Here is a 57407-nt window from a genome sequence, read left to right as displayed (position 1 = left end):
TGCGGTTTACCAGCGGCGCGCAGGAAATCACGGCAAGCTGCGCTTCTTCCTCGGGCTTGATAATATCAAGCTTGAGCCCTGTCTCGCGCTGGATACGCTGCATGAATTCCGCACCGTTGGCGGCACGGCGGCATGCCTCGGTCGCGACAAGCCGCATCCGCCGCACCTTGTTGCGGCGCAGCTTTTGCTGGCAGATGCGCAATGCCTGAATGGTACGCGTCATCGATCCGCGCGACAATCGCCCGGTTTTCTCAAGCCCTGCCCCAAGCTGGACAGACTTCGAGAAGCTATCGACGACATGGAAACCGCTGCCTTTTGGCTGTGCGATCAGCATGCGACAACTATTTGTGCCCAGATCAAGGGCCGCATAAAGTTCGGTCGATCTGGGCGGAACTGGCGCGGGGCTCAGAGCCGGCGGTACATCGAGCGCGCCCGCACCTTTGGGACGCTGTGGCGCCATGATTGCGCCTTTCATATTGAGTTGCCCCCAAGGTAGTGTTTCTGCGGACAAGGGGCAAGCGGGAAACCAGAGATCCGGCACCGTAAGCTTATCGTCGCCCTCACAACCATCTTGAGAATTATGACGCCCCGCCCCCCTCGCCTGTCGCGGTTGCGCGCTGTAATGTGACCACGTCGCAGACGCCGTTCTGAATGTCGAAAAACGGCGACGGGGACAGATCAACAGCCGCTAAGAAAAACAAGCACAGCAGAGGAATCAATCATGCCCGAAGTTACCATCGTCTATTGGCGTGATATTCCTGCGCAGGTCATCGTCGGCAAAGGCCGTCGCGGGTCCAAGCGTCCGCTGCCCGAACGGTTCGAACAGGCCATCGACCGTGCCGCGATGAAAATCGGCGCGGATGACAGCGATGCCTATCTGGCCGAATGGCGCAAGGCCGATCCCTATACGGTCGACGGCGAAGCCGACGCCGTGGCCGATGCAGAGGTCGCGCGCATCGACGCAGAGTTCGACCGTGACCGCATCAAGACGCTGATTGCCAATGACGGCTGGGCCTGACCGCCCGTTGCCGGTGCAAAAGTTGATCCCCTCATGAAAGAAATGCTCATGTCCCTTTTGAACTTCCGGCGCAAAGAAGCCCCCGTGTCTGATCTGCCTACCCCCGAGGTCGCTTCCTTTTTGCGCGACTACTCGATCGAGGTGATGCCCCGCACGGCGGAAAAGGTCGAAGACTTCCGCGATCTGCTGCCCGAGGGAACACGGGTCTATATCGCGCATATCGATGGCACCCCGATCGAAGACATGGTCGCCACCGCCGCGCGGCTCAATGCCGACGGCTACAAGGTTATGCCGCACTTCCCTGCCCGCATCATCAAGGATCGTGCCACGCTGGAAAACTGGATCGCCATGTATCAGGGCGAGGCTGACGTACGCCAAGCCTTGCTGTTGGCAGGCGGCGTCACAACGCCCCACGGCGATTTCAGCGACTCCATGCAGCTGATGGACACGGGCCTGTTTGACAAACACGGGTTTGAGCGTCTGCACATCGCGGGCCACCCCGAGGGCAACCGCGACATCGACACCGATGGATCACGTCTGCGGGTGGATGATGCGCTGCGCTGGAAGCAGGGGTTTTCCGAACGGACGGACGCGAAGATGGCCATCGCCACTCAATTCGCATTCGAGGCACAGCCGATCATCGAATGGGCCGATAGCCTGAAACACGCGGGCATCGACCTGCCGATCCACATCGGCATTGCAGGCCCCGCCAAGCTGCAAACCCTGATCAAATTCGCCATCGCCTGCGGGGTCGGCCCTTCGCTGAAGGTGCTGCAAAAGCGCGCGATGGATGTCACCAAACTGCTGTTGCCCTACGAGCCGACAGATGTGATCACCGAACTGGCTGCCCACAAAGCCGCCAACCCAGATTTCAACATTACCCATGTGCATTTCTTCCCGCTGGGTGGGATCAAGACGAATGCCAATTGGGCCATTGAAAATGGCGGACCCGCTGCTCAACCAGCCAACTCCGTCTAAGGAAAGACTGAACACCATGACCAGAACTGTCGTCGAATCCAAAACAAAAACAGCGATCATCGGCTTTGACGAGCCCTTCTGCGTGATCGGGGAACGTATCAACCCCACCGGCCGCAAGATCCTCGCCGAAGAGCTGGAGCGTGGCGATTTCAGCCGCGTCGAGGCGGATGCCATTGCGCAAGCCGCGGCGGGCGCGAATATTCTGGACGTGAACTCGGGTGCCGTTTTCTCGAACAAGATGGCCGAAGACGCCCGCTATGCGGATAATAACTTTGTCGAACCGATGCTGATGCCCGAACTGATCCGCGTCGTGCAAAACGTCGTCGACATCCCGCTGTGCATCGACAGCTCGGTCCCCGGTGCGCTGGAAGCGGGTCTAGAGGCCTGCGAGGGTCGCCCGCTGCTGAACTCGGTCACGGGCGAGGAAGAGCGGCTGGAGCTCGTGCTGCCACTGGTCAAGAAATACAACGTGCCTGTGGTTGCGATCTCGAACGACGACACGGGCATTTCCGAAGATCCCGACGTGCGTTTCGACGTTGCCAAGAAGATCGTAGAGCGCGCGGCCGACTTCGGTATTCCGGCCCATGATATCGTGGTCGACCCGCTGGTCATGCCCATCGGCGCGATGGCGACGGCGGGGCATCAGGTCTTTACCCTTGTGCGCCGTCTGCGCGAGGAACTGGGCGTGAACACGACCTGCGGTGCCTCCAACATCAGTTTTGGCCTGCCCAACCGTCACGGCATCAACAACGCTTTCCTGCCGATGGCAATGGGCGCTGGCATGACCTCGGCGATCATGAACCCGATCACCCTGCCCGTGAACCAGACCAAGATTGCCGAGAAGAAGGCCGAACTGGTGACGGCGGGCATTATCCTGCCGGACGAGATCGACGACGAAACCTTTGTGACGCTCTTCGGGATGGGATCGACCAAACCCACCCCCGGCAAAGAGATGGAGGCGATCCGCGCCGCCAACTTCCTGTTCGACCGCGACCCTCACGGCACCGAATGGATCAAGTTCAACAAGGTCGCGCCCAAGGCCGGTCAAGAAGGGCGTGGTCGCGCCGGCCGCAAGGGTGGCCGCCGCCGGTAATGGGGATTCTCCCTACCCCCAAGGTCAAAATCCCCGCAAACCACGGTTTTGCGGGGATTTCTTTTGTGTTCAGGCCAGTGTTTAACCCGTCCAGCGCTTGACCCCACATCCCACACACGCATGATCACGGCGCAAAGCTATACTATGCCTTGTATTGTCTTTGACATAGAACGACGGCCCCGAACGCACGGGCCTGCTGTCTAACTTCTGTCAAAGTTTCAACACATCCGTATGCCTAGATTGCTTTGCAAAGACGCAGTCCGTGGGTGAATGAATGACAACGTGCTTTGAAGGTGTAGCTATGCAGCCCGTGTTCTGGGCTGCCGCAAGCGTGAGCGCTGTCGCCGCGGTCGTTATGGTCTGCATGCTGAAATACCAGCACTTCCACGGCAAGCGGTTCTACGGCCTGACCTTCATCGCCATGATCTGGACCCTGATCACCGTCGGGGCCGAAGCCTCCACCCCGTCCTTTGCCTGCCAGTTCGACATGGCCGTCGTCGCATGGCTGGGCAATGCGCTGGTACCTGTGGCGTGGTGCTTCTTTGTCTTCGCCTATGTGCATCAGGCCGAATGGCTGTCGAAAAAGCGTGTGGTGGCCGCGCTGGTGCTGGTGCCCGTGGGCTGCTTTGTCTTTGCCGCGACAAACGCGATGCACCAGCTGGTCTATACCGCCGAGACTGCCATCCTGCCCGGTGACCGGCAGATCACCTATATCCACGGGCCGGGGTTCTTTGCGATAACGGTGCTGCTATACAGCTTTGTCGCCGCGACCTTCTATGCGCTGATCAAGGCCTTCGCCCGTTCGCGCCGCTCTGCCTGGCCGCTGCTGACGATGCTGGCGGTGGTCACGATCACCCCGTTGACCGCCAATGCGTCTTATGTGCTGTTCGGCTTTACCGTCTTCGGGCTGGACCCGACGGCGTTTATGTTCACCGTCGGTATCCTGGCCTTTACCTTCATGCTGCTGACAAACAAGACGATGGATATGGCGTCGATCGGGCAGTCGATCCTGTTCAATACGACCAGCGAACCGGTGATCCTGATCGACAACAACCGCCGTGTCGCGCTGATGAACTCTGCCGCGAAACGCAGCGGGTTGTGCAACCTGTCGGAAGCCGAAGCTAACGCCCTGTTGGCCAAGATCGACACCCGCAGCCCCCGCACGACGGACGCTTCCCTGACCATCGAACAGCGCATCTATGACCCACGTATCCAGGAAATCGAAAGCCCGTTGGATCCGAACGGTGCCATTCTGGGGTGGAGCATCACGCTGGTCGATATCACCGACCGTATCGTCATCACCCGCGCCCTTGAAGACGCGCTGCTGCGCGCCGACGAAGCCAACCGCGCCAAGGATGAATTCATCTCTGTCGTCAGCCACGAGCTGCGCACGCCGCTTACCTCGCTCAAGGGGGGGCTGGCGCTGGCGCTTAGCGGGCGTTTGGGCGAGATCGACGCGCGCATCCGCTCCCCCCTCGAAATTGCGCAGCGCAACGGGATGCGTCTGTCCCGTCTGGTCGATAACATCCTGCTGGCGCAAAAGATCGACGTAGACGCGCTGTCGCTGGACGCGCTGCCGGTCGATCTGGGGGCGCTACTGAAAGAAAGCCTGGAAGAGAACAAGATGTTCGCCGCCGAGCAGAAGATCGACCTCGTGCTGCCGAAAGGTGATCAAACCGCAACGATCACCGGTGACGCCTTTGCCCTCCGCCAGATCATCGACAACCTCGTGTCCAACGCCATCAAATTCTCTGAACAAGGCAGCACCGTTGAAGGCAGCCTGTCTATCCGCAACGGCCATGTGCGCCTGTCGATCAAGGACAGCGGCCGCGGCATCCCCGACGGTATGGAGGGGCAGGTCTTTGGCCGCTTTGAACAGGTCAAGAACGGCGGGCAATATGCGACACAGGGGTCCGGTCTGGGGCTCCATATCTCGCAACAGCTGGCCCGGCAGATGTCGGGAAAATTGTTCTACGACAGCGTTGTCGGCGAAGGCACGACCTTCCACATGGAATTTGCCACCGTCGCCGCACGGCAGCCCGCCGTGATCCTGTCAGCCGCTGACAATACGGACGACACCCCTACCTCCGCAACGACTGGCGACACGCCAGAAGCCGTGCAGGCCTGAGGGCGAAGCCCCACACAAACATAGCTCATTCAAGGGAAGATGGCGGACCCTAGAGGATTCGAACCTCTGGCCTCTGCCTTCGGAGGGCAGCGCTCTATCCAGCTGAGCTAAGGGTCCATCTAGGGGCGGTATAGCCAGACTACCCGCCCCCTGCAATTACAAAATCAGCCTTGGGTCACGCAAACAAATCATGCGCCAGTTCAAGCGCCTCGATCAGCGTGTCGATCTCGGCATTGGTGTTGTACATCCCGAAGGACGCGCGGCAGGTGGCGGTCTGGCCCAGATGCTGCATCAGCGGCCCGCAACAATGCTGACCCGCACGTACCGCCACGCCCTTTTTATCAAGAATGGTAGAGATATCATGCGCATGCGCCGCCCCGTCCAGCGTAAAGCTAAAGATCGCGGCCTTGTCCGGCGTGGTGCCCTGCACCTGCACCCAGTTCAGCCCCGACAGGCGCGACACGGCATAATCGCGCAAGGATGCCTCATGGGCGGCAATATTCTGCATCCCGATGTTCATCATATAGTCCAGCGCCACGCCCATGCCGATGGTCTGCACGATGCCGGGAGTGCCCGCCTCGAACTTCATCGGGGCATCGTTATAGGTGATGCCGTCTTTGGTGACCTCGCGGATCATATCGCCGCCACCCAGAAACGGGCGCATCTCGGCCATGCGATCAGGGTTGATATAGATCGCGCCGGACCCCGAGGGACCATAAAGCTTGTGACCCGTGATCGCGTAGAAATCGCAGCCGATATCCTGCACGTCCACAGGCATGTGCACCGCCGCCTGCGACCCGTCAACCAAGACGGGCACGCCTTTGGCATGAGCCCCTGCGGTGATCGCCTTGACGTCCACCACCGTGCCCAGAACATTCGACACCTGCGTCACGGCAATGAGCTTGGTCTTGGGGGTGATGGCGTCGATCACGGCTTGCGGATCAAGCGCGCCAGCGGCGTCGACATCGACCCATTTGATCACAACACCCTGACGCTCGCGCAGGAAATGCCACGGCACGATATTGGCGTGATGCTCCATCACCGACAGGATGATCTCGTCCCCCGCCTGCAGGTTCGGCATGGCCCAACCGTAAGCGACCAGATTGATCCCCTCTGTCGTGCCGGAGGTAAAGACGATGTGATCCTCGTTTCCGGCATTCAGGAACCGCGCCACAGTGCCACGCACGGATTCATACTGATCGGTTGCCAGATTAGAAAGATAGTGCAAGCCGCGGTGAACATTGGAATATTCATGGCTGTATGAGCGGCTGATCGCATCAATCACGACCTGCGGCTTTTGGGCCGAGGCCCCATTGTCGAGATAGACCAGCGGCTTGCCGTTCACCTCGCGCGACAGGATCGGAAAGTCGCTGCGGATGGCGTTTACGTCATACATCAAGAAGCACTCCTTGGGCGGCAACGCCCACGATAGAGAGAAGCAGGCTAAGCCCCAGAACGATGGCCGCCATAGAAATCAGCAAAACGCCGACAGCCTTGCCCAGTCCGGTAAAGTTAAAGGCGGCGGCGACGAAGTTGACCAATATCCAAAGCCCGATAAGGCCCGTCGCCAAGGATGCCAGCACCGACACCCCCGGAGAGATGAACATCAGCAGGAAAATCGCCACCTGCGCGATGATGCGCAGGATCTGCAAGAACACCACCAGTGCCAGCACATCGCCAAGGTCGCCTTCGCCCCCAAGCGCACGCCCGGCCCAGTAAAGCCCGTGGGTCGTGATCACCAGGACGCCCGAGAGCAGGACAAACATCGCCAGCGGACTGGTAAAGAACGCAGGCATCGCGGGCGTCGGTTGCAGCACCAGACTGACCGAGAAGATCAACGTGTTGATCGCCGCTGCCAGCGCCAGCGCGGTCCACAGCACGTCCCGCCCGAGCTGCCATCCCATGATCTGGTTCGCGGCAGCACGCGGGTCACGCAGGCTGAGCACGACCAGCTCGGTCAGAACCGATCTTGTATCAGGGGCATTCATGAGCGTGTCCGATATGCGACCAGCAACCCGCTGATCCAAAACCATAAAAACACGCAAAGCCAGACCAGACCGACGATGCGCAATTCGATCCCTTCGCCGACGAACCCTGCCGTCAGCCCGTGCAACAGCACAAGCGGGCTGGACGCCAGCAAGGCCCAGAAAAGCGCCAGACGCGTGCTATAGCCGCTGGGGCGGCCGCGCATCACCCTAAGGATGATCTGCGTCCCCGCCGCCAGCATGTAGAAAATCAACGGCGCGATGAACAGCCATGCCAGCAGGGTCGCCCCCAGCAGCATGTCAAGCTCGGTGCCGTTGACATGGGCTTCGCGGGCCAGACGCGGGGTCTGGGCCACGAAAAAGATGAGACACGCGACCATCAGATAGACCAGGTTGCGATCCTCCCGCGGGCCCTGCCCCAACAACCGCCGCACAACGGCGGCGGGGTTGCGGTAGCTGGCCACGATATCGCGTGTCGCCGCCATCAGGCTGCGTGCCGCTCAAGCCACGCGGCAAGCCGTGCGGTGATCTCTTCGCGCAGGGTCTCGTCCTCGATCTCTTCGACGGCCTCGGCCAGGAAGGACAAGGTCAGCAGATCCGTCGCGACGTTATGTGGCACACCGCGCGAGCGGAGATAGAACAGCGCGTCCTCGTCGATCGCCCCCGAAGTGGAGCCGTGCGAACAGGCCACGTCATCGGCGTAGATCTCAAGCTCTGGCTTGGCAAGGAACTGGCTGTCTTCGTCCAGCAGCAACGACTGGCTGATCTGGTAGCCATCGGTCTTTTGCGCACCGGCTTTGACCAGGATCTTCCCTTGGAACACACCGGTCGCCCCGTTGCGCAGTACCTTCTTGAACACCTGACGGCTTTCGCAGTTCACCGCGTCATGGGTGATGAACACCGTGTCGTCGTGGTGGAAATCCCCCCCGTCGCCCACACAGGCCCCCGCCACATGGGCCGCAGCATCGTCACCCGTCAGCTCGATCACGCAATCGTTGCGCGTCATCACGCCATTGGCGGTCAGCGTAAAGGATTTGAACGCGGACTCAGTCCCCAAACGGGTAAAGATGTGCGTCGCGGCACGTTGTTCGTGATCGCGGCCTTGGGCGCGCACGTGGTGGAAAGACGCATTATCCGCGATTTCGACCTCAAGCACACCGTTAAAGCGCGCGGCGACGGGGCCGTTCTCCAGCAGCGTGAATTCAGCGCCGGCGTCCAGCTTGACGACGTGGTGCAGCATGACATCCGCTGTCTCGGAGGTCCGGCGATAAACGATATTCACCGGCTTCGAAACTTTGTCCGTCACATGGATCAGCACACCATCTGCAGCAAAGGCCGTGTTCAGCGCCGCCAAGGGGCGTGCCACAGGCGTCTGGCCGTTCTTTTCCAACGTCCCATAAAGATCACGCGCCCAATGCAGGTCGGCATCCGCTTGGGCCAGCCGTTCGATGGTGATGCCCTCAAGCGCCAGATCGTCCGACGCATCGGCATCGAACACACCGTCGACGAACACCAGCTTCAGCCGGTCGATCTGATCAAACAGGGCCACGTCTTCCGACGCGCGCACCGCGGCAGAGACCGCCTGCGGCTGGGTCAGCGTATCGGGGCGGGTGTATTTCCAGTATTCGTCACGACGCTCGGGCAGACCTGCCTGTTGCAGACGGGACAACGCATCCTTGCGTGCCGCATCGGACCAGCCCCCTTGGGGCAGGTCCAACGTGGCGATCAACGCCTCGGTCGGGGTTTGTTGTGTCGCTGCTTCGGCCATTACGCCACCTCGGACAGGATGTCGGCATACCCGTTGTTCTCGACTTCCAGCGCCAGCTCGGGGCCGCCGGTCTTGATGATGCGGCCATCAGCCATGATGTGCACCACATCGGGTTTGATGTGGTCCAGCAGACGCTGGTAGTGGGTGATCACAAGGAAACCACGGCCTTCGGTGCGCAGCGCGTTCACGCCATCAGCGACCAGTTTCATCGCATCGACGTCCAGACCGGAATCCGTTTCGTCGAGGATGCACATTTTCGGCTCAAGCATCGCCATCTGCAAGATCTCGTTACGCTTCTTCTCACCACCCGAGAAGCCCATGTTCACGGGGCGCTTCAGCATGTCGGCGTCGATCTTCAGCTCTTTGGCGCGGGCACGCACAACCTTGAGGAATTCCGCGGCAGACATCTCTTCTTCGCCACGGGCCTTGCGCTGCGCATTCACAGCGGTGCGCAGGAAAGTCATGTTGCCAACGCCGGGGATTTCAACGGGGTACTGAAAGGCGAGGAACAGGCCAGCGGCCGCGCGCTCTTCTGGCTCGAGGTCCAGCAGGTCGATGTCACCCAGATGGGCGGAGCCTTCGGTGACCTCGTAGCCGTCTTTGCCGGACAGCACATAGGACAGCGTGGATTTACCGGACCCGTTCGGCCCCATGATCGCGTGAACCTTACCGGCTTCGACTTCCAGATCGACACCCTTCAGGATTTGCTTGTCTTCTTCTTCCAGTTTGACCTTCAGGCCTTTGATGCTCAGCATGATGGGTTCCTTTTCTTGCGCTTTGGCGCTGCAATGACAGTGAATTGAGTGAATGAAAACCCCGTCGCGGGGCCGTCATCGGTGTAAGATTTCATGCCGCCCTCCCCGCCTGTAAGGCTTTGGGAAAGCGGGCATAAAGAGCGGTGCGGCAGGCATCTATGCCCGCCTGATAGGAAAGCGGTGACAGCGGGTCGGGCAGAACCGCCGTCGGGATGTCCTCGACGTTGATCGGGGCCCGCAGAGGCCGACCGACCGAGGCCGCGTAATCCAGATATTTCAAGCGCGACTGCCCGATGGGGGCCAGCCAGCTGTTGGGCACGCCGTAGGCATCAGCCACGATCAACCCGTGCAGCGAAGACGCAAACACATGATCACAGGCCGCAATCGCCGCGCAGACATCCTGCGCTTGCCCGCGCGGGCCAATCAGCTGATACCGCGCGTCACTGGCGATCAGAGCCTGCAACACAGGGTCCTCCACCAGCGAATGATGCGGTACGATGCCGATCTTGCCATTGGGCGCGCGGTCTTGCGGCCACACGGCGTTGATCAACAGACCGGGATCGCCAAACTCCGACAGCTCCAACCCCAGCAGCGCGGCAGTGATCGGCCCACGGACCAGGGCGATATCGACATGATCGACAAACCCCGTCCCCTGCACCGGATGCAACAGGCCCGCCCCCCAGATCACCGGGCGGTGATCCTGCGGCTCGCTAAAGTTGCGCTTGACCACCTGCAAAAGCGACCCGATGGCCCAGACCTCCGCCTTGCGCACACCGGCATGTTCCACAGGCCGGCCCGCGACATGGGCCAACACCACAGGGCTAATGGCGTCCCCGAAATTCGGGACCGCCTTCCACCAGTGCAGGCGCAAGGGAGTGGTGTCCGCCGATGCCTGCATCAGAGCGCTGCGCCTTTGGTCCTTACGGTGATCATTCGCCATCCCCCTTGCGCAGCACCAACAGGGCCACACGGATTGCAGCGTAGATCATCGCAAAGATCAGCATCTGGAAGAACGTGTTCTCGAAGGCGACGAGCGTCAGCCCGCCCCCGCGAAACAGCGCCATCAGCACCCAGAAAACGAGTGCGGCAATGGTCACGTCCCATGTCAGCTTGCGCATCATCGCGATTACCCCACGGACCCTTCAAGCGAGATCGCAACAAGCGCTTGTGCTTCCATCGCGAACTCCATCGGCAGCGCCTGAAGCACGTCCTTACAGAACCCGTTCACGACCAGGGCAACCGCCTCTTCCTCGTCCATGCCGCGCGAACGGCAGTAGAACAGCTGATCGTCGTCTACCTTTGATGTGGTCGCCTCATGCTCCACCCGGCTGCTGTTATTCTTGACCTCGATGTAAGGCACAGTGTGGGCCCCGCATTTATCGCCGATCAACAAGCTGTCGCACTGGGTATAATTGCGCGATTCCTTGGCTTTGGGGTGCATGGTCACCAAGCCGCGATAGGTGTTCTGCGCCTTGCCCGCCGAAATCCCCTTGGACACGATGCGCGATTTGGTGCGCTTGCCCAGGTGGATCATCTTGGTGCCGGTGTCGGCCTGCTGCATGTTGTTGGCGATGGCGATGGAATAGAACTCACCCTGGCTGTCGTCGCCGCGCAGAATGCAGGACGGATATTTCCACGTCACGGCAGAGCCGGTTTCGACCTGCGTCCACATCACCTTGGCACGGTCGCCACGGCAGTCTGCACGCTTGGTTACAAAGTTGTAGATCCCGCCCTTGCCGTCTTCATCACCGGGGTACCAGTTCTGAACGGTCGAGTATTTCACCTCGGCGTCTTCCTCGATGATGATTTCAACCACCGCGGCGTGCAGCTGCGACTCGTCGCGCTGCGGCGCGGTACAGCCTTCAAGGTAGGACACATAGGACCCCTTGTCGGCAATGATCAGCGTGCGTTCAAACTGACCGGTGTTTTCGGCGTTGATGCGGAAATAGGTCGACAGCTCCATCGGGCAGCGCACGCCCGGTGGCACATACACGAACGACCCATCGGAAAAGACGGCCGAGTTCAGCGTCGCATAGAAGTTGTCATTCACCGGCACGACCGAACCAAGGTATTTCTTGACCAACTCGGGGTGTTCGCGGATCGCCTCGGAGATAGAGCAGAAGATCACGCCCGCCTTTTTCAGCTCGTCCTGGAAGGTGGTCCCGACCGAAACAGAGTCAAAAACCGCATCCACAGCCACCTTGCGGGGCTCGTCGCCAATCTTCTCTGCGCCTTCGACGCCTGCCAGAATCGCCTGCTCTTTCAAAGGGATACCCAGCTTTTTATAGGTCTCCAGCAGCTTGGGATCGACATCATCCAGGCTCTTGGGTTTTTCCGCCATCGATTTCGGACGCGCATAGTAATACTGCTGCTGAAAGTCGATTTCCGGATAGTCGACCATCGCCCAGTTCGGCTCTTTCTTGGTCAGCCAGCGTTCGTAGGCGGCCAGACGCCATTCCAGCATCCATTCGGGCTCTTCGTTCTTCTCCGAGATCAGCTTGACGATATCGGCGTTCAGACCCAAGGGGGCATAGTCCATCTCGATATCTGTGGACCACCCGTATTTATAGGCACCGCCGACTTCGCGCACGGCATCCACGGTTTCCTGATCAACGCCCTCTTTAACGCCGGTGTTCGGGTCGTCCTTGACCAAAGTGCTATCCATGCTTTTCATCCTTCAACTGGCGGTGCGCATCAAGCGGCCCGCGCCTCGTGTTTCTTCAATTTCGCGGTCCAGGCGTCTGCAAAACGCAAGACCTGTTCTTCTGTGGTGTCCGGCCCAAGCGATACGCGCACGGCACAGGATGCCTCAGCGTCGTCAAAGCCCATCGCCGTCAACACCCGGCTTGTCGCCACCTTACCGCTAGAGCACGCAGACCCCGCGCTGATCGCAAAACCCGCAAGGTCCATCTGCATCACCTGCATCTCACCGCGCCACCCGGGCGTGATAAAGCAAGAGGTGTTCGGCAAACGCGCCACGTCTTTCCCAACAAAAATAGTCTTCTTTGACGCAGCCTCAAGAGCCTTTTCTAGAACATTTCTAAGTTCTGCAACCCGTTCCCATACGCCATCCGCCAAATCCTGCGCTGCGGCAGCGCATGCAGCCCCGAAACCGGCAATGCCGATGACGTTCTCTGTCCCCGCACGACGGCCCAATTCCTGCCCGCCTCCGCGCAACATCGGCTGCATCAATCCGGGCGTATATTCCGGCCCCGCGATCAGCGCACCGATGCCCTTGGGGCCGCCCAACTTATGCGCCGAGACAGCCAATGACGCATGACGACCCACATCCGAACGCCAGCGCCCCAGATCCGACAACTTGCCCGCCGCTTGCACCGCGTCACGGAACACGCTTGAGGGCGACGCGCCCAAACGCGCCAACTCGGCCAACAGGCTTTCCGGCTGCAACACCCCTGTCTCGCTATTGGCACGTTGCAAAAACAGCGTTTTGCCCGCCAAGGCTCCATCCGGCAGCGCGTTCAAATCCACGTGACCATTGCGATCCACAGGCAATTGCTCGGCCTCCGGGCACCAGATGCGCACGGCTTCATGCTCGATCGGTGCGCCGGCCACATTGCCCGCGTCCTGCACCACCCCCGCAATCGCCTCGGTGGCACCGCTGGTAAAGATCACTTCCGACACATCGCAGCCGACCAACGCAGCCACCTGCCCGCGTGCCTTCTCGACCATCATCTTGGCCGCACGCCCTTCGGCATGGACGCTGGACGGGTTGCCTGCCACATCCATCGCCGCCAGCATGGCCGCGCGCGCCTCTGCCCGCAGGGGCGTGGTCGCGTTATGATCAAGATATACTCTCACATCAGCTTCCAAATGGTCCTAAATCCCAGGGAGTGTGAGGGACAGCGTCCCTCATTCCGCATCCGCCTCGTCCACGATGGCAAAGAGGTTCGGCACCGCCGGACAGGGGGCAAGCTCGTTCGCGACAACATCCGACAGCCGCGTCTGGTGCAGAAAGACATAGACCTGTGCGCTCAGCCCCTCCCACAGGCGGTTGGTCAGCGACTGCGCCCGGCTGCCCGATGACCCGCCAGAGGCACCTGCCCCCACATGCATCGCATCGACCTTCTCGTCGACCGCCGCCAGAATATCGACAACGCGAATGTCCGACGCGGGCCGCCCCAAGCGGTAGCCGCCGCCCGGACCACGCACCGACGACACCAGATCGGCCCGGCGCAGCTTGACGAAAAGCTGCTCTAGGTACGGCAGGGAAATGGACTGGCGCGTCGCGATATCGCCCAGATTGACCAGACGATCCGCAGGCTGAAGCGCTATATCGGCCAAAGCGACCATCGCATACCGCCCCTTGGTTGACAGCTTCATCGCAGTGTTCCCTTCCCCATAAGCGCCTGTTTGATTGACGACGACGCCTGAAATGCCTAAACGCAAAGTCTGACCCCCAGAAACGGGGATCACACAAGTTAGAACCGTTCTAAACTGCCCTAGCGAATTCGTCAACTATTCCGCTGCACTTAGAACCCCAAGCAGGGACGCTCATGCCCGAGGTTATTTTTCCCGGACCCGAAGGCCGCCTCGAAGGCCGCTACCATCCACAAAAAGAACGCGACGCACCCATCGCCATTCTGCTCCACCCGCATCCACAATTCGGCGGGACGATGAACCATAAGGTCGTGTATAATATGCACTATGCCTTCTACAATATGGGTTTCACCGTTCTGCGCTTCAATTTCCGCGGCGTGGGCCGGAGCCAGGGTGAATACGATCAGGGGGTTGGTGAACTCTCCGATGCGGCCTCGGCGCTGGATTACCTGCAATCGATGAACAACAACTCCAAGCATTGCTGGGTTGCCGGTTTCTCGTTTGGCGCATGGATCGGGATGCAGCTGCTGATGCGCCGCCCCGAGATCACGGGCTTCATCTCTGTCGCACCACCCGCGAATATGTATGACTTCAGCTTCCTCGCACCCTGCCCGGCCTCCGGTCTGGTGATCAACGGGACCGCTGACCGTGTGGCACCACCCGCAGATACCGTGAACCTCGTGAACAAGTTGCACGAGCAGAAAGGCATCACCATCACCCACCAAGAGATCGAGGGGGCCGGCCACTTCTTTGAAGAGCCGCATATGGAGACGTTGATCACCTCTACCACAGACTACGTGAAGCGCCGCCTGACGGAGACAACCCGCTAATGGCGGATCCGACAGTCGTCGAACTGGCCAATCAAATGGCCGAAGAATGTCTGGCGGTCCAACGCGAAACCGGACAGGAGCGGCTTTTTATGGAAGTCGCTGCTGTTCTGGGCGCGTCGTCGCAGACGATGGAAGAAGCCTTTGTCACGGCGATCCGCACGCGGCTTGCCGCCGCACAGGGGCGTGACTTTATGGCCAAGGCGCTTGCCGCGCACCGTGCAAAGGAAAGCTGACGTATGACCACCAGACTTGAGCAACAGATCGCCTTTCTGAACGAAGCGGACAAGCTCAAGTCGGTCACACGCGGGACGTTGCTTTGCGATGCGTCGCGGGCCGAAAACTCGGCTGAACATAGCTGGCACCTGACGCTTTATGCGCTGGTGCTGGCGGATCAGGCGGGCCCCGATGTCGACATCACCCGCGTGATCAAGATGCTGATCCTGCATGATCTGGTAGAGATTGACGCAGGCGACAACCCGATCTTTGGCAGCTACGACACTGCCGATATGGAAGCGCAGGAACAGCTTGCCGCTGATCGTATTTTTGGCATCCTTCCCAACGACTTGCGCGATGATCTTCGCGCGACCTGGGAAGAGTTTGAAGCCAATGAGACCCCCACAGCCCGCTTTGCGAAATCGCTGGACCGGTTCCAGCCCCCGATGCAGAACCTCGCGGCGGGCGGCGGCAGCTGGGTTGAATACAACGTGACCGAAGCGCAATTCGTGGAAAAAGTGGGCCGCAAAATCCAGACCGGCGCGCCAGGGCTTTGGGAGTTTGCCCGCGCCCGTGTCTCTGCATGGTTTGCCGCACGGGGCTAACCGCCCGCCCCCTCTATCCATCATCCCCCACCACGCGTGTCACACGCCTGTCGCAGCGTGATGATATGGGCTAAGCCGCGCAACTCTTTTCAGTATACCATTGCATACCGACTAGGCATTCATGCCTGAATAGGCTATGCGGGTGTCAGTATCATTTCAAAGGACCGCAGATGATGACCAAGATCAAAGTGGAAAACCCGATCGTTGAGCTCGACGGTGATGAGATGACCCGCATCATGTGGGATTTCATTAAGAAAAAGCTGATCCTTCCCTATCTCGATGTGGATCTGAAGTATTACGATCTGGGGATGGAGGTCCGCGACGAGACCAACGACCAGATCACCATAGACGCGGCCCATGCGATCAAGGAATACGGCGTTGGCGTCAAATGCGCGACCATCACTCCTGACGAGGCTCGGGTCGAGGAATTCGGCCTGAAAGAGATGTGGCGCTCCCCTAACGGGACGATCCGTAACATTCTGGGCGGCGTGATTTTCCGCCAGCCGATTATCTGCAAGAACGTCCCCCGCCTTGTGCCCGGTTGGACCAAGCCGATTGTCGTGGGCCGTCATGCCTATGGCGACCAGTATAAAGCGACCGATTTCAAATTTCCCGGCAAGGGCAAGCTGACCCTGAAATTCGTCGGCGAAGACGGGACAGAGATTGAGCGCGAGCTTTTCGACGCCCCCGACGCCGGTGTCGTGATGGGGATGTACAACCTTGATAAATCCATCATCGACTTCGCCCGCGCCTCGCTGAACTACGGTTTGAACCTTGGCTGGCCAGTGTATCTGAGCACCAAGAACACAATCCTCAAGCAGTATGACGGTCGCTTCCTTGAGCTGTTCCAGCACATCTACGAGACCGAGTTCGAAGATAAATTCAAAGCGGCGGGCATTACCTATGAACACCGTCTGATCGACGACATGGTCGCCTGCGCGATGAAGTGGAACGGCGGCTATGTCTGGGCCTGCAAGAACTATGACGGCGACGTACAGTCAGACACCGTCGCGCAGGGGTTCGGCTCGCTCGGGTTGATGACATCCGTGCTGATGACCCCCGATGGCCAGACGGTCGAGGCTGAAGCCGCCCACGGCACGGTCACCCGCCACTATCGTCAGCACCAGAAGGGCGAGGAAACCTCGACCAACTCCATCGCGTCGATCTACGCATGGACCGGCGGGCTGAAGCACCGCGGCAAGCTGGATGGCAACGCCGAGCTGACACGCTTTGCCGAAACGCTCGAGAAAACCGTGGTGGATACTGTGGAATCGGGTTTCATGACCAAGGACCTCGCGCTGCTGGTCGGCCCTGACCAAGGCTGGCTGACCACAATGGGCTTCCTTGAAAAGGTGGACGAGAACCTGAACAAGGCGCTTGGCGCGCAGTAAGCCGAATGCTTAAAATAAGGGCCATCCTCACCGGGTGGCCCTTTTTCTGTGCACGATCCCATGCGTGACGTGATGTCATGAGGAAAAATATTATTCTGCACTGCAGCACCCCTAGACAGGTCAACATAGCTGCCCTATCTGGGCGATATGACATATGCTGATCCCCTCCACCATTCTTCGCTAGATGATGTTCAAGGCCTCAGCCTTGGGGTCTTTCTCTGCGGTATCGGAATTTTCGTGCTGACCTCTGCCGGTCTGATCACCGGACAGACGGCGGGCTTGGCGGTGATCATCGCCTATCTGACAGGCTATTCCTTTGGCACGGTCTTCTTCCTGATCAACCTGCCGTTCTACTTCCTTGCGTATAAACGGCTTGGGGCCGAGTTCACGATCAAGTCGCTGATTTCCGTGACCATGCTGTCGGTCGTGACCGAATTCCTGCCCTATGGTTTCGCGATCCAGTCGCTCAGCCCTGCTCTCGCGGCAGTGATCTTTGGCGCGCTGGTGGGTCTGGGGCTGCTGGCGATGTTCCGGCACAACGGGTCGCTTGGCGGCCTTGGGGTGGTCGCACTGCTGGTGCAGGACACCACGGGGTTCAAAGCCGGATGGGTCCAGCTGATTACCGACGCCGTAATCTTTTCGGTCGCATTGTTCCTGTTTCCAGCCTCTGTCGTGGGCTATTCGCTGCTTGGCGCACTCGTGCTGAACCTGATCATCACCTTTAACCACCGCCGCGACCGCTATATCGCGACCTGATCCACAGGCGTGTAGCACCCAGCCCCGCTCTTGACACCGGCCCGTGACCGCCGCAGGACTGGGCCGGAAAGCAGCAACGGGGGCGTCAGGATATGCATTACTTTTGGTTGATGATCGCGATCCTGACAGAGACGTTGGGCACCAGCGCTTTGCAAGCCTCGCAACAGTTTACGCGGCTTTGGCCCTCCGTCGGCGTCGTCGTCTGCTATGCGATTTCCTTTTACCTGATGGGGCTGACGCTCAAGGTGATGCCCGTGGGGATCGTCTATGCAATCTGGTCGGGCCTTGGCATCGTCTGCATCGCGGGCATCGGCTATATCGTGTTCGGACAAAAGCTCGACCTCGCCGCCGTGGTTGGCCTGTCGATGATCATCGGCGGCGTGCTGGTCATCCACCTGTTTTCCCACAGCGCCACCCACTGACGCGCGCTTTCTCGGAACCTGCCGCTGGTTTTAGGCGTTAGCGTGTAACGCAACGACCGAAAGTGCCGCATGTTAGACTCACTAAGCTCCGTTTGGGGCACCCTCCCCGACCCTTTGCGCAATCAGCTAGAAGGCTACGCCATCGGGTTCTGGAGCGTCCTGCCGCAGCTTATCCTGTCGATCGTTTTCCTGTGTTTTCTCTGGGCCATCATCCGCATCGTTCAGGCCGTCGTGCCCGGTGCCCTGCGCCGCGCCCATATGCGGCGGTCGCTTGTCGACGTGATCATGATGCTGATCGTGGTGGGCATGTGGCTCTTCGGGGTGCTGATCGCGGTGACCATCGCCTTTCCCACCATCACCCCCGGCAAGGCACTGACCGCCTTGGGTGTCGGCGGTGTCGCCATCGGTTTCGCCTTCAAGGATGTGTTCGAAAACTTCCTTGCCGGTATCCTGCTGCTGATCCGCGAGCCCTTCGCGGTGGAGGATTACATCGAATGCGAAGGGTTTGAGGGTCAGGTCGAAGAGATTACGATCCGCGATACCCATGTGCGCCAGACCGACGGGCAGCTTGTGGTCGCCCCGAACGCGATGTTCTTCAAGAACCCCGTCACCATCCGTACTGCCCGCGATGTGCGCCGGACCACGGTGATCTGCGGCGTGGCCTACGGCGAGGATGTGGATGCCGCGCGCGACGTGATCGCCAATGCGGTGCGCGGTGTGGATGCGGTACGCGACGACGTGCGCGACGTCGAGATTTTTGCGCAGGAATTCGCGGATAGCGCGATCAATTTCGAGGTCACATGGTGGACCGGCTCGCGCCCCATCGACATCCGCAGCAGCCGTGACAAAGTCGTGGCCGCCGTCAAACGCGCGCTGGATGATGCGGGCATCGAGATCCCCTTCCCCTATCGCACGCTGACCTTTAATGAACCGCTGCCCATCGACGACCGCCGCGACAGCACAGAAGACACAGGCACCGGCGGCTAATCGCCTTTAGGGCTAGCTTTCTGATGCCGGGCACGGTAAGCGCTGCGCAAATGCTGCGGTGCGAGAGCGTGCGCGGCCCCCTCCCGTATCAAAGGCATACCCCAATGGACATGCGTAACATCGCAATCATCGCTCACGTTGACCACGGCAAAACGACGCTGGTTGACGAGCTTCTGAAACAATCCGGCACCTACCGCGAAAACCAGGCCACAACCGAACGCGCGATGGACAGCAACGATCTGGAGCGCGAGCGCGGCATCACGATCTTTGCCAAGCCGACCTCGGTCGTCTGGAACAACACACGCATCAACATCGTCGACACACCCGGCCACGCCGACTTTGGCGGCGAGGTGGAACGCATCCTGTCGATGGTCGACGGTGTTGTCCTGCTGGTCGACGCGGCTGAAGGCCCGATGCCACAAACCAAATTTGTGACCTCCAAAGCGCTGAAGCTGGGCCTGCGTCCCATCGTTGTGCTGAATAAGGTCGACAAGGCCGACGCCGAGCCTGACCGCGCGCTTGACGAATGTTTCGACTTGTTCGCCAGTCTCGACGCGACAGACGAACAGCTTGAATTCCCGCATATGTACGCCTCCGGCCGCTCCGGCTGGGCCGATGCGGAGCTGGACGGCCCGCGCAAAGACCTTAGCGCGCTGTTCGAGCTTGTGCTCAAGCATGTGCCTGCGCCCAAGCAGATCGAAAACGCCGACAAGCCCTTCACCATGCTGGCAACCACATTGGGCGGCGACCCCTTCCTGGGCCGTCTGCTGACAGGCCGCGTGGAAACAGGTACGCTGAAAGCCGGCCAAAGCATCAAGGCGATGTCGCGCGACGGCAAACTGATTGAAAACTTCCGCTGCACCAAGATCCTCGCCTTCCGCGGGCTGGAGCAGACAGCGATCGACATGGCCGAAGCAGGTGACATCGTTTCCATCGCCGGTATGTCCAAGGCAACCGTGGCCGACACGCTGGCCGATACATCGGTGAACGAAGCCATCCCGGCCCAGCCGATCGACCCGCCCACCATCACCGTGACATTCGGCATCAACGACAGCCCGCTGGCCGGTCGTGACGGCAAGAAAGTCCAGTCCCGCGTGATCCGCGAGCGCCTGATGAAGGAAGCCGAATCCAACGTCGCGATCAAAATCTCCGACACCCCCGGTGGCGACGCCTTCGAGGTTGCCGGTCGTGGCGAATTGCAAATGGGCGTTCTGATCGAGAACATGCGCCGCGAAGGGTTCGAACTTTCGATCTCGCGCCCGCAGGTTCTGTTCCAGGAGATCGACGGTGTGCGTCACGAGCCCATCGAAGAAGCCACCATCGACGTGGATGACGAATACTCCGGCGCGGTCATCGAAAAGATCACCGGCACCCGTAAGGGCGAGTTGGTCGAAATGAAACCCGCCGGTGCCGGCAAAACCCGCATCATCGCCCATGTCCCGTCGCGCGGGCTGATCGGGTACCACGGTGAATTCCTGACCGACACACGCGGCACAGGTGTCATTAACCGCGTCTTCCATTCCTGGGCACCGCACAAAGGCACGATTCCCGGCCGTCGCGCGGGCGTCCTGATCTCGATGGAAAACGGCACCTCGGTGGCCTTCGCCCTGTGGAACCTTGAAGAACGCGGCAAGATGATGATCGGCGCACAGGCTGACGTCTATACCGGAATGATCATCGGCGAACACAGCCGTGAAAACGATCTTGAGGTAAACCCGCTAAAGGGCAAAAAGCTGACCAACGTCCGCGCCTCGGGCACCGACGAGGCCGTCCGTCTGACCACGCCCATGACCCTCAGCCTGGAAGAAGCCATCGCCTATATCGATGACGACGAGCTGGTTGAAGTGACGCCAAACGCAGTCCGTCTGCGCAAGCGCTATCTGGACCCGCACGAGCGGAAACGGATGGCAAAGTCGGCGTAAACAAAGCGACGCTGGACCGGGGCTTTGCCCCGGACCCCAGGATTTTATACCATTTGGAAAGCGGGGCTGGTTTTGCCCTGCTTTTTTTATGTCTGGCGATGTGTGGGGGGAGGTTTGATGGGGTCAGCGGCCTTGCTTGGCCGCTGACAAGAGCTTGGGTGCGGGCTTGGCCAGCTGGGCTTAGCCGTCGATCTCTACGACCATCAACTCGCGTTCTGACGCGTCTTTGGCGTGGCTCAGCGCCTCTTGGTAGGCGTCGGAGTTGTAGCAATCGACCGCATCCTCGACAGAGGCGAAACGGGCCACAACATTGCGCGGGCGTTCCTTGCCTTCAAGCTGCACGAAGCGGCCACCACGGGCCAGAAAGCTGCCCCCGTGCGCCGCGATGGCGGGGCCAGCAAGCTTGGCGTATTTACTGTAGGCGTCCTCGTCAGTAACCGTGACATGTGCAATCCACAAAGCGGGCATCGTTTATCCTTTCAGAACATTTTCGGCCGCGGCAATCGCGGCCTCGGCGTTTGCGACATCTTTGGCACCGCCCTGGGCCATTTCAGGACGGCCACCGCCACCCTTGCCGCCCAGTTCGGCAACGACTGTCTTGACGATATCAACCGCCGAGATCGTGGCGGCCAGATCGGCGGTGACACCCGCCGCGACCGCTGCCTTGCCGTCGGCGTCAGCGATCAGCAGCACCGCGCCGGACCCGAGCTTGGCCTTATGTTCGTCGATCAGCGCGGGAAGATCCTTGCCGGTCACACCGTTGACCACCTGCGCGATGAACTTGATCCCGTTCACCTCGCGCGGGGCCGCGGCACCGGCATCGCCACCGCCCGCCATGGCCAGCTCGCGGCGCAGCTGAGCGACCTCGTTGGCCAAGGCGCGGCGTTCGTCCAGCAAGGCACGGACGCGATCGGGCACATCCGCGGTCGAGGTCTTGAGCTCTGCCGCGACGCGGGTCAACGCGGTTTCCTGCGTGCGCAGCCACTTGAGGGCTTCGGTGCCGGTCAGCGCCTCGATCCGGCGGATGCCCGAACTGCTGGAGCTATCGCCCAATAGCACAAAGGCCCCGATGTCACCGGTCTGGCGGACGTGGGTACCACCGCAGAGTTCCAGCGAATAGGTCTGCTTGTCCGCGCCCTTGCCCGAACCGGCCTCGCGGCCCATAGAAACAACCCGCACCTCGTCGCCATACTTCTCGCCAAAGAGCGCCTGCGCCCCCATCTCGCGCGCGTCATCCGGGGTCATGATCCGGGTTTCCACGGCGGTGTTCTGGCGGATGTAGCTGTTCACCTCTTCCTCGACCGCGGCCAGTTGGTCGGCCGTCATCGGGTGGTTATGGCTATAATCAAAACGCAAACGATCCGCCGCATTCAAAGAGCCACGCTGCATCACGTGATCTCCCAAGGTCTTGCGCAGCGCCTCGTTCAGCAGGTGTGTGGCAGAGTGGTTCGCTCGGATCGAGGTCCGCCGCGCGTGGTCCACATCCAAGACCGCGGCCTGAGAGGTCTTGACTGTGCCCTCTGTCACCTCGCCGATATGGATGAAGACGCCCGCGGTTTTGCGCGTGTCGGTCACCGTGACCACGCCACTGTCGGTTTTGATCGTGCCGGTGTCCCCGACCTGACCGCCGCTTTCGGCATAAAACGGTGTCTGGTTCAGCGCGATCTGAACGGCGTCGCCCTGTTTCACCTCGGCCACCTGCGCACCGTCCTGGATCAGCGCAACGATCTGCCCCTCGGCGGTTTCGGTATCATAGCCCAGAAAATCGGTGGTGCCGGATTTTTCAGCCACATCGAACCAAACGGTCGCATCGGCCGCTTCGCCCGAACCGGACCACGCGGCACGCGCCTTGGCCTTTTGCGCATCCATCGCGGCGTTGAAGCCTTCAAGATCAACCTTGCGGTCCTGTTCGCGCAAGGCATCTTGGGTCAGGTCGACCGGGAAGCCGTAGGTGTCATAGAGTTTGAACGCGGCCTCGCCCGGCAGATCGGCGCCGGCGGGCAGGCCCTTGAGTTCGTCATCCAGCAGCTTCAGACCGCGGTCCAACGTTTGCTTGAAGCGCGTTTCTTCCAGCAGCAGTGTCTCTGTAATCAGTGACTGCGCCTGCCCCAGTTCGGGGTAGGCCCCGCCCATCTGACGCACCAGTTCGGGCACAAGGCGGTGCATCAACGGGTCTTTCAGCCCCAGCAAATGCGCGTGACGCATGGCCCGGCGCATGATCCGCCGCAGCACATAGCCCCGCCCGTCGTTCGACGGCATCACCCCGTCCGCGATCAGGAAGGAGGTCGACCGCAGGTGGTCGGCGATCACGCGGTGGTGCGTCTTGCCCGGACCATCCGGATCGGTGCTGGAGGCATGGGCGCTCGCTTCGATCAGGTTGCGCATCAGGTCGGTGGCATAGTTGTCGTTCGTGCCCTGCAGCAGCGCCGCGACCCGCTCGATCCCCATGCCAGTGTCGATCGATTGGTTCGGCAGTGCGGTGCGGCTGCCATCCTCGAACTGTTCATATTGCATGAAAACGAGGTTCCAGATCTCGACAAACCGGTCGCCGTCTTCCTCTGGCGATCCCGGAGGGCCACCCCAGATATGATCCCCGTGGTCGTAAAAAATCTCGGAGCATGGGCCGCAAGGGCCGGTCGGCCCCATCATCCAGAAGTTGTCATCTGTCGCGATGCGAATGATCCGGTCGTCCGGCAGCCCGGCGACCTTCTTCCAGATGTCCGCAGCCTCGTCGTCGGTATGGTAAACGGTCACGTAAAGACGGTTGGGATCAATGCCCAGTTCTTTGGTAATCAGCTCCCATGAAAAGGCGATGGCCTCGGCCTTGAAATAGTCGCCAAAGCTGAAATTACCGAGCATTTCAAAGAAGGTATGGTGGCGCGCGGTATAGCCCACATTGTCAAGGTCATTATGTTTGCCCCCGGCGCGCACGCATTTCTGCGCTGTTGTCGCACGCGAATAATCGCGGGTTTCGACGCCGGTAAACAGGTTTTTGAACTGCACCATGCCGGAGTTCGCGAACATCAGCGTGGGGTCGTTTCGCGGCACCAGCGGGCTGGACGGCTGGATCGAGTGACCCTGCTTTTCAAAATAACCAAGGAAGGTTGATCGGATATCGTTGAGCGTCTTCATATGCGGGGCCTTTCGAGGGGCAAAAACAATTACCTTCGAATACCCTCGCGACAGAGCACTGTCCACAGGCAGCCCCCATGAAAAAAGGCGCGCCCTGGGGGCACGCCTTTTCTAACCACTTGCGGTGCAAGCCTTTACGCTTCGAGGATATCCGCGTCGTCGCTGTCAGAGCCGTCGAAGTCCAGCCCGTGGGCCGCGCGGATCTTGTCTTCGATCTCATTTGCCATGGCGGTGTTTTCTTTCAGGAAGGTCTTGGCGTTTTCACGCCCCTGCCCGATCCGTTCATCGCCATAGCTGAACCACGATCCCGATTTATCAACCACGCCAGCCTTGACCCCTAGATCCAGCAGCTCGCCCATCTTGGAGATCCCTTCCCCATACATGATGTCGAATTCGACCTGCTTGAACGGTGCGGCGACCTTGTTCTTGACGATCTTGACCCGTGTGGCGTTGCCGACCACCTCGTCACGATCCTTGAGCGCGCCGATGCGGCGGATGTCCAGACGGACGGAAGAATAGAATTTCAGCGCGTTCCCACCGGTTGTCGTTTCGGGCGACCCGAACATAACGCCGATTTTCATCCGGATCTGGTTGATGAAAATCACCATGCAGTTCGACCGCGAGATCGAGCCTGTCAGTTTCCGCATTGCCTGGCTCATCAGACGGGCCTGCACCCCGACAGAGCTGTCGCCCATATCGCCTTCCAACTCGGATTTGGGCGTCAGCGCCGCAACGGAGTCGACCACCACCATATTCACAGCACCGGAGCGGACCAACGTATCCGTAATTTCAAGCGCTTGTTCGCCGGTATCAGGCTGGGAAATCAGCAGCTCGTCGATATCAACGCCCAGTTTGCGCGCGTATTGCGGGTCAAGCGCGTGTTCCGCGTCAACAAAGGCACAAACGCCGCCGTTTTTCTGCTGCTCCGCAACACAATGCAGAGTCAATGTGGTCTTACCCGAGGATTCCGGGCCGTAAATCTCGATGATCCGCCCCATGGGCAGTCCGCCGATACCAAGCGCGATATCCAGCCCCAACGAACCGGTCGAGCTTGCCTTGATGTCCTGAATGGCCCCCTCGGCCCCCAGCTTCATGATAGACCCTTTGCCGAACTGGCGTTCAATCTGTGCCAGCGCGCTGTCCAGGGCCTTTTGCTTCTCAGCTTGTTTCTTGTTGTCCATAGTCAAAAGATCTGCCGTTGCCATGATAGGTTATCCTCTTACTGTCACAGTGGTCTGCAAGCCGCAATCATCATGCCCCGACCATCTTGATGTTCTTTCTATGTTCCATATGAGATCAAAATGAGAACATTACAATGTATTTGTTTGCCCTTTCATCTATTTATTGAACTGATTAACATTCGGTTGATACGCGAAAATTACTATTCGACTGACGAAAGGTTTTCTTTCAAGTGCTTGTTTTCTTTAAGGAACGCCTTGCGTTTTTGTCGGTGCCAAAAACCGGAACCACAGCCTATGAAACCGCTTTGGCCCCCCGGGCGGATATGGTCATTTCTGAACCGCCCATGCTGAAACATGCGCCGGTCTATCGCTACAACCGGTTTATTCGCCCGATGTTTCTGAAAGTCTGTGACACGGAGCTTGAATTGATGGCCGTCATGCGCGAGCCGATCAGTTGGCTGAGCAGTTGGTATCGCTATCGCCAGCGGCCCTTTATGCAGGGTAAGCCCAATGCCACCTTTGATGTGAGTTTTGACGAATTTATCCTTGCCTATATGAAGGGGAAGAAACCAGGATTTGCCGACGTGGGCAGCCAGCTGAACTTTATGGCGGCGCAACCGAACGGAACGGGCATAACCCATTATTTTCGATACGAGAATCAGGATCGGTTAAAAGATTTTCTTGAACAAAGGCTCGACGTGACGCTTGATCTGAAACAAGAAAATGTGTCCCCCCAAATGGACCTGCATCTTTCCCCGGAGATAGAGCAACGTTTCAAACGCAAATTCGCAAATGAATTCGCGCTTTACGACTCGATCGAGTAGCAACCAGCCAGCCTATTGGATCTGACTGTTCACAGTATTCGTCAGCTCCGTCAGCGAAAACGGTTTAGGCAGGAAAACAGAATTGGGAATCGTCATCTGGGCATCGCCGAAACTATCCTCGGCATAGCCAGAGACAAAGACCACAGGCACCCCCGGGCGTGCTTTCAGCGCTTCGCGTACCCAAGTGGGGCCATCCATTCCCGGCATGATCACATCGGTCACAAAGACATCAATATTAAGCGCTTGGTCCTCAAGAGTTTTTAGCGCCATCTCGGCCGAGTCGGCTTCTAGAACGGTATAGCCGCGCATGCGTAGCGCGCGGCTGGCAAATGCGCGCACCGGTGCCTCGTCTTCGACCAGCAAAACTGTCCCGTCCTCTCTTTTCGATCCGGTCGGGGAAGCGGCTAGTTTCATCGGCGCTGATGCCTCCGCGCCCTTGCTATGGCACGGGAAATACAGGGTGAAGGTGGTGCCTTCCCCGATCGTGCTATCGACGAAAATATAGCCCCCCGACTGTTTGACAATACCGTAGGCGGTGGAGAGGCCCAGCCCCGTCCCCTCGCCGGTCCGTTTGGTGGTGTAGAAGGGTTCAAACACTTTTTGCAACCGATCCCGCGGGATGCCTTCGCCCTCGTCGGTGACCTGAACAGTTACGTATTTCCCGACGGGCACGGTCACCCGATCACGTGTAAGCGGTTCAGTCAGCTGGGTATTTTCTGTCGTGACCTTGATTTCTCCGCCCATGGGCATAGCATCGCGCGCGTTCACGATCAGGTTCATCAGCACCTGTTCCAACTGGCGTTTATCTGCACGGATGGGTTGCAGGATCGGGTCATGGCTGAGGGTCAGGGTCACCGTTTCACCAACCAGACGATTAAGCAAATGGGTCAGGTCGGCAAGCGTGTCGCGCATATTGACCGTCTCGGGGCGGAGCGTCTGCTTGCGTGAAAAGGCGAGCAACTGCCCCACCAAAGCCGCAGCGCGGTTGGCATTCTGGTCGATCTGTACCAGATCGCTGTAATCACGATCGCCCGGGTCATGGCGCAGAAGGAGCAGGTCACAGTGGCCGGAAATAGCGGTGAGCAGATTGTTAAAATCATGGGCAACGCCCCCAGCAAGCTGCCCGATAGCCTGCATTTTTTGACTTTGGGTAAACTGCGCCTCCAACGATTTAAGCTCGGTCGCGTCATGTAGCACGGCGATAAGCGTGGGCGTGCCGCCTTCGGAAATCAGGCTTAACCTTATCTGGACAAACACTTCCCGATCGCTGCGTTTGAGCCTGAGGAACTCGGGCTTTTGCAGCAATCTCCCTTCCAGCGTATCTTGCAACCAGTCCGAGATTGACCGTCCCAGCCCCTCCATCACGTCGGCAAGCGACACGCCTTCCGTCAATTCCGCGCCCACCAACTGCTCTGCCGGGGCGTTGAAGGACATAACCTCGCCGCTTGGGGCGACTTTGATGAGCGGGATCGGCAGGTTTTGAAGTGCGGACCACCCTGCGTCCTGAAATCGGTCGTTTGCATGGGGCAGAAAATACAATGCGCGGCGGTTGGCCGAGGCTCCGATCTCGGCGACGGTCATGCATATGGGGCCTTTGGCAGTCTGCACGGTGACCATTTCCCCCGATGCGATGGGGATATCGCCGATGATCTGATTCAACGCCGTCACGCGCCTGCCGACTAGACTGCGGGCCGCGGCGTTCATGAACAAAATGACGTTCGAGTTGCTGGCCATGACCATTGGCAACCCGTGATCGCTGGTGCCAGCGCCGTTTTCGGACGCGTCCCACAAGGTTTCGAGCCGCCAAAATAGATCCTCCCCCACGCGGTGCGCGGACAGGCGCATGGTGCCGTCACGGGTGTTGATGTCTTCTTTCGCAGCCCCCCCTTCCGTCGCCTTAGCCGCGAGCCGAGACGACAGCGCCTCTGGGTCCGCGAAAAGCGGCGCGAGCAGGTCGGCGATGGTGGGCTGTGCCGGACGCAGAAAGGTGGTTAACGCGACGTTGTTCTGCGCAACGATATCGCCTTCCTTGGTGGTAAGTACACAGGGGTTCGGATCATCAGCCATCGTGGTTTTCGCCGCCGTACGCTGCGCGCGTTGCGCCCGCTGGCGGCGCAGCGCGACCACAAAGTTAACCAAGACAGCAAGGCCGACAGTGGCGCTGGCGGCCTGTAGAACGATGGCCAGAGAGCGCGCCGGAGCGATTGAACCAAGGATGGCGGCGAAGATAACAAAGGCTGATAGCACCAGCCAACGCTTACCAAAGACGATCTGACGAGCCGCACTTTCTTGAGCCAACACTTTCCCCCTAAATCATGAAACCGAGTTCATTTAAACTTAGGAGGGTTAATGTGCTGTTAATTTCGTATCAGGTCAAAGGAAATAACATCTTCAAGTTGTTTCAAAGATCCTTCAACGACGCTTAAAATGTGCCGTGAAAAAACCGTCACCCTGCGCATCTACATGGAAACGCTTGGTAAATACCTGCGTCCAGTCCGGGTTCCGCGACAAAAACGCCGCGGCCCGATCTTCGTTTTCAGATTGCAGAACCGAGCATGTCGCATAGGCCAGCGTCCCGTTTTTGGCGGTCAGCGTGGCAGCGTGATCCAGGATTTTATCCTGAATTTGTGTCAATTCTTCCAGACGACCGGCTGTAAACGTCCACTTGCCTTCGGGCGACCGGCGCCACGACCCGCTCCCCGAGCAGGGAGCGTCACATAGAACGACGTCAAAAGCGCCCGCCCCGTCCAGCTCATCGGTGGTCACCTGTCTGACGGTGACACCAGCGCGATCTGCGCGCGTGGGCAGATCCACCATTCGACGCGCGTCGATGTCGTGGGCAAAGACAGTCGCATCGCGCCGCGCGGCCATTGCCAGCGCCTTGCCGCCGCCACCTGCGCAATAATCAAGCATCCGCTCAGCTTCGGGAAGCGCCGCTACAACCGCTTGGCTGGTCGCATCCTGCAGCTCAACATCACCGTGTAAGTAGCTGTCAGAGTTGCGAAGTTTCCGCTCCCCCTCTGTCACCGTCAGGGCGGTCGCGCAAAGGTCATTCCTGCGTGTTTCGATACCGGCTTCGGCCAACGCCTCTGCCACATCCGTGACCGTTGCCTGCGCCGTATTCACCCGGACCGAGATCGGTGCCCGCGATTGCAGAGCCTGCGCGACAGCTTCTGCGTCTGCCCCAAGCGACGCCTGAAACAGCGGTATGATCCAGTCCGGCAGGTTCCACAGGGTCGCCATATCACTTGACGCGTCGGGGGTCGTGGCCTCTGCGTCCGACAACGGCAGCGGCGCGTGACCTTGCCCGTTGAACAGCGGCGCAAGGTCGATGCCCTGCGCCCGTAAGACGCCAATCATCAGCGCCCGCCCCGTGTCACTCCCCCCAAGGTGCGCGGCCAGCCGCCGCTGCCGCAAGACATCGAACACATGATCGCGCACCGCAGCACGGTCCTTGGACCCTGCATAGCGGCTGCCACGGGCCCAACGGGTCAAGGCTTGCTCCGCCGGGACACCGTCCGCCATTGTGTTCAAAATCTCGATGGCGGCAGAGATGCGAGCGCCGGGGGTCATGCTTGGGTCACGTAGATTACGCCTTTGATTTAAGGGATTTACCCGATGCGGTAGTTCGGGCTTTCGCGGGTGATCTGCACATCATGCACGTGGCTTTCAGACAGACCCGCATTGGTGATCTTGACGAAAGTGCAGTTCTTGCGCATCTCTTCGACCGTGGCGCAGCCGGTATAGCCCATGGCCGCACGAAGCCCGCCGACCAATTGGTGCACAACGGCATTGGCAGAGCCTTTATACGGCACCTGACCTTCGATCCCCTCTGGCACCAGCTTGTCCGATGCGGCGTCTTTCTGGAAATACCGGTCGGCAGAGCCGCGCGCCATGGCGCCAAGGCTGCCCATGCCGCGGTAGCTTTTGAAGCTACGGCCCTGGTACAGGATCACCTCGCCGGGGGATTCATCGGTGCCCGCAATCATGCTGCCGACCATCGCGCAGGACGCGCCTGCCGCAATCGCCTTGGCGAAATCGCCCGAGAACTTGATCCCGCCGTCAGCGATGATAGGCACATCGCCCGCGGCTTTGGCGCAATCCATGATCGCCGTCAGCTGCGGTACCCCGACGCCAGCCACCATGCGGGTGGTGCAGATCGACCCGGGCCCGATGCCGACCTTAACGGCATCCGCGCCCGCATCGATCAACGCACGGGTCGCGTCCCCTGTGGCGACGTTGCCCGCAACGATCTGCACTTCAGTCGACAATTCTCGGGCACGGCGCACCGCCTCTGCCACGCCGGCAGAATGGCCATGCGCAGTATCGATCACGATCATATCAACGCCCGCCTCGACCAATGCTTGCGAGCGTTCATAGCCCGCGTCGCCAACGGTCGTCGCCGCAGCAACGCGCAGACGGCCAAGGTTGTCTTTGCAAGCGGTGGGGTTCAGCACGGCCTGTTCGGTGTCTTTCAACGTCAGCAGACCCGTCAGCTTGCCCTTGGCGTCAGTGACCAACAGCTTCTCGATCCGGCGCGCCTTCATCAGGCTGATCGCCTCGTCGCGGTCGGCGGGCTCTTGCAGCAGCGCCAGATTGTCGGAGGACATCATCAGGCGCACCGGCGTGGCATCATCAGAGGCAAAGCGCATATCACGGTTCGTCACTATGCCCACAACGCGGCCTGCTTCATCAACAACGGGGAAGCCCGTGACACGGTAGCGTTCCTGTAGCTCCTTGGCATCGGCCAGCGTCTGGTCAGGGCGCAGGGTGATCGGGTTGTAGACGATACCGGATTCAAACCGTTTGACGCGGCGCACTTCCTTGGACTGTTCGTCGATCGTGAGGTTGCGGTGAATGACCCCCATGCCCCCCGCCTGCGCCATGGCAATCGCCATGCGGCTTTCGGTGACCGTATCCATCGCGGAGCTGAGCAGCGGAATGTTCAGCGCGATCGATTTGGTAACGCGGGTCCGCGTGTCAGCCGTAGACGGCAACACGTTGGATGCCGCAGGCACCAGTAGTACATCATCAAAGGTCAGAGCCTCACGAATCTCCATTTTGCACCTCGGCTTGCATGGGTTCATTTGGCGGTTTCATATTTCATGGATGGGTTTGATTGGAAAGACCCATTTGCACGCTAACTGCATTGCTTGACGCGCATACGTGATCCGCGCAGCCGCTGTCATGGGGGTACAGGGGCACAGACAGGCGCAGATGGCAGGAATTATGCCGCATCGCGGCTTTCACCTGCCGCCTGCTACGCTATGGTGCGCCAAAGTGTTGAGGATAAAGACAGATGAGCAACGATCCCCTTGTGGTATTCACGCCTTCGGGCAAACGCGGTCACTTTGCCAAGGGCACGCCGGTGCTCACGGCGGCGCGGCAGTTGGGCGTCGATCTGGATTCCGTCTGCGGCGGGCGTGGCATCTGTTCGAAATGTCAGGTCTCGCCCGGATATGGGCAGTTCTCGAAGCACGGGGTGACCGTGGCACAGGACGCGCTGTCTGAATGGAACAGCGTCGAACAACGCTACAAGGACAAGCGCGGTCTGATTGATGGCCGCCGTCTGGGCTGTCAGGCGCAGATCATGGGCGACGTGGTGATCGATGTGCCCGCCGAAAGCCAGGTACACAAACAGGTGGTCCGCAAACGGGCCGAGGCGCGCGATATCGTGCTCAACCCGTCGACCAAGCTCTTTTACGTCGAGGTGCAGGAACCCGACATGCACGACCCCTCGGGCGATCTGGAACGGCTCTGCGACGCCCTGCGCGATCAGTGGCAGCTTGAAAATGTCACCGCCGATCTGCAAATCCTGCAAACGCTGCAACCTGCGCTGCGCAAGGGCGCATGGAAAGTCACCGTCGCCGTGCATTTGGGCGATGATGAGAACCCCGCCCGCATCATGCATCTCTGGCCCGGCTTCTACGAAGGGTCGCTGTACGGGCTTGCGGTCGATCTGGGCTCCACCACCATCGCCGCGCATCTGTGCGACCTGCAAACCGGAGAGGTCGTAGCCTCTTCCGGCGTGATGAACCCGCAGATCCGCTTTGGCGAAGATCTGATGAGCCGCGTCAGCTATTCGATGATGAACGAAGGCGGCGCGGCAGAGATGACCCGCGCGGTCCGTGCCGGCATGAACACATTGTTCGATGAAATCAGCACCGAGGGCGGCATCGACAAGGGCATGATCGTGGATGCGGTGTTTGTCTGCAATCCGGTCATGCACCACCTGTTTCTGGGCATCGACCCGTTCGAACTGGGGCAAGCGCCCTTTGCGCTGGCCACGTCAAACGCGCTGCGTCTGCGCGCCATGGACCTGGACCTGAACATCCACCCTTCTGCCCGCGTCTATCTGCTGCCCTGCATTGCGGGCCATGTGGGCGCGGATGCCGCCGCCGTCGCCCTGTCGGAAGCCCCCGATAAATCCGACGATCTGGTGCTGGTGGTCGATGTGGGCACCAACGCCGAAATCCTACTGGGCAACCGCGATAAAGTGCTCGCCTGTTCGTCCCCCACCGGTCCCGCCTTCGAGGGGGCGCAGATCAGCAGCGGCCAGCGCGCCGCCCCCGGCGCGATCGAACGGGTAGAGATTGACCCCGTCACCAAGATCGCCCGGTTCAAGGTGATCGGCAGCGACCTGTGGTCCGACGATCCCGCTTTCCTATCTCAGATCGGTGCCAGCGGCGTGACCGGAATCTGCGGCTCGGGCATCATCGAAATGGTCGCTGAAATGCGCATCCACGGGATCGTCGACGCCCCCGGCCTGATCGGCACGGCTGAACAAACCGGATCGGCCAATGTCTTTGCCGACGGGCGCACCAATTCCTATCTGGTCTATGATGGCACTGCCGATGGTGGCCCGCGCATCACCGTGACCAACCGCGACATCCGCGAAATCCAGATGGCCAAGGCAGCGCTTTATTCCGGCGCGCGGTTGCTGATGGATAAATTCGGCGTCGATCACGTGGACCGCGTTGTGCTGGCCGGTGCCTTTGGCGCCCATATCAGCCCCAAGCACGCGATGATCCTAGGCATGATCCCCGACGCCCCGCTCGACAAGGTGACATCCGCCGGGAACGCCGCAGGCACCGGCGCGCGCATTGCCCTGCTCAACACCTCCAGCCGCGCCGAGATCGAAGAGACCGTCCGCAACATCCACAAGATCGAGACCGCCATCGAACCCCGCTTCCAAGAGCATTTCGTCAACGCCTCTGCCATCCCCAACGCGGTAGAGCCCTTCCCGATCCTCAACAGCATCGTCACCCTCCCGACCGAGACCTTCAACACCGGCGGCGACAGCTCCGGCGGCACCCGCCGCCGCCGCCGCCGCTAAGGTCTGCCCGCAACCATCGGCAAAGGGCGCGTCAGGCAAAAACCCCGCTTGACGCACCCGCCACATCGGATTAAGTCACCTCACGGCGCGCGGGTATGGTGAAAAGGTATCACGGCAGCTTCCCAAGCTTTAGTTACGAGTTCGATTCTCGTTACCCGCTCCAATATTTCCTAAAGTCATCTCAACCCTTTTCGGGGATCGCGGCATGTATCGCCGCCAAGTGCCGTTTGTCGATCATCGCCCTTGACCCGACCGGTAGCATTCCGCCGTGCTTTGCGGCAGTATCTCTTTCGTAGCTTTGCCATGTCGCCCGAAAGGATACACCAGATGTTGAATTACATGTTCTTTTCGCTGCTGTTGATCCCGGCGATGGCCACCGCTGAAAAACTACCCCCTGCATCAGAACTTTTGTCAGACTGCACCGCGCCGCAGACAGATCCGAACGCCGTGCATCAATGTCTCCTTGCAATGGGCGATCAGGTGGAGCGTGACATGGTGCGCGCCTATCTCGATGCCCAAGCGGCGCTGGCTGCGTTTGATCAGGCGTTTTCGCGAAAGGCCGATGCCTCGGCGAGCGCGTTGCTTCAAAGCTCTCAGATCGCATTTGAAGAATACCGCAAATATCACTGCGCGTTTCCCGAACGCTTGTCGTTGGGGGGAACGGCCGCGATCAACGTGACGCTGAGCTGCCGGATTGACCTGACGCGATCGCGCATCGAGCAGTTGCAAGACTACGCCACCGCACGCTGACGCCCCCGGTCCTTTGGCGCGTTACCGTGCGATGACGATATCCGCGCGCAGACCGCCCAGAGTGTCCGAACTGCCCAACCGCAGCACGCCGCCATGCGCGCGGGCGATGTCGGTTGCGATGGCAAGACCAAGGCCCACGCCGCCGCTGCCACTGTTCTGATTGCGCGCGGGGTCAAGCCGCGAGAACGGGCGCACGGCCTCGATGCGGCGATCCTCGGGGATGCCGGGGCCGTCGTCCTCTACCCTGATCCGCAGGGTTTTATCCGTCAGCAGCACAGATACCTCGGCCCGCGCCCCATAGCGCACCCCGTTCGAGATCAGGTTATCCACCGCGCGCAAAATCGCCATGCGGCGCAGCCGGACGGTGCCGGTGCCGTCGCCTTCGGGTGGGAGCAAGGTCACATTGCGACCAGCGCGTTGCGCATCCTCGACCGCGGTCTGCATCAGGGCGTGCGGGTCCAGGGGTTCGGCCTCCCCCTCTGCGGTGCCTTTGGCGAAATCAAGGAAGGCATCCAACATGCCTTGCATATCATCGACGTCCTGCAACAGCGGCTCCGCGTCGTCTTCGTCGATCATCGACAGGCCAAGCCGCATCCGCGTCAGGGGCGTGCGCAGGTCATGGCTGACCCCCGACAACATCAAGGTGCGCTGTTCAATCTGCCGTTCGATCCGTGCGCGCATATCGACAAAGGCCGCCCCCGCCGCCCGCACCTCGACAGCGCCTGTGGGGGTATATGGCACGTGACGCCCGCGGCCAAAGGCTTCGGCCGCGCGGGCCAGCCGCTTGATCGGGCGCAGCTGGTTGCGCAGGTAAACGAAGGAGATCAACGTCATGACAAAGCCGAAGCTGAAGGTATACACAAACAGCTGATGCGGGTTCTGCGCCGAGATCCTGCGCCTCTCGAACTGGAGATCAAGCGGGCCAAAGCGCGACTGCACATAAAGATGCACCCCCGACGGCCGCGTCAGATCAAGGCTCAGGAAGGATGGCAGATACTCATCGAACCGCGCCACCATCACCCGACCGGAATAGTCATACCACGACATCCGGTTGCGCGTCGGCACCTCACTGGCGGACACAGGCGTCACCCCCATGTCCAGCGCGGCCAGCCGATCTTGCACCGTGGCGGAAACGGCAGCGGCGGAGGGGGCATCATCGACCACCTGCATGACCAGTTCGACCTCGCGCAGGACCGTATCGGTCATCTGGTTCGTGACACCCTCATAGTTCCGCTGTGCAAAGATCACGGTCATCACAAGCTGCAAGATCACCACCGGCAAAAGCAGGATCAGGGCAGCACGCCCATAGATGCCGCGGGGCATATATCGTTTGAGCCAGACGAAGAACATGGGATAGACCTTAGCCAGCCCCCTGCCCCAGCGAAAGGCCAAACCATGCTGCCCCCTGACGACTTCGACCCCACCATCGGTATTGCCGAGATCTTGGAACCGGGCTTGCGCCGCATCGTGGCCGACAACCCCTCGCCCATGACCTACCGTGGCACGAACACCTATCTGCTGGGCACGCGCGGCCTCGCCGTGATCGACCCCGGCCCCGCGTCGCCGCGGCACCTGCAAGCGATACGCGATGCCATCGGACCCGACCAGCACATCAGCCACATCATCGTAACCCATACGCATCTGGACCATTCGCCCCTGGCGCGCGACCTTGCCCGTGCCTGCGGCGCGCCGATACTGGCCTTTGGCGACGCGTTTTCTGGCCGCTCTGCGGTGATGCAACAACTGGCCGCCGTGTCCGATATTGGCGGCGGCGAAGGCATTGATGCAGAGTTCATCCCCGATCGCCCCCTAACTCACGGAGAGACCATCGCCGGCGACGACTGGACGCTGAGCGTGATTCACACCCCCGGCCATATTGGTAACCACATCAGCCTTGGCTGGAATGACGCCTGTTTCACCGCAGATCACGTCATGGGCTGGGCCAGCTCGCTGGTGTCGCCGCCGGATGGGGATCTGACCGATTTCATGGCATCTTGTGCCGAACTGCAAAAAAACGACTGGCGGGTGTTCTATCCGGGACATGGCGCTGCGGTGACCGACCCTGCGGCAAGGCTCGATTGGCTGGTGTCGCACCGTCTCTCGCGCGAGGCTGATATCCTGCGTGCCCTCGGCCAAGCCCCTGCCACCGCCGCGCAACTCGCTGCCGCGATCTACACCGAAACCCCGCCTGCGCTAATGGGTGCCGCGACCCGCAACGTCCTTGCGCATCTGATTGACCTAACAGGCAAAAACCGCGTCGCCCCGGTTGAATCCCTCTCTGCGACAGCCACCTTTCGCCGGGTCTGAAAATCTTTTGAAAAAATCTGGAAAAAAGTGGCAAAACCCTCTGGACGCCGGAAATTACCATAGCTATACGGTGCAGACCGTTCCGACGTAGCTCAGCGGTAGAGCAGTTGACTGTTAATCAATTGGTCGTAGGTTCGATCCCTACCGTCGGAGCCAATATAAACCCTTTAAGTCAATGACTTAGAGGGTTTTTATTTTTCAATACTGTCTGGTGCTTTTGTTGACGGAAGCATTACGGAAGCAGTAAGCTGCTGACTAAGTGAGTTGATTTTTCGCAACACATTAAAAAATCCCATTCCGATCTAGATCGCAATCAGCTTGGCCTGCTGGGGACATTCACAGTGCGGCTTACCCCTTACGCTATCCGCCCTGCTGCATCACCAAACCTAAGCGACACAAGCGCCGGTGCTCACGGCCCAAACCTGCCGTTCACGTCCATCTCAAGATGCTGAAGTGCAGCCCGTCATTGCGGATTTTCGCCGCAATCGCGAAATTGAGTGTCGTCTGAATTCACACAATGCGGACTTTTCGGACCTTCGCTGTGGCTGCACCAGTGACCGCTTCGGCTAACCGTTCAATAAAGGGTATTTTTGAACGATGAAGCAGACACAGCGAACAACTGTTCTCCGCAGCTGTCGTTCGAGGGTATTTGTGCAGAAATTGATTTTATTTCGGATGTTGTTGAGTATGTGTATCAACACTGGAGATGCATGAAAATCCAGATAGTCTGTGAAAAAGCATAGCCTCATGGGTCTAACATGAATGATCTACAGTCAAAACTTGCATGGTTTGCAAAACGAAAATCCGAGATTGATCTGGAAGCTCAGCAAAACAAAGGCCAAGTTCGTCGACAGGATATGTGGAGCAGAAACTACTTCAAAAATCCATATTTGGCACGTGCAACCGATGATGAGTTCTTGGCCAGATTTTGTGATGTATTCCACAACCAAGTTGACTTGGACGATCAAGGGCGAATTAGTATGAGACCAGTGATGGAAAATGATGCTTGGATGTTTCAGCGCTGGAGCCATTTATTGGCAGAACATGGTCTGCGAGGCGGGCTTACAGGTGACATGATGGCAGCCGCCAATACACCGTTGGACCGCTACTTTGAAGATGGTGAACCTTCAGGAATTAAACTTTTTCGGAATGTTAGAGATGTTGAAAAAAGCGCTTTAGTAAAATTCTCGCGCCGAGAATTTATTAAAAGCATGTATCAGCATGGCAAAATCCGGATTGCCCCAGCCTCTGCATACGCGGATGGTAATCTTCTTCATGCCCAACACGATTTGGAAGTTCAGCGGGATTTCATGATCCCTACCGCAGAGATGTTATTGAAGGGCTTTCAGCATGTTAAAATCGAAGGTCAAAATTATGATATTTCACAAGGTGACGTGCCGATTATAGAAACAGTTCCGAATTACTATGTATATTGCATGTGCCGCGAGATAGATCGGCGTCTTCCTACCGATTTTGCCTCTGACGCGGCCCTTGTAATTCATGATCCAAAGCAATTTCAAAGACGCTTTTTTAATGCTCTGCGAGAGAAGCTTGGTGGATGGGACATGAGAAATGGTGAAGTCACATATTATGATCCATACACGGACTATAAACGTCATCAAGTTCTAGAAATGACGAAACATCTTCGATTTTACTATCAAAAAGAGTTTCGACTTTTAGCGCGACCAAAACAAGTAATCGCACATGATTTAGAGCCGTTCTTCATAGAAATCGGAAGTTTGGAGGATATTTCAACTCCACATTTCCTTTAGGTGCTAGAGAATGAGATGCAGAGTACTGATTTGAAAGTGTTCTAAAGCCCTCGTTTTTGACACCTGTGCAAACCGCCTAGTCTAACGCTGCAACAAACCCCGTTCAAAACCCAAACATTTGTTGAAGGTTTTTGGCTTGTTGCTGATAGCAGACACTCGTGGTCGATGCAGCATCGGTCACTGTGGGCTCTCTGCCGCCATTAGATCGATCGCAGCATAATCGCCAGACCCATCGCACGCCCCAAACGTGAACGGCCCGAAGCCGCCGTTGACCGGTGATCCAAACGCTGCATTGCAGTTTCCCTGAAGCAGCCGTTGAACATATCGTGCAGCATTTATGTGGGCCAGAGGGCGACTGTGAACGGGAAAACTCAAGGACTGGAGGCGTGTAGCGACCCGCTATGACCGATGCCCAAAGATGTTTCTGTCAGCCATCGCCCTCGCAGCTCTCGTCATCTATTGGTTATCGATCCTGACCCTAATCGGTCGAAGGAAGGCCAAGCCCTGAACAAAACTATCCCAAAATAGCGGACACTACGGGGAGTAGGTCATCACCGACTACTACCTCTCTGCTTTAGATCAGTTGCGGAATTCATTCATCCAGCAAACCCATCAACAGAAAAACGGACATCAATCAGGCTTGCGATGCTGAAGGTCGATGAAGTCCGCGTAAGCCACATGGCCTGATAACTTAGGAACATCCTTCTCGCTGGCTTTGCCGTTGCTGAGCACATGACGAAATGCGCGCAGGCGATTTCTGTACCCCTTAGTCAACCGAACTTTACCTCCGTGAACAAGTAGTCCATGAACCTTCAGCCTTGAGGGAGCCGTAGCTACTTCGAATTTCTTCTCAGCTACTGTCCAACCATCCTGCTCAATTATAGCCTTTATCTTTTTATCGATTCCTTCAGGCATTGCGCCTTTTCCAGAAAAGACAATATCGTCTGCATAGCGCGTGAATACCAAGTTTAACTCTTCTGCCAGAGTAGTTAAATTCCGATCCAATTGACCTAATACAATATTTGATAAGAGCGGACTTGTGGGTGCGCCTTGTGTGAGTGCGCCGTTGAGGCATACCAGCTTTCCGAGCAATGCTAGGCTGTCCATGTTTGCGTAGCCTAACTCTGCTAACGCTTGCCGGACACGGGCTGTTTTAACCGAAGGAAAAAAGTCTTCGATGTCAGCTGACACTATCCACTTGGCGTTGCAGTGTTCCGTCGCAGCTGTAACATGGGACCGCCCCGAAACGAAGCCATGCACGCAGTCTGGAGCAACCCAAGCTGCACTCCAATGAAAGTTAAGCCATCGTTGGATGAGCTTAAGTGATACCCTTGGGGCTGTTATTTGACGCTCGCCTTTTCCCTTTGGGATAAAGAAGGTCCGGTAAAGCCGATTGGTTTTGGTCAGCATGAACCACACAAATCCTGGATTGTACCCAAACATTGTGGCGATAGCATCTGGCGAGCTTATTGGCGGTAACCGACTGGCGCAGCACTGTTGGATTAACGCCGCTTCGTCTGCTGTGCAGTGCTCTCCCAACAACTTGATAAGCGTATCGGGATCTTCTGCAATAAAACAGATTTTCTCAAGGTCAGGGTGTGGAAACCTCATTTAGCAAAGTAACCTTTCAAGAGTACCGCCATATCTATTTGGCGTTTCGAAGGAGCGCCAAATAGATATGGCGGGTCCTTCTAAGTTCTGGTCTTGGCATAAGGGCATGATGCACACCCGCGCCTGAGGTTTCCACAGTTTACATGTACTAGTCGAGGCGGTTCATCGCAAGTGCTCTGCTAACGTCAGGGCTGTTTCGATTTCTCCGCGTTCCCGCGGCATTGAGGCCTTTGAGCGTGAGGATGTATCGCTTGTCAGGTCTGCGATAGACGAGGCCTTTCTTCCTCCATCGATCTAGTATGCGGGTTAGCCATGCTTCGGTTGGTTCATCAAAGCCAGCCTTTGTGAGCTTTTCTGCAAGCTCTTCAACCGACACGGGGGCCGCCTTCCGCACTCGGCCAAGTATTGCCGTCACCGTCGGGAGTTCTAATGAGTTTGAGAAAACAAAACTTACTTTAGTTACGCCCAAATACCCTAACAACTCAGTTGTTTTGGCTTCTATGACGCCTTTATCTGCATTGCTGGCTTGATCGGTAAGCTCCACAGACACGAGAGCTGAGCCATTGTCGAATGCAACAACTGACCCTTTTACGGCATGTTGGAACTTGTCTATAAGCATCGCGCTGACAGCTTTGTCCAGACTGGCTGCTTTTTCGTCAATAAATGCAATCGAAATTTTAATGCTCTGGTCTTTCAGCATTTTTTCAACGGTACGTATCATCCGCTCTGATGGTTGTTCCGAGCCATTGCTGTCGTAAGCCCTCGCAAGAAAAACCATAAATGCGTTCTCTTGGTCAGGGTTTGCAACCACTGGTCCAAGAGGCGTTATACCCTTTGAAAGAAACGCGTTGAGGACATCAGCTTTGCTAGGCATTAAATTGATTCCAAGCTCGTAAAATTGTTCGGCAATGAGCAGCTGTTTGTGTTGTCCAGCCGCGTGCATCGGATACGTCGATGTTACTGAGAGAGTAATTGTCAGCCGCTGTGAACACGATAGCCTCTTCTGGCTCGTAGTCAGCGACTACCCGTGTAACATTTGCTGCCAAAATGATGTCTCTCAGTCTCTCTATTGAGAACATTGCCTGATCTATACTCTTAATCAGGTCTCTATCACGATTTTTTTCAGCCCGTCTGCGCTCGATTTTAAACGTTTTTAAAACTTTGCCGTTAAGCACTTTGGGATAATCGGCATGTGGAAGTGTGGACCACTTGCTATCAAGTTGCTTCATCATTTCGCGAGACTGCAAAAAGACGGAGTAGTAGAAGCGGTTGTATGCCGATCTAGCAAACGCATCTTTCTGGTCGGCAGGTGCTGCCATGGCCTGCTTCTGTAGGTGGAGTGCTACCCGATGCATGTTTTCGTTCTGTATCATAGCGATACGCTACAGATTACGGCGGATACTCTGCAAGGCTTAGCTGACATCCTGAGGCGACTTTTATCGAGTCGCCGCTGTGAAGTACTAAGTTTTTATACTTGATGCTCTACGGCAACATGTCGATGCTTGATCGGTGCCGCAATGATTACTCGCAGAGCTACACATGTAAGCAGCATCCTATATGAGCCCTACGAGCGCCCTGCAATCGCGTCCAATGGCGCTTTACGGATAACATATTGACTTAAAATTACAAATCCCCCCACACACACGAACTCGAACCGCGGACCTACTGATCAAAAATCAGTTGACCGAATGTCCGCTTCCTCGGATCTTCAATGAAAGTGGCGCATTCGTAGCGAATGACCGGAATCCGCCCTTCATGTAGCATTTAGCCCTACAAACCGATAGCGATCCTTGGCGCTTTGCAACTTCTTAGCGGTGTCCTCTGGTTCAGCCTGTGCCATGTCTTTCAGATCGTTCAGGGTGGTATCCAAAAACCTTGGCAGGTCCTCATCCTCAACGCCGTGTAACGCTGCCAACGTAATGTGTGAACCGAACACTTGCCGCATGATCAAGCTGATGTGGCTTTCTTTGTGAACCTCCTTCATCGGATTGGGATCAGCACCGCTGCGCATTTCCAGCAGATCATCGTTCATTTCTGCGACCACGGTTTCCCATATCAGATGATTGGGCCAGCGGCTGCGATTGGGATCATCGTTCGGGGCGGTATAGCGCACGACGTCGCCCGTATGCCGGACCAGATCGCCAAAGAGGTCGAACAACCGGCCCCAAGTGCGGATACCCCACGTATCCTTCAAGTAATCTTTGCCAGCCCGAAACTCGATGCGCCACACGCGGCTGATGGTGGGGTCGGTGGCGTCTATATATGCTATATAGGGGTCGGGTTTCTCTACGTAGGATAGCATAGGGGAACTTGGGCCAGCGTGAATTTCCCTACGTAGCGTATCATAATGTAGGAGCGGCAAGCCCTGCCTACGTAACGTATCGTTCCAGATCGCCCACCAGTGTGTCTTGGACCGTGCGATCACCTCGGCGCGTTTATCGTATACGATAACTTGGCGGTTCGGCATCTTCCCCAGCGTGACCGATGTGGTGCGTCCCGACTTTCCGTTCACTGATTTCTCTGTATCGGTAATGTGGTCGCGTCTGCCCGTGCCGCTGTGCATGACAAAATGCTCCGGCTGCAAAGTAAAATCCGGCGCGAACACATCAACGCAAAAATCAACACGGGCGATGCTGACGTCCTCGGCTTGAAACCGGATGCCCCACGCGGCCAGAGTGTCCTCTACGTGAGCCTTAGCGCGGCCAAGACCGTTGAGGGCCAGAAACCGCGAACCGATGCTTATACGGATGCCCCAAGGGTCTTTGGGGTGGGGGCGCTTGAAAGCCCACGACGCGCCGTCTGTCCCGCCGTCCAGCAAGAACTGATATCCCGCGCCACCGTGGTGCTTGAGGTGGAATTCAACGTCGCGATAGGTGCAAAGAACGGGGGCGTTGTCGGTCTTGGCGCGTGACTGTTCACTTTCCAGATGCGTCAGAAAATCTGGCGTCAAAGTAGCCTTGATTGACAAGGCAATCGTATCAAAACCTTTATGCAAAATGGTCATGTCCGGAATGGTGGATGTATTTCCAGAGGGGGGTGCTACTACCACCCCCCTTGGGGCGCGATTGGTTGGCTGATTTGATGTTTGATCGGGATGGCTGGTGCCTCCGGCGGGGCAGCTTTTATTTTGGGGCCGAACTGGGTTTTTGCGGGGTGACTTATTTGGCTGCATTTGCTTGCCTCGCGATCCAGTTTTCGGCGCGTTCTGCGGACTTTGCGACATTCAACAGATCGGCGTGACCGTAGCTGGCGGTGCTTTGCCATTGGCCTTCGCCGTTCTTGTAAGAGCGAGCTAAATCAACGGAGTAGAAGCCGTCGTTATCCCAGATGGTTGCGGTGATAAGTCCAAGTCGAAACTTGTAGGCGGGCGTTTTTGTCATTGTGGAAACCTTTGTGTTTGAGAGAACGGCAGACAAAGTAAGGGCGCGAAGCTGCGAAACCTCGCGCCCGTTTGAAAGCCTTTCGGCCCCAAAATCCTCAAAGGTGCTGCCAAGCCCTCTGAGGCAAAGCTTGTGTGTTAGATCGTTTGACTGGTGTTGCTAACCGTACGGGCTGCGATCCATTTTTCCAGATCGGTGCGACGGTAGCGCACAGAGCGGGACGACACTTTTACAAAGTCAGGCCCGCCACCACGGTGCCGCCAATTCTGCAGAGCACGGACAGAATAGCAAAGGATCGACGCGGCTTCGCGCTCATTTACGAGGGTGGATTTGTCTGTTTCCTTGATGTGCATTCGGTGACCTCACGTCGGTTGCGTTACTTGATGTGAGGACAAGGTACGTAGGCGATGCAACGTAAAAAATAAAAATCGGCATAGTGAAATCAAGAAAATCACTGAAAATAAAATTCATTAAATTCAGTACATTAGATTAAATGAAAATCGGGACTGCTAAATCAAAAAGTTCTCTAATCTAAGATTTTGGGCGGCCCCGTTGCCGCCAATGGTCTGGCGCAAAGGCTTTCCAAAGATCAGCGAATGTGGTTTTGCCATTCGGGGAAAACCCCTTTAAAAATAGGCGTTCACAATCTTCCCTATTCGGCTTTTTGGAGTTTGCTGCAATCAAGTTGAGAAACCAATCTCGCATTTCAGAAAACTGTTCCGAACCCTCACGTTTTGCCAAACGGACCTCAATATCGAAAGGCCCGTCAAGCCAATCATCAAAAGCTTTCCGCTCTACGAATCCTATAGCGCGTTTTGTGCCGCTGAGATCGGACGGCGCATAGATCAAGGATTGTGCGAAACTTACGCGGAAGGTCGCGTGACGCACCCATTTATCCCATTCGACCTGCAAACCAGTCCCAAAGATCAAGGTAAGTTCACGATGGCTGAATGCTCTTGCAAGACGTCGCTGAACACTTGCACCGCGATCAAAATTCTCTTGGTTTTGTTCGGGGACACGTAATGCGTCGCTCAATTGGTCTCGCTTTAACCTAGCAGAAGCCGCAGCGGCTTCTGCGGCTATTATATCCGCTTGGTGCGACTGGTATTCCACGTCGGTCGCGTTCTCGGGGTAATGCATACGCAAGAATTTTGCTTGGCTTAAATGTTGGTCAAAATCCCGCGCAGCGTTCTTGTGGTTTTGACGCAAAACCGACAAATCGGCCATGGGGCGATAGGTGGTTTCGTATCCCGTCCAGATGTCGCCATACATTGCGTGACCCGTCCGCCAATACACCTCGCTCAACACGTAGAATAGACGGTGGTCCCACATCGCGCAATCCTCACAACGTGCCACCTATCGGTGACCTGCTTTAAAGTGAAGGTACTTAAACCGCGTTTCGCCTCAAGACGCCACAGTTCCCAACGTGGCTGCAAGCCGATTGGCAATCTGGCCCGCTGCTCTTTGAACAGCATCATCGGACAGATGAGCATAGCAAATCTACCATTTCCATCAATGCGCGAGCCTCGCGGGGCAAGATTAGCTCACGATACGCAGCTTGGGCTGCGCCACCACGGATCGCCTCATAGCTCCAGCCAAACGACTGGCGACCGATCCTGCGGCCTTCTGTACGGCCTCATCTGCGAAGTGCGAATAGCGCAGCGTGGTCTGCAAATTCTTATGACCCATGATTTCTTTCAAAAGAAAGGGGTCAATCCCACTCATGACCGCGACACTGGCATAAGTGTGCCGCAGGTCATGCATGCGAACATCATCAATTCCCGCTTTCGCTTTGATCCGCCGCCACGGTTTTTGCAGATTGATCAGGTGGCCCTCATCATTTTCTCCTAAGATTACGTACGGATTGCCAGCTACACGCGGCAACGACATGATCACTTCATAGGCTTCACGCGGTAAAGGAATACGCCGCCGCCCCGTCTTACTGTCAGGCAGTTCTAAATGACGGGCGGTCACGTAATCCCATTGCAGCGTCAGAATCTCTCCTAAGCGGCATCCGGTCAGCATTAGTAAATATATCGCTGGAACCACGTAAGGCGTCTCCTGCCCCGTTTCCAGCGCCTCTGCGAGCACGTCACCTAGCCTCGCTTGCTCATCATCTGACAAGTAGCGCTTTTTCTCTTCCTCTTTGAACTTCTTAATCCGACGTGCTGGGTTTGCGCCGTCTTTGCGCATGCCCCAGTCTTCTGCCAAATTGAACATCTTGGACAAAATGCTGACGGCACGATTTGCCATATATGGTCGGTCACGCATGCCATGATGAAAAGCCACGATTTCTGCGCGGGAGATATCAACGATTTTACGCGGCCCCAGCTTGGGCTTGATGCAGGTCCGAACAACAATTTCATAACCCTTGCGGGTTGACGGCTTGCAGTGGTGTTCAGCGTATTCAGTCAGAAAACGGTCACATAATGCCGCCATCGACGGCCCGCGCAAATGCTGTTGACGATCCTCAGAGGGATTGCCTCCTTTCGCTACCTCCCCCAATAGCTTTCGCGCTTCGTTACGGGCTTCCTCAGCGGTCAACGCGCCATGCTGCCCAATCGAGCGACGTCTAGTCCTCCCGCCTGCCCTATACTGCACCAGATATGATTTCCGGCCAGATGAGAACACGCGAACACCAAATCCAGACAGCTCCGTGTCCCAGACAAGATAGTCCTTGCCGCTGACTTCGAGCGCTTCAACTGATCTCTTTGTTAACTTTGACATTGCTTGCACCTTTTCATTTTGCCCCTCTCGTCCTCCATTTACGGAAGCACTACGGAAGCACTGAGCAGCGAATTATAGCGCTGAAGATGAGTCACGAGCGCACAAGCGGTCAAGAATAGATGTTCATTATCAATGATTTATGACCATCAAGCGTATATCGGAGAAAACTGGCGAAATGGCACTGACGGGGCTGTTAATCAATTGGTCGTAGGTTCGATCCCTACCGTCGGAGCCAACTTCCCCTTAGGTAGTTGGCGGTAAACGAAAAAGCGCTCCTTCGGGGGCGCTTTTCGCGTTCTGGGGGCCTGCGTGGCACATCCTTTGCGTTTTAGCTGATGGGGTGCCTCCCTCACGCGAAACGCTGCGCAGAACGGCGCGATGCGCAGGGGCGCGGCGCGGTGGGAAAAGGAACAAATTTCGGGAAATATGGGCAACGGTGCCAACCGGATGTGAATCAGCCGCAGGCACTTGGGTTACCGGAACGGGCGGGCGCGATGACTGCGCCCGCCCGATCAGTTTTTAGGACTTCATCGCGGCAAGCACAGCATCGCCGGTGATCGGCAGATGACGCACACGCGCGCCCGTCGCGTTGAAGATCGCGTTGGCAATCGCGGGAGCGATCACGGTGGTGCCGGGCTCGCCCAGGCCAACGGGTACTTCGGTGCTTTCGACAAAGTCGATTTCAAGCTCGGGCACATCGGCCAGACGCAGTGGCGTATAGGCCCCGAGGTTCAGGTCGATGACGTTGCCGTTCTCGATCCGGGTACCTTCATGCAGCGCCAAAGACAGTCCCCAAAGCGCTGCACCTTCGCATTGTGCGCGCGCACCGTCGGGGTCCACCACGGTGCCGCAGTCAAACGCCAGCCACATCTTCTGGACATCGACCGCGCCCGTTTCAGGATCAACCGCCAGCTTGACCGCCGCCGCTGTCCAGGTCGGCATGCTGCGCGACTGGCCATAGGTGGTGGCAATACCGATTGCGGTGCCCTCTGGCAGCTCTGCACTGCCATAGCCCGACATCTCTGCCACGCGCTGCAAAACAGCGGCCTGACGTGATGCCCCACCAACCGCGTTAGGCGCAGAGCCCGCGTTGATGCCTTCGGCCTTCAGGTGATCCAGACGGAACTGCAGCGGATCGGCACCGACTTTATGCGCCGCTTCATCCATGAAGCTTTCTACCGCGAAGTTGGTCCAGCCCGGTCCGACAGACCGCAGCCAACCGGGACGGAAGGTCGCATTCGCCAGATCGTTCGAGATCGCCCGCACCTGATGCGCACCCACCGTGTACCAGTGATCGGCACCGTCGATGGCAAAGGGGTCATAGGGTTCTTCGTTGACACCTTTGGGCATGAAACCCGGTGCCATCACCTGCGTCGGCCAACCGGCTGCGGCGTGGTGCTCCATACCCGTGACCGATTTGGCATCATCGAACGCCATGCGCAGTTTTTGCACGGACGGCGACCGGATGCTGTCGAACTGCGCGTCTTCCTCGCGCGAGAAGACCAGTTTGACCGGCTTGCCAACCGCTTTCGAGGCAAGCGCTGCGGGCACGATATAGTCGCCATTCAGGCGACGGCCAAAGCCCCCACCCAGCATATAGCTGCGCATCACGATCTTATCGGCGGGCACTTCCAAAGCGGCGGCCAGCGTGGGCAGGATTAGCGATTGCCACTGGTTGCCCGCGTGGGTTTCCCAAACACCATCGGCGTTCTGGAAAACCGTGGCGTTCACCGGCTCCATCTGGAAGTGCAGCACGGATTGCGTGGTGTATTCGGCTTCGAGCATGTCGGCGGCGGCATCAAAGGCAGCGGTCGTGTCGGGCTGCTCTGTGTGCAGGATCGACCCTTCCTCGCCCTGGATCAGCTCGCGCGACCGCGCCTGGATATCCTCTTCCGAGACATTCGCCGTCTCGCCCGAGGTCCAGTCGACGCTGATCTCGTAGGTCGCCGTACGCGCCGCGTGCAGCGTTTTGCCCAGCACCACAACCCAGCCCGGCACAGTGCCCGACGGGTCTTCGATCACCACAGTTTCAAGGTAACCCTTGATGTCCTTGGCACCGCTATCGTCCACGGCATTCACCTTGGAGCCATAGCGCGTCGGCGGCAGCATCGGCACGCCGTACACCATCCCGTCGACCTTGGCATCCAGACCATAGATCGCCTGACCCGTGGTTTTCGTATCCAGATCAAGCGGATGCACGTCCTGGCCCACAAGGCGCAGGTCAGCGTGGGGTTTCAGCGGCAGCGCTGCCAGCTCTTCTTCGGTGAAGCTGCGGTCAAGCCCCTCGGCCACCAGATCACCATAGCTGATGGTTTGCGTGCCATCGGTCACCGCACCGTCGCGTGCGGTCAGACCCGAGGCATCAACACCCCACTTTGCCGCTGCGGCTTCGATCAAGGCGGTCCGGCCAGCGGCCCCCGCTTGACGGTAGACAGGCCAGCTTTGCCAGATCGACCAGCTGCCGCCGGTGACCATCAGGCCCCATTTCTCGGCCGTATCGACATGGGTGATGTGTACGTTTTCCCATGCGACTTCCAGCTCGTCCGCCAGAATACGCGCGATGGCGGTGCCGACGTGTTGGCCCATCTCGGCGCGGATGATGTTGACGTTGACCTGACCCTCGGCGTCGATCCAGTACCACATCGACGGCTCGAACGTGTCGCCATTGGGCGTGACCGGCGTGCCATCCGGCACCGCAGGGTTCATCGCCGCGTTCGACGCCTGCGGGAAGCCGAATGCAACGCCAACGGCCGTCATGGAGACAAGGAATCCACGGCGGGTCATCTGGGGTTGCGTCTCTGCGCCTGTGAGGCGGGAAATCAAATTAGCCATTGTCGGAGCCTCCCATAGCGGTGGCGGCGTCGCGCACGGCTTGACGGATTCGGGTATAGGTCATGCAGCGGCACAGGTTGCCGGTCATCACCGCGTCGATGTCGTCATCGCTGGGGTTGGGCGTGTCTTTCAGCAGCGACGCTGCCTGCATGATCTGACCCGACTGGCAATATCCACACTGCGGCACGCGCAGGTTCCGCCACGCTTCTTGCACAGGGTGGTTGCCGTTTTCGTCCAGCCCTTCGATGGTGGTGACCTTCATACCTTCGACATCCGAAAGATAGGTGATGCAGGACCGTGTGGCCGTCCCGTCGATATGCACGGTACATGCGCCACAGGCGCCGATGCCACAGCCGAACTTGGTGCCGGTCAGTCCGATCTCGTCACGGATCGCCCACAACAGGGGCGTATCCGGCTCTGCGTCGACAGAGACCTGCCGTCCGTTCAATTCGAATTCAATCATTAAGTCGTTGTCCTTGGGTAATTTTTGCCTAGGGCGGAGGGCGCGTATAACAGCGTGGTTTCGAACTGGTCAACATAGGTTTCATGGCACCCTTTGACAGGTCTGGACCAAGATGATCACGGGATTGTCAGAGGTCCATGCGCGATACGCGTTTGTCGATCTTACACGGAAAGTGCACTTGGCGAAAGAATATTTCGTCACCACTCACACACGCATGATTTTCCACAGCGCAGTCTCGCCTTGTTTATCCAGTCACCGGCAGGTACTGCCCCCCATCACCAGACTGTATAGGACAGTCCGGTCATCAAGGGTCCGGCAACGTCATGGCGCAAAATTCTCTGATCTACAAAGTCGAGCTTTCGGTCTCGGACATGGATCGCCACTACTACGAGACCCACAAGCTGACCGTGGCCAAACACCCTTCGGAAACCGATGAACGTCTGATGGTCCGTCTGCTGGCCTTTGCCCTGAACGCGCATGAGCATCTTGAGATGACAAAGGGCCTGTCGACCGATGATGAACCCGATATCTGGCAAAAAAGCCTGAGCGACGAGATCGACGTTTGGGTGGCTCTCGGGCTGCCAAGTGAAAAGATCATCCGGCAGTCCTGCAACAAATCCGCGCGGGTCGTGATCTATCCTTATGGCGGCAAAACGGCAGAGGTCTGGTGGGACAAGGTCCGCAGCAGCACCGCCCGTTTCGACAAGCTCGAGGTCGTCAATCTGGCAGAGCATGACACCGCGGCGCTGGCAAAGCTGGCCAACCGCGCGATGAAGCTTGGCGTGCATATTCAGGACGGTGACGTGATGGTCAGCGTCGATGACAGCGTCGTCTACCTGACGCCCCAGACGTGGAAAGACGCAGGCTGACGCGCCACTGGCGTCGGGGGTGACCCCTCGCCAGCGCGCACTTAAGCGAAACTTGTGCCGCTACTGCATGGAGTGGAAGCCGACCATATTGCCCTCGGTATCCTGACACACGAGGATCCAGCCAAACTCACCGATGGATGTTTTCGGTTGCGCGACGCTGCCGCCCGCGCTGGTCGCGCGTTCCTCTTGGGTGGCGCAATCCTCGACCATGAAATAGACAATCGTGCCCCCGACCCCTGGCCCCGCATAAGGCGCTTTGGTCAGCGCGCCCCCCGCGCCATAGGCTGTCATCTCGGTCGGGAAGCTCATCATCTGCATCTCACCGCTCGGGTCTGGCATCGGCTCCAGCTTGGTGTCGAGCATGGCTTCGTAGAACCCGACCGCCCGATCAAGGTCGTCCACATAGATATCGAACCATCCTACGGCATTCATCTTGGTCATTTCCTATCCCTTTCAGATGTTTGGTTTTGTCGTAAAATCGAATTGCCCCGCCGCTCAGACCGCATTGGAAGCATCAATGCGCCGCTCAAGATGCCAGATCTTCGATACAATCTGCCACCCCTGCGCGCCCTTCACGAAACCAAGGTGATCGACGAAGACATTGTCATGGGCGCGGATGCGGATTTTCACCGTTGCACTTAGCGGCGACAGCATGTCGATCATCAGCACCTCTGCCTCGCGCGGTTGGCCGGTGCTGGCAGGAGAGACGCGGGCCCCGACATCGCGGCTGAAACTGTCGATCGGCTCTACAAAGACCGTCCCATTGTCGCCGTCAAACAGGCTTGATTCCGGGTGGAACACGGCATTCAGCTTGTCGGTGTCACACTCGTGTATCGCGTCAAAATAGGTCTCTATCGCGCTCAGCAGGTCAGGGTGCAGGGTCATGTCAAACCTCCGGTATGTGTTGCTGATCCAAGATTGCCATTTCTGCGAAACCCGCGATACTGGCTATATTGACAAGCTTCGGTCGGATTCTGCCAAAATGTCCCAAATTGCGCCCCGAAACGCCCCCTTGGTCTGTGCGCTTGCCTATGACGGGCTGTGCACCTTCGAATTCGGCATCGCGGTAGAGCTTTTCGCCCTGCCCCGACCCGAGTTCGCGGATTGGTACCGCTATGCCACCGTTAAGGCCGAACCCGGTCCGATCCGCGCCACAGGCGGCATCACGATCGAAGCGCAAGACGATCTTGATCTGCTGCGGCAAGCCAGCCTGATCATCGTGCCCGGCTGGCGCGGTGCCGATGCCCCTGTCCCGCCCGCGCTACGCGCCGCCTTGCAAGACGCCTATGCCCAAGGCGCGCGGATCGCGTCGATCTGTTCAGGTGTCTTTGTCTTGGCCGCGGCGGGGCTGCTGACAGGCAAAAGCGCCACAACCCATTGGCGCTACACCGATAAGCTGGCCGCGCGCTACCCTGACATATCCGTGGACCCTGATGTGTTATTCGTGGAAGACGACCGAATTTTCACCTCGGCCGGATCGGCGGCGGGGCTGGATCTGGGGCTGCATATCATTCGGCAGGATCACGGCGCGCAGGTCGCTGCGTCTGTTGCCCGCCGGCTTGTCCTTCCCGCACAACGCGATGGCGGGCAGCGCCAGTTCGTGCCCCGCCCCGAGCCCAAGGCGCGGATGGGGTCGGATCTTGCGGCGCTACAGGATATGATCCGCGCCACACTTGACGAGGACTGGCCGATGGCGCGTATGGCGCAAACTGCCGCGACCAGCGGACGCACGCTTGCCCGCCGGTTCCGCGAAGAGACAGGCGACACCCCTCTCAACTGGCTCAAGCTTGAACGGGTATCCCGCGCCGCTGAACTGCTGGAAAACAGCGCCATCCCGCTGGCCGATATATCAGAGGTCTGCGGCTTCGGCTCGGCCGAGAGTTTTCGCCGCGATTTCCGCAAACTGATGGGCGTCCCTCCGATCCGGTATCGCGAAAGGTTCGGGGCTGCCGCCTAGTCCCGACCCCTACGCGCGGTTTCCTGAACCCTCTGCACAAACGCGGCTACCCTGCACCCGTCGCGTTTGTTAGGGCTTTGACGTAGCATACCAGAAAACCCCGAAGCAGAAGGCGTCGCGTTTTATGTTGACCAATAGTGATCTTGTGGAACTGACCGAATTTCGCCGCGCGCTGCACCGCCACCCCGAAGTCTCTGGCGAAGAGGTAGAGACCGCAAAGACCATCGTTCACGCGCTAAAGCCCCTGTCGCCCACCCGCATCCTGACAGGTCTTGGGGGGCATGGCGTCGCGGCGGTGTTCGACAGCGGCACGGCTGGCCCGACGGTCCTGTTCCGTGCCGAGCTTGACGCCCTGCCGATAGAAGAACGCAACAGCGATATCGCCTGGTTGTCCGAGGTTGCGGGCAAAAGCCACGTGTGCGGCCACGATGGTCATATGACGATGCTGCTGGCCTTGGGGCGCATGATCGCGCGCAAACCGGTTGCCACGGGGCGCGTGGTGCTGATGTTCCAACCCGCGGAAGAAGACGGCAGCGGGGCCAAAGCGGTGGTCAGCGACCCCGCATTCGACGCGATCAAACCGGATTGGGCCTTTGCGATCCACAATGAACCGGGCAGTCCGTTCGGCTTTGTCTCCACCCGCGTGGGGCTGATCAACTGCGCGTCGATGGGGCTCAAGGTCAAGCTCAGCGGGAAAACGGCCCATGCCGCCGACCCGCAAGACGGGGTATCGCCCGCGCTCGCGGTGGCACGGCTTATCCCCGCGCTGGATGATCTGGGCCACGGCGACGGCGGCCCGCGCAACGACGACTTCCGGCTGGTCACCGTCACCCACGCCACTATAGGAGAGCCGACTTTCGGCATCGCGCCGGGTGCAGCAGAGGTGTTTGCCACTCTGCGCACCGCCGGCGATGCGGGGCTGGAAAACCTTGAGGCCGCCGCGCGCGAGATCGCATCAACGATTGCCGCTGAATACGGTCTGGGCGTCTCTTTCGAGGTGCACGACCATTTCGCCGCTTCGATCAATGACGCAGACGCCTATGCCGTAGCGACCAAAGCGATGGAGGCGATCGGCGTGCCTTTTGGCGAGGAAAACGTACCGATGCGCGCTTCGGAGGATTTCGGCGTATTCGGCTGGGGGGCCAAAGCCGCGATGCTGTGTCTCGGACCGGGGGAGGATCACGCGGCCTTGCACAACCCCGACTATGACTTCCCCGATGACCTTATCCCCATCGGCAGCGGGATCTTTGACCGCATCGCCCGAGATCTTCTGGGCACAGCGTAACCCGCCCCCTTCTGAACGCGCCGGCCAAGCCCGCTAGTCCTGCGTCGCCAGCAAATCGGTGATCAGCGCATAGGTCGCACGAACCCGCGCCTCGTTCGGGTAGTTGCGGTTGGCAAGCACAACGATCCCAAGGTCTTGCCCCGGCAGTAGCGCGACATAGCCGCCGAACCCGTTGGTCGCGCCGGTCTTGTTCAGGATCACGTCACGCTGCGGCGGCAACGGTGGGGTCAGGCGGGTCGCGGGCTGGGGCGACAGGATAAAGTCATAGCCGTTGCCCGCCTCCATTCTGGCGACCTCGACAGGCCAAGGGTACTGCTCCCATATCATGTCTTGGGTGTAATAGGCCGTCTCTGCCTGCCCCTGCCGTGTGCGTTCAAGCGCTGCGGTCAGCGCGGGATCTGCGCGACCGCGCCCCAGCTCCAGATCCAGCAGGCGCAGCATATCGCGGGCGGTCGATTTCACCCCATAGGCTTCATCTGCCAACACGCCGGGGTTAACGCGAATGGGCGCATCCGTCTTGCGGTCATAGCCAAAGGCATAGCGATCCATCGCGTCATCCGGCACGTCGACATAGGTGCTGCCAAGCCCCATCGCGGGAAACAGCACATCCTGAGCCGCTTGGGCAAAGGACATCCCCATGGTCTGCGCCGTGATATGCCCCAGCAAGCCGATGCTGAGGTTGGAATAGCGGCGTGTCCCCGGTTGCGGCGGTTGCCAGCTCTCTAGCCAGCGGATCAGCTCGGGCACATTGCCCACCTCGCCGGGGACCTGAAGCGGCAAGCCACCGGTGACATGGGTGGATAGATCAACCAGCCTTATCGCGCCGAAAGCGGCCCCTTCAAGCTGGGGTATGCTGTCCGACACGGGCGCATCCAGATCAAGCATACCGCGGCCTTCTGCCAATGCGGCCAACGTCGCGGTGAAAATCTTGCTGATCGACCCGAGCTCAAAGATCGTATCCGGCGTCGCCGCGACATTGCCTTTGCGCGCCGCCACACCCGTTGCATAGAAGCTGTGCTGCCCCTGCCAGGTGATGCCCACGACCAATCCGGGGATTCGATACTGCTCGATTACCGGCGCAAAGCTGGCACCTGCGATATCGACAATCTGCTCGCTTGTGGCGCCTTGTGCGAACAGCGACGCGGGAAGAGCAAAGGGGACCGACAGCACGACTGCCAGCGCGAGGTTGGGGGATTTCATATCTGCTTCGACCTATTTGTGAGTTTTGCCGACGTCATTAAGCGGCACGGCTTCAACGCACAAATGCGAAAATGCGCGGGCGGACCGATGCGCGCCCCGCCGCTTGCCGCTTTCACAGTAATTTCCCTTGGCTTCCCGATTTCGCCCGCTACCTTGATGCCCAAGTTGTACAAACCAGTCACTTTTTACGCCAAGGAGCCTGTATCTCATGAAAAATTCCCTTCGTATCACCGTATCCGCCGCGACCCTTACCGCGGCACTGGCCTCGGCCGCGGCCGCCGACATCACTGTCTCGTCCAAGATCGACACCGAAGGCGGGCTATTGGGCAATGTCATCGCCCTGGCGCTTGAGGACGCGGGCCTGCCCGTCGAACGCCGCCTGCAACTGGGCGGCACGCAGGTTGTCCGCGAGGCGCTGCTGTCCGGCCAGATCGACATTTACCCCGAATACACCGGCAACGCGGCCTTCTTCTTTAACGAAGCAGACAGCGACGTGTGGAAAGACGCCGAAGCCGCACACGCCCGCGCGGCCGAGCTCGACTCCGCGCAAAACGATGTCACATGGCTGACCTCGGCCCCTGCCAATAACACATGGGCCATCGCCGTGACCGGCCCCGTGGCGCAAGACAACAACCTGACCACCATGTCCGATTTCGGCGCATGGGTCGCGCAGGGCGGCACGGTCAAGCTCGCGGCCTCGACCGAGTTTGTGTCCTCCCCCGCGGTGCTGCCCGCGATGCAGGACACCTACGGGTTTGAACTGAACGCGGACCAGACGGTGATCCTGTCCGGCGGCGATACAGCGGCCACGATCCAGGCCGCCGCACGGGGCACATCGGGTGTGAACGCCGCGATGGTCTATGGCACCGACGGCGGTGTCGGTGCCACAGGTCTGGTGGTGATGGAGGATGACAAAGGCGTGCAGCCCGTCTACGAGCCCGCCCCCATCGTCCGCGCCGAGGTGCTGACCGAATACCCGTCGATCCCCGAGGTGCTGAACCCCATTTTTGAGGGGCTGGATATGGCGACGCTGCAAAAGCTCAACGGGCGGATTCAGGTCGGCGGTGAGCCGGCAGAGGCCGTGGCCCGTGATTACCTCACCCAAGCCGGGGTGCTGGACTGATCCGGGGCACGATGTCCTTGCAGACCTCTCGGGCGCGACTATCCGCGCCGGGGGTTCTATTTGCCGTTCTGGGGGCCGCAGCGATGCTGGCCCCCTTTATGACGCTGGCCGCAAACCGCATCGTGGCGGGGGACGCGGTGCCGATCTGGGCGGTGGTCCCCGTATCGCAGATGATCCCCGGATTGGCAGCGATCGTGGCGGGGCTGGCGTTAGGCCTGCCTGCAAGACACGTGGGGCTGCGTCTGGCGGGGCCGCTTGTGGGGCTGGCGGGATTGCTGTGGCTGCTCGTCCAGGGCGCGCCAGCGCTGCTGGAGGGCGCGGGCGATTACGCTAGGGTCTCTCCGGCGGCGGGGTTCTGGTGCTTGCTGGTGATCTTTGCCCTGCTCATGGCCGATGCGATCACCGCGATGAAACCGGGGCCCTTTCAGCGCGCACTATTGCTGACAGCGGTGTTGGGGGCCCTGTCCGTCGTGCTCGGTTCTGGTGCGCTGGCACCGCTGTCGGTGATGCAGGAATTTGCCGCGCGCCGTGACGCCTTCGCGTCCGAGGCGACGCGTCACCTGTGGCTGGCCTTCGGGTCGCTTGGCATGGCGGGGCTGATCGGCTTTCCCATCGGCGTTCTGAGCCACCGCAAGCCCGCGCTACGCAGCGCGATCCTGCCGGTGCTGAGCTTTCTGCAAACCATCCCCTCGCTCGCCATGTTCGGGCTGATGATCCCCCTGCTGGGCTGGGTCAGTGCCACCGTGCCCGGTGCGCGCAGCATGGGCATCGCGGGCATCGGATTTGCACCGGCCTTTGTCGCACTGGTGCTCTATTCGCTGCTGCCCGTCGTGGGAAACACCGTGGCCGGACTGGCCGCCACGCCGCCGCAAGCCCTGAACGCCGCGCGCGGGATCGGCATGACAGCGGCGCAACGCCTGTGGCGCGTGGAACTGCCCATCGGCCTGCCCGTGATCCTCACCGGCCTGCGTATCGTGCTGGTCCAAAACATCGGGCTGGCGGTCATCGCGGGGCTGATCGGCGGCGGCGGCTTTGGCACATTCGTGTTCCAAGGGCTGAACCAGACCGCGACAGACCTGATCCTGTTGGGCGCGCTGCCCACGGTCGCGCTGGCCCTGACGGCGGCTATCGTGATGGATATTCTGGTCGACCTGACCCGCCGCCTCCCCAAGGAGACCCCATGATAGAGATCGACAATATCACCAAAATCTACGACAGCGCCCGCGCCGTCGATGGCGTGTCGATGACCATTGATACCGGCACGATCACCGTTATTGTGGGCACATCCGGTTCGGGCAAGACAACGCTTTTGCGGCTGATCAACCGGCTGGAAGAGCCCACTTCGGGAGAGGTGCGGATCAACGGACAATCAACGCTCGACGTCAAACCGCATATCCTGCGACGGCGGATCGGATATGCCATTCAGGGGCACGGGCTGTTCCCGCATCACACGGTCGCGCGCAATATCG

At 58.8% G+C, this 57407-nt stretch carries 54 protein-coding genes and 3 tRNA genes (2 of these 57 running past the window's edge); 25 read left to right on the top strand and 32 right to left on the bottom strand.

Annotated features, from left to right (window positions below):
- Window positions 1–460: the start of a Ppx/GppA phosphatase family protein gene (locus tag B4F27_RS04940; protein WP_005853251.1), read on the bottom strand. Its footprint begins 656 nt before the window's first position; the window shows 460 of its 1116 coding nt (coding positions 1–460); it begins with the start codon at window positions 458–460; its stop codon lies beyond the left edge, outside the window.
- 261 nt (window positions 461–721) lie between these two features.
- On the opposite strand from B4F27_RS04940, the gene B4F27_RS04935 reads away from it, so the two are divergent.
- The 4 genes from B4F27_RS04935 to B4F27_RS04920 all read left to right on the top strand — a co-directional run bounded on the left by B4F27_RS04935 (window position 722) and on the right by B4F27_RS04920 (window position 5217).
- The gene (locus B4F27_RS04935) at window positions 722–1018 is read left to right on the top strand and encodes a virulence factor (protein ID WP_064215753.1); all 297 of its coding nucleotides are present in this window, start codon (window positions 722–724) and stop codon (window positions 1016–1018) included.
- 48 nt (window positions 1019–1066) lie between these two features.
- Complete coding sequence (locus B4F27_RS04930; protein ID WP_286759024.1) at window positions 1067–1996, top strand: methylenetetrahydrofolate reductase; 930 nt, start codon at window positions 1067–1069, stop codon at window positions 1994–1996.
- A 16-nt stretch (window positions 1997–2012) separates the two neighbouring features.
- A complete protein-coding gene (locus B4F27_RS04925; RefSeq protein WP_074635009.1) occupies window positions 2013–3089 on the top strand; it encodes a dihydropteroate synthase in 1077 nt (358 codons plus the stop codon).
- Window positions 3090–3363: 274 nt separating this feature from the next.
- A complete protein-coding gene (locus B4F27_RS04920) occupies window positions 3364–5217 on the top strand; it encodes a sensor histidine kinase (RefSeq protein ID WP_286759023.1) in 1854 nt (617 codons plus the stop codon).
- 40 nt (window positions 5218–5257) lie between these two features.
- Here the strand turns inward: B4F27_RS04920 and B4F27_RS04915 are convergent.
- From B4F27_RS04915 to B4F27_RS04865, 11 genes are all read right to left on the bottom strand, one after another.
- Window positions 5258–5334: transfer RNA gene (locus B4F27_RS04915), tRNA-Arg, on the bottom strand.
- A 58-nt stretch (window positions 5335–5392) separates the two neighbouring features.
- Window positions 5393–6613: a cysteine desulfurase gene (locus tag B4F27_RS04910; protein WP_286759022.1), complete on the bottom strand. Its 1221-nt coding sequence runs from the start codon at window positions 6611–6613 to the stop codon at window positions 5393–5395.
- Window positions 6606–7205, bottom strand: a complete 600-nt coding sequence (locus tag B4F27_RS04905; protein WP_074635012.1) for a Yip1 family protein — start codon at window positions 7203–7205, stop codon at window positions 6606–6608. The genes B4F27_RS04910 and B4F27_RS04905 overlap by 8 nt, the downstream gene beginning before the upstream one ends.
- Window positions 7202–7687 (bottom strand): hypothetical protein, encoded by a 486-nt coding sequence (locus B4F27_RS04900; RefSeq protein ID WP_005853239.1) that lies wholly within the window; start codon window positions 7685–7687, stop codon window positions 7202–7204. The genes B4F27_RS04905 and B4F27_RS04900 overlap by 4 nt, the downstream gene beginning before the upstream one ends.
- On the bottom strand, window positions 7687–8970 hold the full coding sequence (gene sufD / locus B4F27_RS04895; protein ID WP_286759021.1) for a Fe-S cluster assembly protein SufD: 1284 nt from the start codon (window positions 8968–8970) through the stop codon (window positions 7687–7689). Before sufD ends, B4F27_RS04900 begins: the two co-directional genes overlap by 1 nt.
- Window positions 8970–9725 (bottom strand): Fe-S cluster assembly ATPase SufC, encoded by a 756-nt coding sequence (gene sufC / locus B4F27_RS04890; protein ID WP_005853235.1) that lies wholly within the window; start codon window positions 9723–9725, stop codon window positions 8970–8972. The genes sufD and sufC overlap by 1 nt, the downstream gene beginning before the upstream one ends.
- A 91-nt stretch (window positions 9726–9816) precedes the next feature.
- On the bottom strand, window positions 9817–10623 hold the full coding sequence (locus B4F27_RS04885; protein WP_286759020.1) for a polysaccharide pyruvyl transferase family protein: 807 nt from the start codon (window positions 10621–10623) through the stop codon (window positions 9817–9819).
- A 31-nt stretch (window positions 10624–10654) separates the two neighbouring features.
- A complete protein-coding gene (locus B4F27_RS04880) occupies window positions 10655–10846 on the bottom strand; it encodes a hypothetical protein (RefSeq protein WP_005853232.1) in 192 nt (63 codons plus the stop codon).
- A 5-nt stretch (window positions 10847–10851) separates the two neighbouring features.
- Window positions 10852–12390: a Fe-S cluster assembly protein SufB gene (gene sufB / locus B4F27_RS04875; protein ID WP_005853229.1), complete on the bottom strand. Its 1539-nt coding sequence runs from the start codon at window positions 12388–12390 to the stop codon at window positions 10852–10854.
- 29 nt (window positions 12391–12419) lie between these two features.
- Complete coding sequence (locus B4F27_RS04870; RefSeq protein ID WP_286759019.1) at window positions 12420–13544, bottom strand: cysteine desulfurase family protein; 1125 nt, start codon at window positions 13542–13544, stop codon at window positions 12420–12422.
- 51 nt (window positions 13545–13595) lie between these two features.
- Complete coding sequence (locus B4F27_RS04865; RefSeq protein WP_005853226.1) at window positions 13596–14066, bottom strand: Rrf2 family transcriptional regulator; 471 nt, start codon at window positions 14064–14066, stop codon at window positions 13596–13598.
- 173 nt (window positions 14067–14239) lie between these two features.
- On the opposite strand from B4F27_RS04865, the gene B4F27_RS04860 reads away from it, so the two are divergent.
- The 8 genes from B4F27_RS04860 (at window position 14240) to typA (ending at window position 21189) form a co-directional block, all read left to right on the top strand.
- Entirely contained in the window at window positions 14240–14893 is a 654-nt protein-coding gene (locus B4F27_RS04860) for an alpha/beta hydrolase (RefSeq protein ID WP_005853224.1), read from the top strand.
- Entirely contained in the window at window positions 14893–15126 is a 234-nt protein-coding gene (locus B4F27_RS04855; protein WP_005853222.1) for a hypothetical protein, read from the top strand. The genes B4F27_RS04860 and B4F27_RS04855 overlap by 1 nt, the downstream gene beginning before the upstream one ends.
- A gap of 3 nt (window positions 15127–15129) precedes the next feature.
- The gene (locus B4F27_RS04850; RefSeq protein ID WP_074635016.1) at window positions 15130–15711 is read left to right on the top strand and encodes an HD domain-containing protein; all 582 of its coding nucleotides are present in this window, start codon (window positions 15130–15132) and stop codon (window positions 15709–15711) included.
- Window positions 15712–15884: 173 nt separating this feature from the next.
- Complete coding sequence (locus tag B4F27_RS04845) at window positions 15885–17102, top strand: NADP-dependent isocitrate dehydrogenase (protein ID WP_009826912.1); 1218 nt, start codon at window positions 15885–15887, stop codon at window positions 17100–17102.
- 147 nt (window positions 17103–17249) lie between these two features.
- A complete protein-coding gene (locus B4F27_RS04840; RefSeq protein ID WP_005853215.1) occupies window positions 17250–17858 on the top strand; it encodes a YitT family protein in 609 nt (202 codons plus the stop codon).
- A gap of 92 nt (window positions 17859–17950) precedes the next feature.
- A complete protein-coding gene (locus tag B4F27_RS04835; RefSeq protein WP_005853213.1) occupies window positions 17951–18280 on the top strand; it encodes a DMT family transporter in 330 nt (109 codons plus the stop codon).
- Window positions 18281–18394: 114 nt separating this feature from the next.
- Window positions 18395–19267 (top strand): mechanosensitive ion channel family protein, encoded by an 873-nt coding sequence (locus tag B4F27_RS04830; RefSeq protein ID WP_037944141.1) that lies wholly within the window; start codon window positions 18395–18397, stop codon window positions 19265–19267.
- 104 nt (window positions 19268–19371) lie between these two features.
- Window positions 19372–21189, top strand: a complete 1818-nt coding sequence (typA, locus tag B4F27_RS04825) for a translational GTPase TypA (RefSeq protein WP_237279083.1) — start codon at window positions 19372–19374, stop codon at window positions 21187–21189.
- Window positions 21190–21369: 180 nt separating this feature from the next.
- Here typA and B4F27_RS04820 read toward each other — a convergent pair whose 3' ends face one another.
- The 3 genes from B4F27_RS04820 to recA all read right to left on the bottom strand — a co-directional run bounded on the left by B4F27_RS04820 (window position 21370) and on the right by recA (window position 25526).
- Window positions 21370–21657, bottom strand: coding sequence for a DUF1330 domain-containing protein (locus tag B4F27_RS04820; protein ID WP_286759018.1), 288 nt, complete (start codon window positions 21655–21657; stop codon window positions 21370–21372).
- A gap of 3 nt (window positions 21658–21660) precedes the next feature.
- Window positions 21661–24321, bottom strand: a complete 2661-nt coding sequence (gene alaS / locus B4F27_RS04815; protein ID WP_286759017.1) for an alanine--tRNA ligase — start codon at window positions 24319–24321, stop codon at window positions 21661–21663.
- A gap of 134 nt (window positions 24322–24455) precedes the next feature.
- Window positions 24456–25526, bottom strand: a complete 1071-nt coding sequence (gene recA / locus B4F27_RS04810; protein ID WP_005853202.1) for a recombinase RecA — start codon at window positions 25524–25526, stop codon at window positions 24456–24458.
- A gap of 206 nt (window positions 25527–25732) precedes the next feature.
- On the opposite strand from recA, the gene B4F27_RS04805 reads away from it, so the two are divergent.
- Window positions 25733–26326, top strand: coding sequence for a gamma-glutamyl kinase (locus tag B4F27_RS04805; RefSeq protein ID WP_286759016.1), 594 nt, complete (start codon window positions 25733–25735; stop codon window positions 26324–26326).
- Between the two features lie 12 nt (window positions 26327–26338).
- Here the strand turns inward: B4F27_RS04805 and B4F27_RS04800 are convergent, their stop codons facing one another.
- The 3 genes from B4F27_RS04800 to guaB form a co-directional block, all read right to left on the bottom strand.
- Window positions 26339–28624 (bottom strand): ATP-binding protein, encoded by a 2286-nt coding sequence (locus B4F27_RS04800; protein ID WP_286759015.1) that lies wholly within the window; start codon window positions 28622–28624, stop codon window positions 26339–26341.
- 114 nt (window positions 28625–28738) lie between these two features.
- Entirely contained in the window at window positions 28739–29899 is a 1161-nt protein-coding gene (locus tag B4F27_RS04795; RefSeq protein WP_286759014.1) for an RsmB/NOP family class I SAM-dependent RNA methyltransferase, read from the bottom strand.
- Window positions 29900–29937: 38 nt separating this feature from the next.
- The gene (gene guaB / locus B4F27_RS04790; RefSeq protein ID WP_286759013.1) at window positions 29938–31386 is read right to left on the bottom strand and encodes an IMP dehydrogenase; all 1449 of its coding nucleotides are present in this window, start codon (window positions 31384–31386) and stop codon (window positions 29938–29940) included.
- 239 nt (window positions 31387–31625) lie between these two features.
- Here guaB and B4F27_RS04785 point away from each other — a divergent pair, with 239 nt between their 5' ends.
- From B4F27_RS04785 to B4F27_RS04775, 3 genes are all read left to right on the top strand, one after another.
- Window positions 31626–33662, top strand: coding sequence for an ASKHA domain-containing protein (locus B4F27_RS04785; RefSeq protein WP_286759012.1), 2037 nt, complete (start codon window positions 31626–31628; stop codon window positions 33660–33662).
- 89 nt (window positions 33663–33751) lie between these two features.
- Window positions 33752–33825 (top strand) — tRNA-Gly (locus B4F27_RS04780).
- 164 nt (window positions 33826–33989) lie between these two features.
- Window positions 33990–34412, top strand: a complete 423-nt coding sequence (locus tag B4F27_RS04775; RefSeq protein ID WP_286759011.1) for a lysozyme inhibitor LprI family protein — start codon at window positions 33990–33992, stop codon at window positions 34410–34412.
- A 21-nt stretch (window positions 34413–34433) separates the two neighbouring features.
- Here the strand turns inward: B4F27_RS04775 and B4F27_RS04770 are convergent, their stop codons facing one another.
- Entirely contained in the window at window positions 34434–35762 is a 1329-nt protein-coding gene (locus B4F27_RS04770) for an ATP-binding protein (protein WP_286759010.1), read from the bottom strand.
- 45 nt (window positions 35763–35807) lie between these two features.
- Between B4F27_RS04770 and B4F27_RS04765 the strand changes: the two genes are divergently transcribed.
- The 3 genes from B4F27_RS04765 (at window position 35808) to B4F27_RS04755 (ending at window position 38491) form a co-directional block, all read left to right on the top strand.
- Window positions 35808–36719, top strand: a complete 912-nt coding sequence (locus tag B4F27_RS04765) for an MBL fold metallo-hydrolase (protein ID WP_286759009.1) — start codon at window positions 35808–35810, stop codon at window positions 36717–36719.
- An 81-nt stretch (window positions 36720–36800) separates the two neighbouring features.
- Window positions 36801–36875: transfer RNA gene (locus B4F27_RS04760), tRNA-Asn, on the top strand.
- A 602-nt stretch (window positions 36876–37477) separates the two neighbouring features.
- Window positions 37478–38491, top strand: a complete 1014-nt coding sequence (locus B4F27_RS04755; RefSeq protein WP_286759008.1) for a hypothetical protein — start codon at window positions 37478–37480, stop codon at window positions 38489–38491.
- Window positions 38492–39121: 630 nt separating this feature from the next.
- On the opposite strand, the gene B4F27_RS04750 is transcribed toward B4F27_RS04755, so the two are convergent.
- The 10 genes from B4F27_RS04750 to B4F27_RS04705 form a co-directional block, all read right to left on the bottom strand.
- Window positions 39122–40102 (bottom strand): reverse transcriptase family protein, encoded by a 981-nt coding sequence (locus tag B4F27_RS04750; protein WP_286759007.1) that lies wholly within the window; start codon window positions 40100–40102, stop codon window positions 39122–39124.
- A 148-nt stretch (window positions 40103–40250) separates the two neighbouring features.
- The gene (locus B4F27_RS04745) at window positions 40251–40880 is read right to left on the bottom strand and encodes a MarR family transcriptional regulator (protein WP_286759006.1); all 630 of its coding nucleotides are present in this window, start codon (window positions 40878–40880) and stop codon (window positions 40251–40253) included.
- 88 nt (window positions 40881–40968) lie between these two features.
- Window positions 40969–41421, bottom strand: a complete 453-nt coding sequence (locus tag B4F27_RS04740) for a hypothetical protein (RefSeq protein ID WP_286759005.1) — start codon at window positions 41419–41421, stop codon at window positions 40969–40971.
- A gap of 434 nt (window positions 41422–41855) precedes the next feature.
- Window positions 41856–43106: a hypothetical protein gene (locus B4F27_RS04735; protein ID WP_286759004.1), complete on the bottom strand. Its 1251-nt coding sequence runs from the start codon at window positions 43104–43106 to the stop codon at window positions 41856–41858.
- Between the two features lie 154 nt (window positions 43107–43260).
- Entirely contained in the window at window positions 43261–43482 is a 222-nt protein-coding gene (locus tag B4F27_RS04730; protein WP_286759003.1) for a hypothetical protein, read from the bottom strand.
- A gap of 137 nt (window positions 43483–43619) precedes the next feature.
- Entirely contained in the window at window positions 43620–43835 is a 216-nt protein-coding gene (locus B4F27_RS04725; RefSeq protein ID WP_286759002.1) for a helix-turn-helix transcriptional regulator, read from the bottom strand.
- Between the two features lie 178 nt (window positions 43836–44013).
- Window positions 44014–44754, bottom strand: a complete 741-nt coding sequence (locus tag B4F27_RS04720) for a hypothetical protein (RefSeq protein WP_286759001.1) — start codon at window positions 44752–44754, stop codon at window positions 44014–44016.
- Between the two features lie 267 nt (window positions 44755–45021).
- A complete protein-coding gene (locus B4F27_RS04715; protein WP_286759000.1) occupies window positions 45022–46209 on the bottom strand; it encodes a site-specific integrase in 1188 nt (395 codons plus the stop codon).
- A gap of 519 nt (window positions 46210–46728) precedes the next feature.
- On the bottom strand, window positions 46729–49041 hold the full coding sequence (locus B4F27_RS04710; protein ID WP_286758999.1) for a xanthine dehydrogenase family protein molybdopterin-binding subunit: 2313 nt from the start codon (window positions 49039–49041) through the stop codon (window positions 46729–46731).
- Window positions 49034–49504, bottom strand: a complete 471-nt coding sequence (locus B4F27_RS04705; protein WP_037962516.1) for a (2Fe-2S)-binding protein — start codon at window positions 49502–49504, stop codon at window positions 49034–49036. The genes B4F27_RS04710 and B4F27_RS04705 overlap by 8 nt, the downstream gene beginning before the upstream one ends.
- A gap of 323 nt (window positions 49505–49827) precedes the next feature.
- Between B4F27_RS04705 and B4F27_RS04700 the strand changes: the two genes are divergently transcribed.
- A complete protein-coding gene (locus tag B4F27_RS04700; protein ID WP_074635026.1) occupies window positions 49828–50373 on the top strand; it encodes a YaeQ family protein in 546 nt (181 codons plus the stop codon).
- 60 nt (window positions 50374–50433) lie between these two features.
- Here B4F27_RS04700 and B4F27_RS04695 read toward each other — a convergent pair whose 3' ends face one another.
- Both B4F27_RS04695 and B4F27_RS04690 read right to left on the bottom strand, forming a co-directional pair.
- Window positions 50434–50814, bottom strand: a complete 381-nt coding sequence (locus B4F27_RS04695) for a VOC family protein (RefSeq protein WP_037944097.1) — start codon at window positions 50812–50814, stop codon at window positions 50434–50436.
- 54 nt (window positions 50815–50868) lie between these two features.
- Window positions 50869–51258 (bottom strand): nuclear transport factor 2 family protein, encoded by a 390-nt coding sequence (locus B4F27_RS04690; RefSeq protein ID WP_286758998.1) that lies wholly within the window; start codon window positions 51256–51258, stop codon window positions 50869–50871.
- Window positions 51259–51355: 97 nt separating this feature from the next.
- On the opposite strand from B4F27_RS04690, the gene ftrA reads away from it, so the two are divergent.
- Both ftrA and B4F27_RS04680 read left to right on the top strand, forming a co-directional pair.
- Complete coding sequence (gene ftrA / locus B4F27_RS04685) at window positions 51356–52330, top strand: transcriptional regulator FtrA (RefSeq protein WP_286758997.1); 975 nt, start codon at window positions 51356–51358, stop codon at window positions 52328–52330.
- 124 nt (window positions 52331–52454) lie between these two features.
- Complete coding sequence (locus B4F27_RS04680) at window positions 52455–53615, top strand: amidohydrolase (RefSeq protein ID WP_286758996.1); 1161 nt, start codon at window positions 52455–52457, stop codon at window positions 53613–53615.
- Between the two features lie 33 nt (window positions 53616–53648).
- On the opposite strand, the gene ampC is transcribed toward B4F27_RS04680, so the two are convergent.
- Window positions 53649–54815, bottom strand: coding sequence for a class C beta-lactamase (gene ampC / locus B4F27_RS04675; RefSeq protein WP_286758995.1), 1167 nt, complete (start codon window positions 54813–54815; stop codon window positions 53649–53651).
- Window positions 54816–55023: 208 nt separating this feature from the next.
- On the opposite strand from ampC, the gene osmF reads away from it, so the two are divergent.
- The 3 genes in view from osmF to B4F27_RS04660 are tightly spaced (at most 11 nt apart) and all read left to right on the top strand, a layout consistent with a single transcriptional unit that may run on beyond the window.
- Window positions 55024–55938, top strand: coding sequence for a glycine betaine ABC transporter substrate-binding protein OsmF (gene osmF / locus B4F27_RS04670; protein ID WP_286758994.1), 915 nt, complete (start codon window positions 55024–55026; stop codon window positions 55936–55938).
- Window positions 55939–55949: 11 nt separating this feature from the next.
- Window positions 55950–57122 (top strand): ABC transporter permease, encoded by a 1173-nt coding sequence (locus tag B4F27_RS04665; RefSeq protein ID WP_286758993.1) that lies wholly within the window; start codon window positions 55950–55952, stop codon window positions 57120–57122.
- Window positions 57119–57407 carry the start of an ABC transporter ATP-binding protein gene (locus B4F27_RS04660; RefSeq protein ID WP_037944089.1) on the top strand. 647 nt of this gene lie beyond the right edge of the window, so only the first 289 of its 936 coding nucleotides appear in the window; it begins with the start codon at window positions 57119–57121; the stop codon falls past the right edge of the window. Before B4F27_RS04665 ends, B4F27_RS04660 begins: the two co-directional genes overlap by 4 nt.

It is taken from the genome of Sulfitobacter sp. UBA1132 (genome assembly GCF_002311545.1).
Taxonomy (GTDB): Bacteria; Pseudomonadota; Alphaproteobacteria; order Rhodobacterales; family Rhodobacteraceae; genus Sulfitobacter; species Sulfitobacter pontiacus.
This window is presented reverse-complemented; position numbering and strand designations above follow the sequence as displayed.

Coding starts and splice junctions, on each gene's coding strand:
- B4F27_RS04855 (WP_005853222.1), top strand. CDS start 14,893: ATGGCGGATCCGACAGTCGTCGAACTGGCCAATCAAATGGCCGAAGAA.
- B4F27_RS04735 (WP_286759004.1), bottom strand. CDS start 43,106: ATGACCATTTTGCATAAAGGTTTTGATACGATTGCCTTGTCAATCAAG.
- osmF (WP_286758994.1), top strand. CDS start 55,024: ATGAAAAATTCCCTTCGTATCACCGTATCCGCCGCGACCCTTACCGCG.
- B4F27_RS04910 (WP_286759022.1), bottom strand. CDS start 6,613: ATGTATGACGTAAACGCCATCCGCAGCGACTTTCCGATCCTGTCGCGC.
- typA (WP_237279083.1), top strand. CDS start 19,372: ATGGACATGCGTAACATCGCAATCATCGCTCACGTTGACCACGGCAAA.
- B4F27_RS04700 (WP_074635026.1), top strand. CDS start 49,828: ATGGCGCAAAATTCTCTGATCTACAAAGTCGAGCTTTCGGTCTCGGAC.
- recA (WP_005853202.1), bottom strand. CDS start 25,526: ATGGCAACGGCAGATCTTTTGACTATGGACAACAAGAAACAAGCTGAG.
- B4F27_RS04920 (WP_286759023.1), top strand. CDS start 3,364: ATGACAACGTGCTTTGAAGGTGTAGCTATGCAGCCCGTGTTCTGGGCT.
- B4F27_RS04705 (WP_037962516.1), bottom strand. CDS start 49,504: ATGATTGAATTCGAATTGAACGGACGGCAGGTCTCTGTCGACGCAGAG.
- B4F27_RS04905 (WP_074635012.1), bottom strand. CDS start 7,205: ATGAATGCCCCTGATACAAGATCGGTTCTGACCGAGCTGGTCGTGCTC.
- B4F27_RS04925 (WP_074635009.1), top strand. CDS start 2,013: ATGACCAGAACTGTCGTCGAATCCAAAACAAAAACAGCGATCATCGGC.
- B4F27_RS04770 (WP_286759010.1), bottom strand. CDS start 35,762: ATGTTCTTCGTCTGGCTCAAACGATATATGCCCCGCGGCATCTATGGG.
- sufC (WP_005853235.1), bottom strand. CDS start 9,725: ATGCTGAGCATCAAAGGCCTGAAGGTCAAACTGGAAGAAGAAGACAAG.
- B4F27_RS04835 (WP_005853213.1), top strand. CDS start 17,951: ATGCATTACTTTTGGTTGATGATCGCGATCCTGACAGAGACGTTGGGC.
- B4F27_RS04840 (WP_005853215.1), top strand. CDS start 17,250: ATGACATATGCTGATCCCCTCCACCATTCTTCGCTAGATGATGTTCAA.
- B4F27_RS04755 (WP_286759008.1), top strand. CDS start 37,478: ATGAATGATCTACAGTCAAAACTTGCATGGTTTGCAAAACGAAAATCC.
- B4F27_RS04725 (WP_286759002.1), bottom strand. CDS start 43,835: ATGCACATCAAGGAAACAGACAAATCCACCCTCGTAAATGAGCGCGAA.
- B4F27_RS04690 (WP_286758998.1), bottom strand. CDS start 51,258: ATGACCCTGCACCCTGACCTGCTGAGCGCGATAGAGACCTATTTTGAC.
- sufB (WP_005853229.1), bottom strand. CDS start 12,390: ATGGATAGCACTTTGGTCAAGGACGACCCGAACACCGGCGTTAAAGAG.
- B4F27_RS04900 (WP_005853239.1), bottom strand. CDS start 7,687: ATGGCGGCGACACGCGATATCGTGGCCAGCTACCGCAACCCCGCCGCC.
- ampC (WP_286758995.1), bottom strand. CDS start 54,815: ATGAAATCCCCCAACCTCGCGCTGGCAGTCGTGCTGTCGGTCCCCTTT.
- B4F27_RS04775 (WP_286759011.1), top strand. CDS start 33,990: ATGTTGAATTACATGTTCTTTTCGCTGCTGTTGATCCCGGCGATGGCC.
- B4F27_RS04785 (WP_286759012.1), top strand. CDS start 31,626: ATGAGCAACGATCCCCTTGTGGTATTCACGCCTTCGGGCAAACGCGGT.
- B4F27_RS04765 (WP_286759009.1), top strand. CDS start 35,808: ATGCTGCCCCCTGACGACTTCGACCCCACCATCGGTATTGCCGAGATC.
- B4F27_RS04795 (WP_286759014.1), bottom strand. CDS start 29,899: ATGACCCCCGGCGCTCGCATCTCTGCCGCCATCGAGATTTTGAACACA.
- B4F27_RS04745 (WP_286759006.1), bottom strand. CDS start 40,880: ATGGTTTTTCTTGCGAGGGCTTACGACAGCAATGGCTCGGAACAACCA.
- sufD (WP_286759021.1), bottom strand. CDS start 8,970: ATGGCCGAAGCAGCGACACAACAAACCCCGACCGAGGCGTTGATCGCC.
- B4F27_RS04710 (WP_286758999.1), bottom strand. CDS start 49,041: ATGGCTAATTTGATTTCCCGCCTCACAGGCGCAGAGACGCAACCCCAG.
- B4F27_RS04820 (WP_286759018.1), bottom strand. CDS start 21,657: ATGCCCGCTTTGTGGATTGCACATGTCACGGTTACTGACGAGGACGCC.
- alaS (WP_286759017.1), bottom strand. CDS start 24,321: ATGAAGACGCTCAACGATATCCGATCAACCTTCCTTGGTTATTTTGAA.
- B4F27_RS04715 (WP_286759000.1), bottom strand. CDS start 46,209: ATGTCAAAGTTAACAAAGAGATCAGTTGAAGCGCTCGAAGTCAGCGGC.
- B4F27_RS04850 (WP_074635016.1), top strand. CDS start 15,130: ATGACCACCAGACTTGAGCAACAGATCGCCTTTCTGAACGAAGCGGAC.
- B4F27_RS04720 (WP_286759001.1), bottom strand. CDS start 44,754: ATGTATGGCGACATCTGGACGGGATACGAAACCACCTATCGCCCCATG.
- B4F27_RS04845 (WP_009826912.1), top strand. CDS start 15,885: ATGACCAAGATCAAAGTGGAAAACCCGATCGTTGAGCTCGACGGTGAT.
- B4F27_RS04865 (WP_005853226.1), bottom strand. CDS start 14,066: ATGAAGCTGTCAACCAAGGGGCGGTATGCGATGGTCGCTTTGGCCGAT.
- B4F27_RS04730 (WP_286759003.1), bottom strand. CDS start 43,482: ATGACAAAAACGCCCGCCTACAAGTTTCGACTTGGACTTATCACCGCA.
- B4F27_RS04885 (WP_286759020.1), bottom strand. CDS start 10,623: ATGCAGGCATCGGCGGACACCACTCCCTTGCGCCTGCACTGGTGGAAG.
- guaB (WP_286759013.1), bottom strand. CDS start 31,386: ATGGAGATTCGTGAGGCTCTGACCTTTGATGATGTACTACTGGTGCCT.
- ftrA (WP_286758997.1), top strand. CDS start 51,356: ATGTCCCAAATTGCGCCCCGAAACGCCCCCTTGGTCTGTGCGCTTGCC.
- B4F27_RS04740 (WP_286759005.1), bottom strand. CDS start 41,421: ATGGCAGCACCTGCCGACCAGAAAGATGCGTTTGCTAGATCGGCATAC.
- B4F27_RS04930 (WP_286759024.1), top strand. CDS start 1,067: ATGTCCCTTTTGAACTTCCGGCGCAAAGAAGCCCCCGTGTCTGATCTG.
- B4F27_RS04665 (WP_286758993.1), top strand. CDS start 55,950: ATGTCCTTGCAGACCTCTCGGGCGCGACTATCCGCGCCGGGGGTTCTA.
- B4F27_RS04935 (WP_064215753.1), top strand. CDS start 722: ATGCCCGAAGTTACCATCGTCTATTGGCGTGATATTCCTGCGCAGGTC.
- B4F27_RS04880 (WP_005853232.1), bottom strand. CDS start 10,846: ATGATGCGCAAGCTGACATGGGACGTGACCATTGCCGCACTCGTTTTC.
- B4F27_RS04860 (WP_005853224.1), top strand. CDS start 14,240: ATGCCCGAGGTTATTTTTCCCGGACCCGAAGGCCGCCTCGAAGGCCGC.
- B4F27_RS04680 (WP_286758996.1), top strand. CDS start 52,455: ATGTTGACCAATAGTGATCTTGTGGAACTGACCGAATTTCGCCGCGCG.
- B4F27_RS04750 (WP_286759007.1), bottom strand. CDS start 40,102: ATGAGGTTTCCACACCCTGACCTTGAGAAAATCTGTTTTATTGCAGAA.
- B4F27_RS04695 (WP_037944097.1), bottom strand. CDS start 50,814: ATGACCAAGATGAATGCCGTAGGATGGTTCGATATCTATGTGGACGAC.